We start from the raw sequence: 56894 nt of genomic DNA, 5'->3' as shown, positions 1-56894 counted from the left end.
GATAGGTGTTTTCCCCAGTCTTTGTTTCAACGACGCCAGAACGCCGGTGACAGCAAAGCCATGAAACTCAGTATCTCGAGCCGCCCCAACAGCATGCCCAGAGTACACACCCAGATCTGGAAATCCGTCAACACCGTGTAGTTGGATGCGGGCCCAACGGCCCCCAGGCCCGGCCCCATGCAGTGCACGCTGGCCAGCACGGCAGAGAAGGCGGTCAGAGGGTCGAGATCGGTCAGCAGCAACACCATGCTCAGCACAATGACGGTGGCACCGTAAACCAGCATGTAGGCCAGCACCGAAAAAATCATCGGGTTATCTACCACCGCATCGCCCAGCCGCACCGGCTGCACGGCGCGCGGATGCACCAGACGCGTCATCTCGCGCCTGGCCTGCTTGACCAGAATCAGCATGCGCACCATCTTGATGCCACCGCCGGTCGAGCCCGCACTGGTGGCCACCCCCGACAGCAGCAACAACAGAACGGGAATGAACACCGGCCAGGACAGATAGTCCGCGGTGGAAAAGCCGGTAGTCGTGGCGACCGAGACCGTGTGGAACATGCCGTTGCGCAAGGCATCGAGCGGCCCATAGACCCCCTTGACCCAGAGCAGCAGCGCCACCAGCAGGCCCGAGCCCAGCAACACGCCGATCGTGGCGCGCATTTCGGGGTCGCGCATGAAACTATCGATGCGCCCCTTGCGCATGGCCACGAAGTACAGCGCAAAGTTGCAACTTGCCAGCAACATGAACAGCAAGGCCGCGGCCTCCAGCAGCGGCGAGTTGAAATAGGCGAAGCTGGCATCGTGCGACGACAGCCCGCCCAGGCTCACCGTGGCGAACATATGCATCAGCGCATCCAGCGGCTGCATGCCGCAGGCCCAGAAGGTCAGAAAGCAGCCAATGGAGAACAGCGCGTACACACCCCACAGGCCTTTGGCCGTCTCGGTAATACGCGGCGTGAGCTTGGTGTCCTTGACGGGACCTGCAGCTTCCGCTCTGAAAAGCTGAGCGCCGCCGACACCCAGCAGTGGCAACACAGCCACGGCCAGAATCAGAATCCCCATGCCGCCCATCCACTGCATGAAAGTACGCCAGACATTGATGGACACCGGCAACTGATCCAGACCGCTGAGCACCGTGGCCCCGGTCGTCGTCAGGCCCGATACGGCTTCGAAGTAGGCATGGGTGAGACTGATGGAGATGCCCACCCGGTTCAACCCCATCATCAGCGGCACCATGGCGCACAGCGGCAGCACCACCCAGACCAGGGTCACCAGAATCACGCCATGACGCGGTTGCAGATCCTGCTTGTGACGGTGCAGTCCCCCCCCACAGCAACAGCCCCACGCCCACCGTCAGTCCGATCGACCAGGGATAGATGCGCCAGATGCCATCCTGCGTGAACCAGGAGATGCCAAAGGGCAGCAGCATGGCGCCGGCAAACATAATCATCAGCATGCCCAGCACACGCAGGACAGGGAGCAGATCTTTCATGAGCGCAGCTTAGAAAAAGGTGGCGCTGACGCGGAACAGGTTTTCCACGTTGCGCACCAGCCGCTTGTTGGGCAGGAAGAACACCACATGGTCGCCGGATTCGATCACGGTATGGCTGCGCGGAATGATGACCTCGGTCTCCAGTGCCGCCCCCGCCACTTCCTCGCAGGTCTTGCCTTCTGGAATGCCGCGCACGATGAGACCGATATGCACCTCCTCGGGCAGGCGCAGCTCTTCCACCTTGCGCCCCACCACACGCGAGCTCTTGCGGTCGCCGCGCGCCACGATCTCCAGTGCCTCGGCAACGCCGCGGCGCAGGCTGTGCACGGCTTGCACATCGCCGCGGCGCACGTAAGCCAGGAACTCGCCCAGCATGGCCTGCGCCGGCGACAGCGCAATATCGATCTGCGTGCCGTGCATCAGATCGGCATAGGCGCGGCGATTGATCAGCGACAGAACACGGCGTGCGCCCATGCGCTTGGCCAGCAGGCTGGACATGATGTTGTCCTCGTCGTCGTCCGTCAGCGCGAGAAACAGATCCACCTCCTCGATGCCCTCCTCCTCCAGCAGGGCCTCGTCGGTGGCATCACCCTCCAGCACCAGCACTTCGGCAGGCAGCACCGACGACAGGCTCAGGCATTGCTGGGCGTTGGACTCGATGATCTTGACGTGAAAGCGCCCGGGCGTCTGCGCCAGCTTCCTGGCCAGCCGCAGGCTGACCTGGCCTCCGCCCGCAATCATGATGCGGAACACCGGCCGGCTCGGGCGGCCTTCGGGCAGATTGATGGCCTTGAGAGCCTCGGACACATGCTCGGTCGCGGCCAGCATGAAGACTTCGTCACCGGGCTCTATGCGCGTGGCCCCGTCGCAGCGCACAAACCGGTCTGGCTCGTCCATGAAGCGGCGGTAGATCGCGACGATGCGCATGGCCAGCTCGGGCATGCGCTCTCGCACCTGCGCAATCTGCAGCCCCACGGCAGGCGCACCGGCGCGTGCGCGCACCGAGGCCAGGGCGGCCCGCCCGCCCGCAAAGGCGCGCACCTGCATGGCTTCCGGGTATTCGATGAGCTTACGGATGTAATTGGTGACCGATTCCTCGGGACAGATGATGCGATCGACCGCAAAACCCTCCTTGCCCAGCACCGGATCATCCACCGCAAAGCTGGACGAGCGCACCCGCGCAATGCGGGTCGGAATGTCGAACACGGCCTGGGCAATCTTGCAGCAGACCAGGTTGGTCTCGTCCATGGAGGCGCAGGCGATCAGCAGGTCGGTATCCTTGGCGCCCGCCTCGGCCAGCACCTGGGGATCGATGCCGTTGCCGACCACGCCACGAAGGTCGAAGCGCGATTCCAGCTCGCGCAGTGCTCGCGCATCCGTGTCGATGACGGTGATTCCGTTTTGCTCGGACACCAGACTTTCGGCCACACTCTGGCCTACGCGCCCGGCACCCAGAATAATGATTTTCATGGTGTTATGGAAAGGGATCCAAGCTGCGGCATCAATTCAGACCGATGAGGGCCGCAAACAGCCCTCGTCGGCGGGTGGATCTCAGGAACGGACTTCGCCGTCGCCCAGGACCACGTATTTGAGCGAAGTCAGGCCTTCGATACCTACCGGCCCGCGCGCATGGAACTTGTCGGTGCTGATGCCGATCTCGGCACCGAGTCCGAACTCGAAGCCATCGGCAAAGCGGGTGCTGGTATTGACCATGACACTGGCCGAATCGACCTCGCGCAGGAATTTCTGCGCATGCAGGTGATTGGTCGTCAAAATCGACTCCGTATGGTGGCTGGAGTACTTGTTGATGTGGGCAATGGCCTCGTCCACACCGTCCACCAGCTTCACGCTGATGATGGGCGCCAGGTATTCCTCGTACCAGTCCTGCTCCACCGCCTGGGCCAGCTTGGCATCCTTGACAGTCTGCAAGATGGCCAGCGCCTCGGCATCGCAGCGCATCTCCACGCCCTTGGCGGCATAGACGACACCGATCCTGGGCAGGAAGTCTGCAGCCACGGCGCGTGCCACCAGCAGGCTTTCGCTGGCGTTGCAGGGGCTGTACTTGTTGGTCTTGGCGTTGTCGGCCACTTTCACGGCCATGGCGATGTCACAGGGGTCATCCACATAGGTGTGGCAATTGCCATCCAGATGCTTGATGACTGGCACCTTGGCCTCGCGGCTGATGCGCTCGATCAGGCCCTTGCCGCCCCGGGGGATGATGACGTCCACATAGTCGGGCATGGCGATGAGCTGACCCACGGCATCGCGGTCGGTGGTCTCCACCAGCTTGACGCCGTCTTCGGGCAGGCCGGCCTCGGCCAGCGCCTGGGCCACCAGCCTGGCCAGCGCCTTGTTGGAGTCGATCGCCTCCGAGCCACCGCGCAAAATGCAGGCATTGCCGCTCTTGATCGAGAGGCTGGCCGCTTCGATGGTCACATTCGGGCGGCTTTCATAAATCATGCCGAACACGCCCAGAGGCACACGCATCTGACCCACGCGGATACCGCTGGGCATCTGCTTGAGGCCGCTGATCTCGCCGATCACATCTGGCATGGCAGCGAGTTGCTCGCAACCTTCGGCACAAGTCTCCAGCACCTTGGGCGTCAGACGCAGCCTGTCGACCATGGGCGCCGACAGGCCATTGGCCACGGCGCGCTCCAGATCGCGGGCATTATCGATCTGCAGCGGCTCGACGTTCTCGCGCAGCAGACGGGCCAGCGCCTTGAGTGCTTTGTTTTTAGTAGCTGCAGACGCACGCGCCATTAGTGCAGAGGCGGATTTTGCCTGTACACCAAGGTTGTGCATGTATTCGACGGTATTGAGCGCGTTCATGGCGTGATTTTCGCCGAGATAAGCAAGTTGCGCAGACAAGCCCGAGCACGAGGGGGTTTATGGCCCTGCGGACACCTACACTCGGCCTCTGAATCGCAAGGAGACTTATGAGCCACAACACCACAGCGCTGCAGGAAAGCGCCCGCCAGCTCCAGCAGCTGCGCAGCGGATTCGAGCAGCTCGCCCACTCACAGATCAGCGCCAGCGCCCTGGGCCAGCAGGCACGCGCCGCGACCACATTGCTTGAGGCACTGCCACCACGCTATGGCGAGGTGCTGCTCAACCTGCTGGACCGGCTCGAATCCAGCGCGCTGTTCACCGAGGAGAGCTGCTCCTTCAGCCAGAAGGACCTGCTGGACAATCTGCGCCTATGGGCCGACAAGGCCCAAACCCAGCTCGCCGCCAATCCCGGCTGAGCCGAAAATCAGCGCCCGGCCTGGGCCAGCTGCATGGCCAGCTGCCGCAGGGCCTGCCAGCTGTCGCGAGGCCAGCCCGCGCTGGGCAGGCCTTTGACAATGCCGTCCACGGCATGGGCAGCCTGGAGCAGTTCGGCCGCGCGTGCATCGCTGACACGCGGCAGCAGCCGCTCCATCAGCCTCTCCTTGGGGCCCCAGATGCGGTTCTCGCGCAGCGCCATGGGCAGGGGCTTGCCGCCCGCCATGGCGTCCTTGACCCGCTTGATGTTTCGAATGTCCTCGGCCAGCGCCCAATGCACCAGCACCTCGGCCTCGCCTTCGGCCTGCAGGCCGTCCAGCATGCGCATGCTGCGCGCCACCTGGCCCGATAGCACGGCCTCCGACAGCTTGAACACGTCGTAGCGCGCCACATTGAGCACCGCCTGCTCCACCTGCGCCAGACTCAGCTCACCCTCGGGGTGCAACAGGGCCAGTTTCTGAATTTCCTGGTGCGCTGCCAGCAGATTGCCTTCCACGCAGTCGGCAAAGAACTGCAGCGTGCGCTGGCCCTCTTCACCGGCAGCCACACGCTGGTTCTGCAACGCCAGACGCTGTGCAATCCAGTGCGGCAGCGCGCCGCGCTCCACGGGATCGATCTGGATGGAAACGCCGTTGCCGTCCAGCGCCCCAAACCAGGCCCCGGTCCTGGTGGCCTTGTCCAGGCGCGGCAGACTGATCAGGGTCAGCGTGCTGTCGTTGCCCTGGGCGCTGCTGGCCAGCTGCTGCAGCGCAGCACTGCCGTCCTTGCCGGGTTTGCCGCTGGGAATGCGAATTTCCAGAATCTGCTTGTCCGCAAACAGGCTCAGGCTGCCGCCTGCCGCCAGCACGCCGCTCCAGTCAAAGTGCGCGCCCATGACGGTGTAGCTGCTGCGCTCGGTATAGCCCTGAGCGCGCGCTGCCGCACGGATCGCGTCGGCCGCTTCCTGCTGCTGCAAGGGCTCGTCGCCATGCAGCACATAGAGCGAGCGCAAGCCCTTGGCCAGATGGGAGGGAAGCTGGTTCAGCGCAAGCTGCATGGAGAAAAGTTTTCTATAAGAAGTATCTGAAACGCCCTGAATTCAAGCGTCAGCAGCTATCAGATTTATCGAACCAACGCTGGAGACTCTCGACCGCAACTCAGAAACGTCAAGCAAGGGCCTAGGCGACCTGCCGCCCAGCAACAAGGCCGTAGTCCCCGTCGCGCTGCGGCTCAGGGGACGGGCTCATGACACCTGCAGGCTCTTGACCGCAGCCAGACGGCGAATGATCTGCTGCACGATGTCGTTGCGCATGTCCTTGTTCAGCATTTCCTCTTCTACTGCCTTGGACAAGGCATTGGTTTCGTTATAGGTCACGTTGCGGATCTGACGAATCTCGACCGGCTCGATCAGCTCATCGCCGCCAGGCGTGCGCAACGAGAAGCGCACGATCAGACGCAGTTCGATTTCACGCACCTGGCCAGCCACGTTGGAGCCGATGATCACGCGCTGGGCCTGCTCGCTGATGATCTGGCAGATCACCTCGGCGGTATCGGGCGATGCCGGGTCCTTGACCACGGTCAATTGATCGCTGCTCGATTCCAGACTGCGACGCAGCAAAGTGCCCACGGGCGCACCGCGCCCCGCCTGCACGTAAATGGAGCGAAACACAAAATTAGGCGCTCCGCGCAGGCGAAAGCCGCAAGCCCCCAGCAAAGGCGTCAAGGCCATGGCGGCCAGCAGCGTACGTTTTTGCATCAACTGTCCTCTAATCTTCAAGCCCTGCTGCGAGCGTCGACTCTTGCTCCAGAAATACCGAGCAAGGGCCGCCCCGCAGCGAAGGTATTGTCCCCCTCCCGCGAAGCGAGAGAGGGGGAAGGCGCGAAGCGCCTCAGGGGGAGTCATTTACACCACAATATTCACCAGACGTCCCGGCACCACGATGATCTTCTTGGGTGCACGGCCTTCGGCAAACTTCTGGTACTCCTCGTTGGCCAGCGCAGCCGCCTCAATGGCAGCCTTGTCGGCAGTGGCGGACACCAGGATCGCACCGCGCAGCTTGCCGTTGACCTGCAGCACCAGCGAGATCTCGTCCTGCACCAGGGCCTTGGGATCGACCTGCGGCCAGGGGGCATCGAGCAGATCGCCCAGGTGATTGGCATAGCCCAGCTCGCTCCACAGCACATGCGCCAGATGGGGCGTTGCGGGGTAGAGCACGCGCAGCAGAATGCCGAAGCCTTCGATCAACGCCACCTTGGCACCGGCGTCATCCAGGGCCTTGAAGTCTTCCAGCGCATTGATCATCTTCATCGCGCCGGACACCACGGTGTTGTACTGCATGCGCGAGTAGTCGTACTCGACCTGCTTGAGCACGTTGTGGATTTCCAGACGCAGGGCCTTGGCCGCCTTGCCGAATTCCACATCGTCCAGCGACTTGGCGCCGGCCACGCCCTGCACGGCGGAAGCCATGTCCATGCCTGTCAGCTTGCTGCCGAAGTTGTAGACGCGGCGCAGGAAACGATAGCTGCCTTCCACGGCGGCATCGTTCCACTCCAGAGTCAGCTCGGGAGGCGAGGTGAACATGGTGTACAGACGTGCGGTGTCGGCGCCGTACTTCTCGATCAGATCCTGAGGGTCCACGCCGTTGTTCTTGGACTTGGACATGGTGCCCACGCCCTCGTAATCGATGGCGGTACCCACGGGCAGCAGGCCGTCGGCGCTGTCCACTTCGATCTTGAGCTTGGCGCCGATGATCTTGCCGGAGTCGTCGAACACATGCTCCACATCCTTGGGCCAGAAGTATTCCTTGGCGCCCTTGGCCGTGCGACGGCTGTAGATGTGGTTGAGCACCATGCCCTGGGTCAGCAGCTTGGTGAAGGGCTCGTCGATCTTGACCAGGCCCAGGTCGCGCATGACCTTGGTCCAGAAACGCGCATACAGCAGGTGCAGGATGGCATGTTCCACACCGCCGATGTACTGGTCCATGGGCATCCAGTAATCGGCGCCGTCGGCCACCATCTGCTCGCCGTTCTTGGCGTCGCAATAGCGCATGAAGTACCAGGACGAGTCCACGAAGGTGTCCATGGTGTCGGTTTCACGGCGGGCAGGCTTGCCGCAGCAGGGGCAGACCACGCCGGCGTGGAAGGCTTCGCTCTTGACCAGGGGATTGCCGGAGCCATCGGGCACCAGATCCTGGGGCAGGACCACGGGTAGGTCCTTCTCGGGCACGGGCTGAGGACCGCAATCGGCGCAATGAATGATGGGGATGGGAGTGCCCCAGTAGCGCTGACGGCTGATGCCCCAGTCGCGCAGACGCCAGGTGGTCTTGAGCTCGCCCAGGCCCTTGTCGCCCAGAATCTTAGCCACGGCCTGCACCGCATCCTTGTGGTTCAGACCGTCGAAGTCGCCGGAGTTGATCAGTACGCCGCGCTCCTTGTCGCCATACCAGTCGCTCCACTGCTTGTCGTCATAAGCGGCCTGGCCTTCCACGGCCACCACCTGCTTGATGGGCAGGTCGTATTTGTTGGCAAAGGCGAAGTCGCGCTCGTCGTGGGCCGGAACGCCCATCACGGCGCCGTCGCCATAGCTCATCAGCACATAGTTGCCGATCCAGACCTCGACCTGCGCGCCGGTGATGGGGTGGGTGACGAACAGGCCCGTGGGCTTGCCTTCCTTTTCCTTGACGGCCAGCTCGGCCTCGGTCGTACCGCCCTTTTTGCACTCCTCAATGAAGGCTGCCAGTTCGGGGCTGGAGGCCGCCGCATGCAGCGCCAGCGGGTGCTCGGGGGCAACCGCGCAGAAGGTCACGCCCATGATGGTGTCGGCACGCGTGGTGAAGACATACATCTTGCCATCGCCGATCAGTTCGCCCGCAGCGTTCCTGACCTCATGCGTGAACGCAAAGCGCACGCCGGCGGACTTGCCGATCCAGTTCTCCTGCATCAGGCGCACCTTGTCGGGCCAGCCGTTCAGAGTGGCCTTCTCGTTGCCGACCTGCACATGGTCCAGCAGTTCCTGAGCGTAGTTGGTGATGCCCAGGTAGTAGCCGGGAATCTCGCGCTTTTCCACCAGCGCGCCGGTACGCCAGCCCCGGCCGTCGATGACCTGCTCGTTGGCCAGCACGGTCTGGTCCACCGGGTCCCAGTTCACCACCTGGGTCTTGCGGTAGGCAATGCCTTTTTCCAGCATCTTGAGGAACAGCCACTGGTTCCACTTGTAGTACTCAGGGTCGCAGGTGGCGACCTCGCGGCTCCAGTCGATGGCCAGACCCATGGCCTGCATCTGCTTCTTCATGTACGCGATGTTCTCGTACGTCCACTTGGCAGGCGGCACCTTGTTCTTCAGCGCAGCGTTCTCGGCTGGCAGACCGAAGGCGTCCCAGCCCATGGGCATGAGGACGTTGTAACCCTTCATGCGCAGCTGGCGCGTGAGCATGTCGTTGATGGTGTAGTTGCGCACATGGCCCATGTGCAGCTTGCCGCTGGGGTAGGGCAGCATGGAGCAGGCGTAGTACTTGGGCTTGCTGCCGTCTTCGGTGACGCGGTAGGCGTCCTTGGCTTGCCAGTGGTCTTGCGCGGCGCGCTCGACCTCGATGTGGTTGAATTTTTCTTGCATGGTGCAGTGCAGTGGCCGCCAGCCCCACTTGGGACCCGGCAAGGTAGAAATCTGAAATCAGCAGGGATTTTAGGCTCCCCGACCGCTTGCGCCGTTTTAGCCTTGCATGACCGCAGAACCCGCTGCGCCATCCCTGCGGCCTTCCTGCACGCCACGCTGGGAAATACGGCTTTGCGTAAGCTAGTGGCCGTTCACACATTGCTGAACTTTTTGCACGCCAGCCGGTCTTACCGGCCTGTTTACGTGCCCGGCGCCATCGCCTGCCTTCTGCCCGAAGTTGCCAGACTTGCGCTCCTGCCCCGGTCCATTCTTCTGAGGAGCTGCTCTTGCTTTCCCGCTGGTCTTTTGTTTCTGACTGGAATCCCGCCATGCAAATGCTGGCCTCGCTCTGCGTCCTGGCCCTGAGCGCCCTTGTGGCCGGCTGGCTGACCCAGTGGCTGGGGCTCAAGGTCTTTCGCCGTATGCGCGACACCCTCAGGACCGGCTGGGCCCAGATCCTCATGCACGACAAGGTGCTGCGCCGCCTGGCCAAGGTCGTGCCCTCGCTGATCGTGCAGTTCGGCGTCCAGGGTGTGCCGCATCTGGAGCCGCGCTGGACCACGCTGATCACCAATGTGGCGGTGGCCTTCACGCTCTACCACCTGGCACGCGCGCTGTGCGATCTGCTCAATGCCACGAACGAGGCCCATGAACGCGACGAGGCACGCAAGGCCGCCGTCCAGACCCACTCCATCAAGAGCTATGTGCAACTGGGCAAGCTGCTGGTCTGCAGCTTTGCCGTGGTGCTCATCGTGGCCACGCTGATGGACCGCTCGCCGCTGCTGCTGCTCTCGGGCCTGGGCGCCATGTCGGCCGTGCTGATGCTGGTCTTCAAGGACACCATCCTCTCCTTTGTCGCCGGCGTTCAGCTCGGCAGCAACGACATGCTGCGCGTGGGCGACTGGATAGAGATGCCCCAGGTCGGCGCCGACGGCTTTGTGACCGATATCGCGCTCAATACCGTCAAAGTGCAGAACTGGGACAAGACCATCACCACCATTCCCACCTGGCGGCTGATGACGGACAGCTTCAAGAACTGGCGCGGCATGTTCGACTCGGGCGGACGCCGCATCATGCGCTCGCTGAACCTGGACGCCAACACCGTGCATCTGCTCTCGCCCGAGGAGCGCGCAGGCATGGGCCATATCGCGCTGCTGCAACCCTACTGGAGCGAGCGCGACGGCCTGCAGGCCATGCCGGGTGCGGCCGAGGCCGCCATGCCAACCCAGGCCATCGCCGCCCACCAGGTGACGAATCTGGCCGCCTTCAAGGCCTATGCCTACGCCTATCTGATGGGCCATCCGCGCATTGGCAAAGGCCCGGGCATGTTCCTCATGGTGCGCACCATGGAGACATCGCCCACGGGACTGCCGCTGCAGCTGTTCTGCTACACCAACACCACCATCTGGGTGGAGTACGAAGGCATACAGGGCGAAATCTTCGACCATCTGATCGGCGTGCTGCCGCAGTTCGGGCTGACGCTGTACCAGCGTTCGTCGGACTACGGCACCCACTATCCGCCCGCCCGTCCCGATGTAGTAGCCCGTTAATACCCGCGGCGCCACTTGCCTGTCCACAATGGTTTGACACTTCAACAGGAGACAGACCATGGCAGGCAAGAAGATTTTGATGATTTGCGGCGACTACTGCGAGGACTATGAAACCATGGTCCCGTTCCAGGCCCTGCTGGCCGTGGGCCATACGGTGCACGCGGTCTGCCCCGACAAAAAGGCCGGCGACCAGATCAAGACCGCCATCCACGACTTTGAAGGCGCACAGACCTATAGCGAAAAGCCCGGCCACAACTTCACGCTCAACGCCACGTTTGCCGATGTAAAGCCCGAGCAGTACGACGCCCTGGTCATCCCCGGCGGCCGCGGCCCCGAGTATCTGCGCGGCTATGAAAGCGTGCGCGCCGCCGTACGTCACTTCTTCGACACCAACAAACCCGTGGCCGCCGTCTGCCACGGCGCGCAGTTGCTGGCCGGGGCCGGCGTGCTCAAGGGCCGCACCTGCTCGGCCTATCCCGCCTGCCGCGCCGAGGTGGAACTGGCCGGGGGCAGCTATGCCGACATCCCCGTCGACCAGGCCCATACCGAAGGCAATCTGGTAAGCGCCCCGGCCTGGCCTGCCCATCCGGCCTGGATTGCACAGTTTCTCGCGCTGCTGGGCACGAAGATTTCACACTGAAATCGGCCTCCAGCGCTTTTTCCATCAAGCGCAGCAAGCTATCAATTCAAGAGTTCTCCTCTTGACGCCGCAGTCACCGGGCCACACCATGGCCCGGTTTTTGTTTTGGAGAGTCGCGCCATGTGCCAGGTCTTTATCAGCGCCGATCCGCAGCTCTGGGCCCACCGGGCCCGCTCCATCCGGCTGCATGGAGTCGCCACCAGCATCCGGCTGGAAAACCTGTTCTGGCAGGTACTCGAAGAGATTGCCGCGCGGGACGGCTATACCGTGCCCCAGCTCTGCACCAAGCTCTACGACGAGCTGCTGGCCGAGCGCAAAGCGGTGGACAACTTCAGCTCTTTTCTGCGCGTCTGCTGCACCCGCTATCTGGCACTGCAGCTGTCGGGCGAGATTCCACAGGACATGGGCATACCGATTCGCTCGCTGGGCAATGCCTCGTCACTCAAGTCCTCAAGCCCACAACTCACGCACTGAGACTCAGCGCAGATACACGGCCTCGAACCGTAGCAGCGCACGCCCCTCGGCATCGCTGAGCACCAGTTTCTGCCCCTGCACGGCATAGCTGCTGACCTGAGCCAGAGTGGCCAGCAGCAGCTGCTCCCGGCGCATGCCCTGCACGCAGGCCATGTGGGTGCCGCCCACGGCCGAAAAACGCAGTCAGCGCCCGTCCAGGCTGTAGTTGCCGCGCAGGCGATTACAGCCGCCCGCGCCATGAAAACGGCCGCTACCGGTCTCCAGCACCAGATGCGGCTCGGGCTGATTGTCATAGGCGCTGACATACGGGCCGTCACCCAGCTGCACCAGTTTCCAGTAGGTATCGAGAAGCGGGGCCGGCACGGCAGCCATGGCTTCGCCTTCGGACGCTGCAGGCCCTGCATCCGCAGCGCCGACTGCCAGGCTCCCCAACAGCAAGAGTGCGCTCAATGCCGGGCGAAGAAAGGTATGCAGCTTCGAGAAAGCAGTCATCACAAACACCTTTGCGGCCTTCAACGCATACAGACAAAGCGCTTGCAGCTCATTATTCAGGAGTCTCAGACGCTTGCGCAAGCACCTGATCACCGCGCACAAAGCTGCAGGCCACCGCATTGGTACAGCGCCAGATGGCCTGCCCCGCCAGCGGCCCGCGCTGCATCAGCAACTTGCGCAGCGGCCACTCGCATTGCGGGCAGACCGGCACAGCATCGACCCGTCCGGGCTGCACCGGCTCTGCAGCCTCTGCCGCAGTGTCAGCCAACCTGGCAGGAGCAGCAACGACTGGCTGGGCGGGCGACACCTGCGCCGACAGATCCCTATCGACCACTGCCGAAGGCGGCGCCGGCATGAGAGGCTCCAGCAGAACATCCACGGTCTCGGGCACGGGCGGCTTGACCAGATGGGCAGCGGCTTCCGCCACCGGCTCCTGCGTGGGTTTGCGCGCCTTGCTGGCCGCCTGCAACTGCCGGACATGCGCCACATGCCGCCTGTCGGTGGCACGATCGGGCTGCAGCCGCAGTTCTTCGAGCTTGTCCAGCAGCGCCTGCATTTGCTCGGGGCTCCACACGGGCTCGGCAAAGCTCTGAATATGGCCGACAAAGCCAAGGCCGCGCGTGACATGGGCCGGCATCTCGGTCTTGAACTCGCAGTCCCCCACAAAGGCGATCACCGAGTGCAGATGCTCGGGCGCAATGTCCAGCAGCGACTGCAAGGTCTTGACGTGCTTGTAGTTCTGGCGCAGCGGGTTCTGGAAGCGGCTGCGCTTTCTGAAAATCTGCTGCGTCCATTCGCGCTGCTTTTCGGTGCCGAAAATCCAGCCCTGGTAGTTCTTGGTTTCCAGCACGAACAGGCCGTAGGGCGAAAAGATCAGATGGTCGATCTGCGTGCTGCCGCCATCCGCCGTGGGCAGGGTGACGTTGTGCATGTCCACATAGATCAGCGGATTGAGCTGTCGGCGAATCGCCGCCTGCACGGCCCGCTCGCCACGCCAGCCCTTGAAGCGCGGCGAGCGCAGCAGTCCCGCCAGCACCGCGAATGCCAGCGCCAGTCCCAGATAAACAAAGAGGCCCTGAAAGGCCACTGAAAAGATCTGATCCATCGCGAGTCTCATTCAACGCAAGCAGCAAAAACTGGCGTGCCCCAAGGCAAGGGACAGCGAGCAAGCGCCGCCGCGCAGCGAAGCTGTCGTCCCCCTCCCATAGCGCGAAGCGCGTAGAGAGAGGGGCGCCCGGCCAGGGGGAAGGCGCGGGGCCGCCCAGGCAAGGCGCCTCAGGGGGAGCCTTCAATTCAACGCCATGCTCAGCTTGCGGCGATAGCTGTTGACCAGGGCCGTCGCCTCATCCTGCTCGGCGCTGTTCTTGCCCAGCAGCTCGATGCCGCCGCTGGTCTTGCCGGGCACGGCGTCCTGCTTCTTGGGCTTGGGCGGGGTCAGCAGCTCCAGCACGCCGACGATGAGCTTGCGCGCCGCCTGCTCGTTCCAGGTCTTGTCGCGCATGATGATTTCCAGCAACTCGTCCATGGCATCGGTCCACTGGCTGTGGGCCAGCAGCGCGCGCGCACGACCGAAGCGGGCGTCAAAGTCGCGCTTGTTGGCGGCGATGGCGGCGTCGTACTTGGCCACATCGGCATTGTCGTCCTGCACGGCAAATTCCAGCGCCTTGAGCCACTGGTTCAGCGCTTCGAAGCGCAGCGGCTGGGGAATGCGCTTGATGGGCTCTGCCAGCAGGGCAGCAGCTTCCTCGAAGCTGCCGGTGGCGATCAGCAGGCGCACATAGTCAAAGCGCGCATCGTCGTTGGCCGGGTCGGCCGCCAGCGCATCGGCCAGCTTCTGCAGCGCGGCCTGGGTGTCGCCGGACTCCAGCAGGGCCTGGGCTTCATCGGCATCGGCCTCGGCCGCCAACTCGCCCTCGGAGGGCAGATGCTTGTCCAGAAACTCGCGCAGCTTGCCTTCGGGCTGGGCGCCCATGAAGCCGTCCACGGGCTTGCCGCCGATCATCAGCACGCAGGTGGGGATGGAGCGGATGCCGAACATGCTGGCCAGCTGCTGCTCCTGATCGGAGTCGATCTTGACCAGCTTGAAGCGGCCCTCATAGGCGACTTCCAGCTTTTCCAGCACCGGGCCCAGTGTCTTGCAGGGACCACACCAGGGTGCCCAGAAGTCCACCAGCACGGGTACGGCCATGGAGGCGGCTACGACTTCGGCTTCAAAATTCTCGAGGGTGACGTCAATCATGTGATTCCCAATGCTGCTTGTGCGCTGCCACCCGGGCAGCGGCGCTGAAAAGTCTGCGAACCGGCCACTCCAGCAGAGTGCCCACCGCGCGATGCTGCGATTCTCCTCGCAAATGCGCGAGCGCAAGCCATAGACCAGAGCGGGTCGGGTCTTTGCTACTCAGATGGGAGCAATCCGCGCCTGTTTCAAGGTCGATTCAAGGTGTTTTATGACGAAAATCGATGAACGGTATGCGTAAGCAGCTACGGTTTCAAGAGTAACCGCCCCGCAGCCGCGCTCACCCCTGGGCTATATTGCTTGCGAACCAAGGAGCGCAGACTTGATTGAAGTTTCACAACTGGTGTTTGAATATCCGGGCCACCGCGCCCTCGACGGCGTGAGTCTGTCCATCGCAGCGGGCAGCGTGACGGCACTCGTCGGCCCCAACGGTGCCGGCAAATCCACGCTGATGCGCTGCATCGCCGGCCTCGAACAGCCGCTGTCCGGCCATATCCGTGTCAAAGGCCTGTCGGTCGAGGAACAGCCGCGCGAGGTGCACCGCCATCTGGGTTATCTCTCGGACTTCTATGGTCTGTACGACCGGCTCAGCGTGATGCGCTGCCTGCAGTACTCGGCCCTGTCCATGGGCGTTGCACCCGGTGACGTGGATGCCCGCGTACGGCAGGTGGCCGCCCAGCTGGGCCTGACAGAGCTGCTGCACCGCCACCCGACCGAGCTCTCGCGCGGTCAGCGCCAGCGCGTGGCGATCGGCCAGGCCATCGTCCACCAGCCCGGCGTGCTGCTGCTCGACGAACCGGCCAGCGGCCTCGATCCCGATGCGCGCAGCAGCCTCTCCACGCTGTTTCGCCAGCTTCAGGCCCAGGGCATGACGCTGATCGTCTCCAGCCACATCCTCAGCGAGCTGGACGAGTACTGCACCCATATCCTGAGCATCCGCGACGGCCGCATCGAAAGCCACGAGGCACTGCAAAACGCCCACGACCCGGGCCAGCCCGCCGCAGTCGGTCAGCAGCCCCAGCTCTATGCGCTGGAAGTGGCCATGGAGCAAAGCGAAGGCCTGGAGGCACGCCTGCGTCAGGCCTTGCTGAACACTTCGGTGCAGGACTTCGACACCACGGGCCGCCGCCCAATCCAGCTCTGGCTGCCGGCCGCCGCTAGCGCACGTGCCCAATGGCTGGCCCAGCTGGTGCAGGCCGGCATTCCTGTCGCCGCGCTGTACCCGGTGCGCGAGCGGCTGCAAGACCGCTATGCGCGCACGGCCCAGGCCCGCGATACCGAAAGTCAGGAGCAAGCATGAGCCAACGCAATCCCGAATTCCAGCGCCAGCTCTGGCTGAACTGGCGCCCCTCGCTGCTGGCCTGGAGCCTGGGCCTGAGCCTGCTCATCCTGGCCCTGCCCTTCGCCCTGTCCTCTGCCAAGGGACTGCCCGGCACGCTGAGCATGACGGCCATTGCCGGCCTGTACCTGGCTGCCATCATCTATGGCAGCGTGCTGGCCGGGCGCAGCCTGGCCGAGGAAGCCAGCCAGAACACCTGGGACTGGCAACGTCTGTCCGTGCTCACGCCCTGGCAGATGGCCTGGGGCAAGCTGCTGGGCGCCACCTTGCCGGCCTGGCTCTACGTGCTGTGGTTTGCGCTGGCCGTGGCGGGTGTGACCCATTTCTGGGCGCTGGAGCCCCTGAAGTTGCAACACACGATTGGCCTGGCCGTGATCTGGGGCCTGGGCCTGCAGACCTGGGCCATGAATTCCGTGCTCATGAGCTGGGGACTGAGGGACAGGCCTATCAATCGCCGGCGAGCGGCACTGCTGCCTCTGCTGATCCTGTTCTTCGCCCCCGGCCCCTTTATCGACCATGTCTACAAGGGCATGGTGGACATCGACGCCGAGCCGGTCTTCTGGTGGGGCCTGAATGTGGGCGGCCTGGGCCTGGCCTATCTGGCCGGTGTGCTGGTGCTGGGCCTGGGGCTGCTGGCCCTGTGGCGCCAGCTTTGCACCCGACTCGATGTACGCACCCTGCCCTGGGCCTGGCCTCTGGGCCTGGCACTGACTGGATTTTTCGCAGCCGGCTCGCTCAATCTGGGCATTGCCGAATTTTTCAGCAGCACCGCCTGGATCGCGCTGATCGGCACCGCCTATGTCGCCCTGCAGCATATGGACCAGCATCTGCGCGCCTGGCGTCAGGTTCAATGGTCGGCCTCGCGCCAGCGCTGGCGCGAGGCGCTGGAGGCACTGCCGCTGTGGCCGGTCAGCCTGCTGCTGGGCTTTGCCATGGCCTTGCTGCTGCTGTTCGCCCCCCAGTCACTTGAGGCGGCCATCAGCGGCAAGCTCAACAGCTTTACCTTCTATCTGTGTCTGCATCTGCTGCGCGACTGCCTGTTGCTGACCGGCTTCGCCCTGCTGGCGGGCAGGCTCAAGTCCCCCCTGGCCTCGTTTGTCATCGCCTGGCTGATCCTCAACATCGCCGCGCCGCTGCTGGCCTATGGCATGGGCGGCTATACAGGTGCCATGTTTGTTCAGCCCGTGGTGGCCATGTGGATGAGCTCGCCGGACGGCATAGAGCAAGCCGGCGCCTGGCTCAGCTATGTGCCCTGGGCTTCTCTGAGCCTGCAGATCCTGGTCACGCTGGCCTGGGTCATTCATGTCTTCAGGGACCGCGTGCTGGGCTTTGCACGCGATAACGCGGCGACCCATATCCGGGAGTCATAGTTGCTTTGCCCGGACGGCTATGCCCCACAGTCGGCCGGCAATGCGGCGAAACCGTAAAATCAGGGGTTCCACTAGGCCGGGCGGCAGCGCCCTGAAGAACATGAACCCCATCCAAGTTGGCGTGGTCATGGGTTCCAGCAGCGACTGGGACACCATGCAACACGCAGTTGCCATCCTCCAGCAATTCGGTATCGCTTTTGAAGCGCAGGTCGTATCGGCCCACCGCATGCCGGACGACATGTTCCGCTTTGCCGAAGCCGCAGCCGACCGTGGCCTCAAGGCCATCATCGCCGGCGCCGGCGGTGCTGCCCACCTGCCCGGCATGATTGCCGCCAAGACCACCGTGCCCGTGCTCGGCGTGCCCGTGGCCAGCCGTCACCTGCAGGGTGTGGATTCGCTGCATTCCATCGTACAGATGCCCAAGGGCGTGCCCGTGGCCACCTTTGCCATCGGCAATGCCGGTGCTGCCAATGCGGCCCTGTTTGCCGTGGCCCTGCTGGCCAACGAGGATGCCGAGCTGCGCAAAAAGCTCGAGGCCTTCCGCGCCGAGCAGACCGAAGCGGCCCGCAACATGACCCTGCCGGTGAACGCATGAGCGCCCGCGACACGCAAGTGATACTGCCGGGTGCGACCCTCGGCGTACTGGGCGGCGGCCAGCTGGGCCGCATGTTTGCCCATGCCGCTCAGGCCATGGGCTATTTCACCGCCGTGCTGGACAAGGACGAGACCAGCCCCGCCGGTCTGGTCAGCCACCAGCATGTGCGCACCGGCTACGAAGATGCCAAGGGCCTGGCCGAGCTGGCCGGACTCTGCGCGGCCGTGACCACCGAATTCGAAAACGTGCCCGCCGGCTCGCTGAACAAGCTGGCCGAGAGCCTGCCCGTATCGCCCGCCGGTTCGGCCGTGGCGATCGCCCAGGACCGCGCAGCCGAAAAAGCCCACTTCGTGAAATGCGGCGTGCCCTGCGCCCCCTATGCCGTGATCGAGACGGCCGAGCAGCTGGCAGCCGTCAACGACGCGCTGCTGCCCGGCATCCTCAAGACCGCGCGCATGGGCTATGACGGCAAGGGTCAGATCCGCGTCAAGACCCGCGACGAGCTAATCAAGGCCTGGGACGAGCTCAAGCAGGTGGCCTGCGTGCTCGAAAAAATGCTGCCGCTGGCGCACGAATGCTCGGTCATCGTGGCCCGTGGCCGCAATGGCGACATCGTCAACCTGCCCGTGCAGCGCAATCTGCACCGCGACGGCATTCTGGCCGTGACCGAGGTCTACGAAGGCAACGTGCCCGCAGCACAGGCAGAGCAAGCGGTAGCTGCTGCGAAATCCGTAGCTATCGGCCTCGACTACGTGGGCGTGCTCTGCGTGGAATTCTTTGTGCTGGACAACGGCCAGCTGGTGGTCAACGAGATCGCCCCGCGCCCGCACAACAGCGGCCATTACAGCCAGAACGCGATGGATGTGTCGCAGTTCGAGCTGCAGGTGCGCTGCATGACCAATCTGCCCCTGGTGCAACCGCGCCAGCACAGCGCCACCGTCATGCTCAACCTGCTGGGCGATCTGTGGTTCAAGCACGGCGAAACCGCCAAGGCTCCGGCCTGGGATCAGATCCTGGCCCTGCCCGGTGCCCACCTGCATCTGTACGGCAAGGTCGATGCCAAGCCGGCCCGCAAGATGGGCCACTTGAACATCACCGCGGCAAGCCCCGAAAAAGCGCGTGAAACCGCTTTGAAGGCCGCTGAAATCCTCGGCATTGAAGCGTTCTGATAACACCCCCTGAGCGGCTTTGCCTAGGCGGCCCCGCCGCTTCCCCCTCTCTCGCTACGCGGGAGGGGGACGACGCCCTCGCTGCGGGGCGGCCCTTGCTCGGCGTCCTTCGCTGATGCTCTGCAAGCGCAAAAGCACCGCACATACGGCGGCGCAGTGCATGAAAGAGGAATTGAAATGATCTTGGATGGAACGCTGGAAGCCTCGGTGCAAGCCGCTGCGGTTGCGCTGCAGCAAGGCCGGCTGCTGGGCCTGCCCACCGAGACGGTCTATGGGCTGGCCGCAGACAGCGACAACGATGCGGCCGTGGCGCAGATCTTTGCCGCCAAGGGCCGCCCGGCCAACCATCCGCTGATCGTGCATGTGGCCGACGCCGCCGCCATCACCCGCTACGCCAAGGAAGTCCCGGTCTTTGCCCAGCAACTGATCGATGCGTTCTGGCCCGGCCCGCTGACCCTGATCCTGCCGCGCCTGCCGCATGCGGCCAAGGCATCGACCGGCGGTCAGGACAGCGTGGGCCTGCGCTGCCCGTCCCACCCCGTGGCCCATGCGGTGCTGCAGGCCTGCCAGCAGCTCGATCCGCCGGTCTGGGGCGTCTCGGCCCCCAGCGCCAACAAGTTCGGCCGCGTCAGCCCCACCACGGCCGAGCATGTGGCCTCCGAGTTTGGCGAGGAACTGCTGGTGCTCGATGGCGGCGCCTGCGAAGTGGGGATTGAGTCCACCATCGTCGACTGCACGCGCGGCGTGCCCGTGCTGCTGCGCCCCGGCGCCATCACGCGTGATGATATAGCGCACGCCTGCGGCCAGCGACCGCTCTCGAAAGAAGAGCTTTCTGCCAACACCCCGCGGGCATCTGGCACGCTTTTGGCACACTATGCGCCCAATGCCAAGGTGCGGCTCATGGATGCCAGGCAGCTGCAATCGGCCCTCGATATTCTGGGCAGCGAGGGCAAGAATATTGCGGTCTATCACCGCAGCCCCTTGAAGTGCACGGCCAAAGGCATCGCGCTGCGGGCCATGCCCCAGCAAGCGCTGGCTACGGCCCGCGAACTGTTTGGCACGCTGCGCGACTTCGACGAAACGGGTGCCCAGCTGATCTGGATCGAAACCCCGCCCGACACCGCCGACTGGGAAGGCGTGCGCGACCGCCTGCAACGTGCGGCGGCTGCGGGCTGAGCGGTCTCTTAGCTGACTTTCAAGTAAAGATACAAATTTTTATTCGTTTTCTTTATTAGACGCCTTCTCTAACCTTGCTTGCTTCAAAGCAACTTCAAAGGTTAGAACCATGGGAACCCGTCGCGACGCGCTTGGCAAGCTTCTGTCCATCAGTGCTGCATCCCTGGGCTTGGCGGCTTGCTCGCGCTCCGACAACCAGGCCAGCAGCGAAACCACCCACAGGGCACAAAATGGCAAGGTCGTTCCCTTCAACTACCCCGACAACCCCTCTTTCGACCTGATCTATCTGGCCGACAGACTGGGCTACTTCGACGGGACCTCCACCCGCCCCAACTACGTGGGCAAGATTGCCGCCCCCCAGATCATTCCGCTGGTCGGCACGGGCGACATCCATTTCGGCTCGCGCATGGTGCCGCTGGTGATTTCGGCCATTGCGGCCGGGGCCGACATGAAGGTGATTGCCGCCGGCAGCAAGACGCTGCAGGAGGCACCGCATATGAAGTACTTCGTGCGCAAGGATTCGGGCATCCGCACGCCCAGGGATCTGGAAGGCAAGACCATAGGCTTCAACAGCTTCGGCGCCTGCGCCGAGTTTGTCTCCAAGACCTATTTCCGCGAGCACGGCGCCGATGTCAACAAGATCAACTTCCTGGTCGTTCCCGACAACCAGGGCGAGCAGGCCGTGATCGGCCGCAATGTGGATCTGGCCATCATCCACCCACCCCATTCCGGCGGTGCCGAAGCCAACCCCGAGCTGCAGCGCCTGTGGACCGACTACGACCTGGACCGCGGCCTGGGCGGCATGGCGCCCTATAGCGTCAACGGCAAGTTTGCGCGCGAGAACCCGCAGGCCGTGCGCGATGTGGTCACGGCCATCGCCAAGGCCGGCAACTGGGTCAACGCCAACACCGACGAAGCGCGCCGCTACACGGCCGAGCGTCTCGGCATGGAGCTCAAGCATGTGGAGCGCTATGCCTATGTGGACGACCAGATCATCACCGAGCCGCCCATCCAGTACTACATCGACGTGCTGGAACGCGAAGGCAAGCTGCAGCCGGGCAAGGTGGCCCTCAAGGACGTGTACACCAACGAGTTCAACCCCTTTGCCAAGGGAGCTGCGACATGAGCACGCCCCTCGACGACTCTGGCTCCGCCATCAAGATCCGCGCACGCGATGTGCGCATGGATTTCGCGATTGCCGACGAGCGCGGCCGCAACCGCAAGCAGCAGATCGCCGCCCTGCAGGACTTCAATCTCGATATCCGTGAAGGCGAGTTCTTCACCCTCCTCGGGCCCTCGGGCTGCGGCAAGTCCACGTTTCTCAATGTGCTGGCCGGGCTGGCGCGCAAGACCGGCGGCAGCATCAGCATCGACGGCCAGCCGGCCAGCGGCATCAACCGCGAGCAGGGCGTGGTGTTCCAGGGCTATGCGCTGTTTCCGTGGCGCACCGTGCTTCAGAACATCGAGGTCGGGCTGGAGATCCGCAAGATTCCCAAACGCGAGCGCCGGGAGACTGCCGAGCAGTTTCTGCACCTGGTGGGGCTGGCCGGCTTCGGCCAGCGCTACCCGCACGAACTCTCGGGCGGGATGCGTCAGCGCGTGGCCATCGCCCGCTCCCTGGCCTATTCGCCCAGCCTGCTGCTGATGGACGAACCGTTTGCCGCCCTGGATGCCCAGACACGCGAAATCCTGCAGTCCGAGCTGCTGCGCATCTGGGAGCAGCACAAGACCACCATCGTCTTCATCACCCACAGCCTCGATGAAGCCATCTATCTGTCGGACCGCATCGCCGTCATGACGCACCGACCCGGTCGCATCAAATCCGTTCTGGACATAGCGCTGCCGCGCCCGCGCCCAGCCGAGATACGCCACGCCCCGGCCTTTGTGCAGCTGCGCGAACAGGCCTGGGAGGTGCTGCGCGACGAAGTCGCCTTTGCCAGCGGCCACCGCCAGCAACCGCTGGCACCGCTGCTGCCCACTGCCCCTGATTTCAGCCTGGCCTTGCGAGGATTTGCCATATGAGCCAACTGGCCGCATCCCCATCCCGGCGCCCCGCCAAGCCGGTGTCGCTGCATTCCTCCCGGCAACTCGGGCTCCAATGGCTGGAGCGCTCGGCCTGCGTGCTGCTGTTCTTTGCCATCTGGGAATTCCTGCCGCGCGCGGGACTGGTCAATTCGGCCTTTCTCAGCCCGCCATCCGCGGTTCTGGCGGCCATCGTCCAGCTGGCGCAGACCGGTCAGCTAGGCAAGCATGTGGCGGCCAGCCTGCAGCGCTCCTTGGCAGGGCTGATTCTGGCCATACTGGCAGGCGTGGCACTGGGCCTGCTGATGGGCGTGGTACGCCGCTTCGAGGCCTTTGTCGACCCCTTGCTGCAGCTGTTCCGTCAGGTTTCGGCCCTGGCCTTGTTTCCGGTCTTTCTGCTGTTCTTCGGCATCGGCGAGGCGTCCAAGATCGCCATCATCTTCTGGGCGGCCTTCTGGCCGGTGCTGCTCAACACCATCAGCGGCGTCAAGCAGGTGGAAAAGCTGCTGATTCATTCGGCGCTGTCCATGGGGGCCTCGCGCGGCTTCATCTTCTTCAAGGTCATACTGCCGGCGGCCGCACCGTCCATCTTCACCGGCATCCGGCTGGCGGGCGCCTATTCGATCACCGCGCTGGTCGCAGCCGAGATGATCGGCTCGCATGCCGGCCTGGGCTTTCTCACGCTGAACTCTCAGGAGATCTTCCAGATCCCCAGCATGTACGCCGGCATCGTGCTGCTGGCCGTTCTGGGCCTGGCGCTCAACTATGGGCTGGCCTTGCTGGAAAAGCGCCTGACGCGCTGGCGCAGCGGACTGGAATTCCATGAGTAGGCCGGTGCAGTCCTGGCGCCGCCTGGCGATTGCCGGCACCGCGCTGGCGGCCGCTGCCGCCGGCGCTGGCGTGCTCTGGCCCGCCTTGCCGCAGCTCGGCGACATCGAGACGGCAGGCCCGGTGCTGCTACAGGCGCAGCGCAATGGCGTGCTCCATGTGGCCCTGCGCAGCTATGCACGCCCTGCCCTGCCCGGCGAAGCCTTGCCGCCAGAGCCCGATGTCTACGATCAGGCCCTGGCGGACTGGCTGGGCCGGCAACTGGGCACCAGCATCAAAATCACCCCCGCAAGCGATGCCGACCTGGTGCTTGAAGGCATGGCGCCGCAAGACGACCCGGCCGCTGCCGATCGGCAGACCGGCGGCAGCTATATGCCGCAAAGCCTGCAACTGCTGGTGCTCAAGCAGCAGGCCTCCCTCTGGAGTCGCCATGCCCCCGGTCACTGGAGCTCCTGGCTGCCGCATGTGGCGCGGAAGGCCGCCCCCAGACCCACGGCCTGCGTCGCCACGGGTCAGGCCTCTGCCAGCACCTTGCAGGCCCAGGGCCTAGAGCCTCTTTTCGCGCCCTCCAGCATTCATGCAGTCAGCGATTTCCTGGCCGGCAAATGCCATGTTCTGGCCGAGTCGCCCGAGGTCATCACGCGCCTGCTGCAACAGGACAACTGGCGCTTCTACGAGCGTCTTGGCAACCGCTTTCGCTCCACGGATCAGGCCCATATCCGTCTGACCAAGGCCGATGCACAGTCCACCCGCTGGCTGCAGCACGCCGTCCAGCAATGGCAGCGCAGCGGTCTGCAGCAACGCGCGCAGGACAACCGCGTCAGCACGATTGCTCTGGAAGCTTCCTTGCTGGAAGACGGAGCCATCTGCCACTGACCTTCCGCCTCTTTTCCGCTCTTCACCTTCTTGACCATGTTCTCCAGCCACTTCAACGATGTACTTGGCACCCTGGAAAAAACCGCCGTCGCGCGCGACCGCCAGGGCGGCCATGCGGCAGCGGAAAAAGCCTTGCTGCGCGATGCCGGCCTGCTGCGCCTGGCGATTCCGCGCGAGCATGGCGGCGATGCGCTGAGCTGGCCCGACATCTACCGCCATGTGCGCGCCCTGGCCGCCGTCGACAGCGCCCTGGCCCATGTGCTGGCGTTTCACCAGCTCCAGGTCGCCACCGTGCTGATCTATGGCTCGCGCCAGCAGCAGCGCCTCTGGCTGCGCCGCACCATCGACGAGAACGGCTGGTGGGGCAATGCGCTGAACCCGCGCGACACGCGTCTGCAGGCCCTGCCCCGCAGCTCGGAGCTCGCCGGCGGCTATGTGCTCGACGGCCTGAAAGGCTTTTGCTCGGGCACGCGCGGCTCTCACTACCTGACGGTATCGGCCAGTGTGGCAGGCCATGCGCAGCCGGTTCTGGGCCTGCTTGAAACCGCCTCGCCCGGCATTGCCGTCAAGGATGACTGGAACCCCATGGGCCAGCGCCAGACCGACAGCGGCTCGGTTCAGTTCAATCGCGTCCAGCTTCCCGCCAGCGCCGTCATGCGCGACGAGAACGCCGAGGTCACGGCCTTTCATACGCTGCGCAATTGCCTGGCGCAGCTGGTGCTGGTGAATCTGTTTGTCGGCGTGGCCCAGGGCGCGCGCCGGCAGGCACGCGACTATGCGCGCGAACATGGCCGGCCCTGGCTGGGCTCGGCGGTGGAGCGCGCCACCGACGATCCCTATCTGCTGCGCCGCATGGGCGAGATGCAGGCCCAGATTTCGGGAGCCGCTCTGATGGCCGATCACGGCGCAGAGCTGCTGCAAAAAGCTTGGGAGCACGGCCAGTCGCTGAGCGCGGCGCAACGTGCCGAGGTGGCCATCGCCGTCTTCGAAGCCAAGGTCATGGCGCATCGCTGCACCCTGTTCGCCACCCAGGAAATGTTCGATGTGGTGGGCTCGCGCGGCACCCATGCCGATCTCGGCTTCGACCGTTTCTGGCGCAATGTGCGCACCCATACCCTGCACGATCCGCTGGACTACAAGCTCCAGGCCCTGGGCCGCTGGGCCGTGCATGGCGAGGAGCCCTCGGCCCAGCACTACAACTGAAGCCGCAGCCAAAAAAATCCGGGACCTGCCCGGATTTTTCGTGTAGGCCGCGCCGCCTCAGAAGCGGTAGCCTATGCCCACGGAGAACACATCGGGATTGAGCCTGACGCTGATGCTCTGGCCCGAAGACAGGTGGATCTTGGTCTTCAGAAAGCTCTTGGAGTAGGAGGCATCCACAAACCAGCGCTCGTTGAAGTTGTAGACAAAGCCCAGCTGCGCCAACGCACCGAACTTGTCGTCGAGCTCGGCGGTGGTCGGATTCGCCTGGGTGCCCCCTGTCAGGCCGTTGAGCGTAGCCGTGGTCTTTTCGCCATAGAAATGAGCATAGGTCACACCGACGCCCAGATAGGGGCGGAACGCGGCCTTGGCCTCGTTGAAGCGGTACTGCAGCATCAGCGTCGCCGGTATCGCCTTGGTGCTGCCCAGCTTGCCCACGCCGGCAATCGAGCCGGCTCCCGACAGATCATGCTTGAAGGGCGTGGCCAGAGGCACGTCCAGCGCCAGATTGTCGGTCACCATATAGGTGATGCCGCCGCCTAGCTGGGTATTGCTGCCGGCGTCGACCTTGGTGTTGGGAAAGGATGGCGCCGACAGATTGCCGCTGCTCACATCGGGCGACAGATGGGTCACGCCGACACGCGCCATCCAGCTTCCGGCCGATTGGGCGCTGGCCAGACCGCAGGCCGCCAGCGCAGCAGCGGCTGCAATGATCCGCACAGAAATTTTCATGGTTTTGTCTCCTTGTTATTGAGGTGCGGACGGATTTACAACCAGCCCTTCTGGGCCAGAGAGCGGGAAACCAGCTGGCTCATTTGCTGATGGCCGTAAGGCGTGGGGTGGAAACTGTCGGCAAAGACATGGTGCTGCCACCAGTCAGGGCTGGATTTGCCGGGTGTGGCACTCAAGGCCGCTGCCGTGCAGGTGGGGAAGGTGTAGCTGGGCAGGCCGCTTTCGTCCACGCCAGTGATCGGGCAGACCGGGTCCTTCACGTTGTCGAAGTCGTACTGTGCCGGGTTGCTGATCTGGCTCTTGAACTCGGTGTAGAAATCGACCAGGACCACCTGGGACTGGCCTGCCAGACTGGCAGCCAGCTGGTTGTTGAAGACCTGTACCAGGGCATCGAATGACGCTTCCTGCTTGGCGGCCGCAGCAGCCCCCTGATCCCCGCCGCCTGCGGCCTGGGCAATGCTGGCCAGGACCATCTGGAAGCGCGGTGTCTTGGTGATGGCGGGAACATTCAGCACGGCCACACGCGTGGCGCCCTTGGCGACCACATTCTGCGCAATGGAGCCGGCCAGAGTCTTGGCCAGGGTCTGCAGATAGGCACCCGCCGCCAGGCCGGCGAACTTGGAGGCATCGCCTCCGGCCTGCGTCATCAGGGCCGTGGACGTTCCAGGAGCCTTGGAATCCAGCCAGGCCACCATGGCGTTCAGCGGCTGCGAATTGCCCTTGGCCGCGGCAATCAGCGCCCCGATCACATCGGCGGCATCGTTGGCGCCGCCATCGATGACGACGAGATCATCGGCGCTGAAGCCTGCCTTGGATGCGGCCTGGATCTGAACCAGTACCGACTTGGGCGATGTCGGCGCATCCAGCGGGTTCACGCGGCCACCACCCACGGCGTAGTTGGTGCAGGTGGCGACCTCCTGATAAGTCGTGAGATTCTCGTCACCGGCACGAAAGTGGGCGCACAAGCTCTGGCTGAACTGGTCGGCAATGCGCTCGGGCCAGATCATGGTCGAGCCAGCACCAGTGGGCGCCGAGCCCTGTACCGTGAACTTGAAGCCGAAGGTACCGCTGTCCGCGAGGCTATCGCCCATGACCTTGACCGAGGTGACCTTGGTCTTGGGGGTGGTATCGGCCCCGCCTCCGCCGCCGCAGGCCGCCAACAGGCCCACCGTTGCCATTGCAGCCGCCAAGAGTTTGAGTTTGCTTGCCAAGATGATGTTCTCCTGAGGTGTTGTGAATCGCACGGTCGTGCTTTTTTCCTCAGCGTCATCCTAGCGACACTCATCCCCGCGTTGTTATCGGGCAATTACCGATGGTCGGACAAAAATCCAACGCCCAATAAGCGGGTCATCAGCCTGTCACCCAACAAAAAAACCGGACCAGGGTCCGGTTTGTCGAGGCGGGCAAAGGGCGGCGATGTAGCGGTGATGGAGTGCCGCCCCGGGCGGCTACTGGGCCGCCGTCCAGTCCACCAGTGCATCCCAGGCCGTGCGTGCCGCGGCCGCATTGGCATGGTTGGCCATGGCCACCAGCACATAGCGCTGGCCGCTGGCACCGTCAACATAGCCGGCCAACGCGGCCGAGTCGCGCAAGCTGCCGGTCTTGAGGTGGGCGGCGCCCGCAAACCGGCTCTTGCTGCGCCGCAGCGTGCCGTCCACGCCGACAATGGGCATGGAGGAGACGAACTCGGGCATCACGGGCGAGACCCAGGCGTTCTGCAGCATCTGCCCAAGGCCGCTGGCCGTGATGCTGGCATTGCGGCTCAGGCCTGCGCCGTTGTCCACCACGGGCTGCTCGGCATTGCCCCAGCGCGCGGCCCACCACTGTGCCAGCGACTGGCGCGCGGAGTCGAAGCTGGCCACGCCGGTGCGCTGCATGCCCAGCGTGAGCAGCACATGCTGGGCCATGATGTTGTTGCTGTATTTGTTGATGTCGCGCACCACTTCGGACAGCGCCGGAGACTCCAGCTGGAAGGCCGGCAGCAGGCCCTGTGGCACGCTGCCGTCGCGCACGGCGCCGGTGAGCTTGCCGCCCAGCTCGCGCCACATGCCTTCTATGGCCTTCGCCGCAAAGCGCTCGGGCTGCGCCGGTGCAATGGACCAGCTCTTGTCGCCGCAGCTTGCCGGATAGCTGCCGTTGAAGGCGATGCGCTGCGGATTGTTCATGTCCAGTTGCATCTTGCTGCGCCAGTCGCCGCAATCAGAAGTAGGAGCAGCTAGCGCAACTGTCTGCTGGTTTTCCATACCAAACATCGGTGGATCGTATTGAATACGAGCGATACCCGCTCCTGCATCAGGAGCAATATTCAGCGCCACGGCCTTGTAGTTGATCAGCAGCGCATCGGGCGAGGCGTTATAGGGCCGCCAGGGCTCGTTGTCGAATACCGCCGCATCATGCGTGGGCAGCTGAAAGGCGCTGCGGTCCAGCACGATATCGCCCACGATGACCTTGATGCCCATGCCTTGCAGGCGGCGCAGCATCAGCCACAGGCGTTCCAGCACCAGCTTGGGGTCGCCCTGACCCTGGATGTAGAGATTGCCGCGCAAGGCGCCATCGACCACCGGACCGCCCAGATAGACGGGCGTGCGCCAGACATAGGCCGGGCCCAGTTGGTCTAGCGCCGCATAGGTGGTGACCAGCTTCATGACCGAGGCAGGATTCATGGCCTGGTGCGTGCGCCAGGCCAGGCTCGGTGGCGATTTTCCATCCACATTCATCACCAGCAGCGATACGGCGTCGCGCGGAATCTTGGCGCGTTGCAGCGCCGCGTCCACGGCGGCGGGAATGCGGGTGTCGGCAGGCGGAGACTGCGCCAGCGTGGGCTGGGCCAGCAGCGCCAGCAACGATGCGCCCAGCGCGCTCAGGGTCTTGCGAAGAAAGAAGGGGGTCTGCAGCATGGGGCCAGAGTCTACGCCGGGCTTCGCCCATGCCGGGCATTGGCAGCGCCCGCGGCAAGCTGGCGGCGGGCGTCCGATAATGCAGGGCTATGCTGCCGTCTGTTGCAGCCCAGTGCAGCCCGTATTGCGCTCCAGCCCGCCTGCGGCTGACGCCCCGCCGAACATGAATCTTCTCGCCATCGACACCAGTACCGATACCCTGTTTGTTGCCGTCCAGCGTGGCGATGCCATCTGGCAGCACAGCGGGCCTGGCGCGCAGCAGTCGTCGGCCCAGTTGCTGCCGGCGATACGCCAGCTCATGAAGGATGCGGGGCTGAGTTTCGCGCAGCTGGACGCCATTGCCTTCGGGCGCGGCCCCGGCTCCTTCACGGGCCTGCGCACGGCCTGCGCCATCACCCAGGGTCTGGCGTTTGCCGCCAAGGTTCCCGTGCTGCCCGTGGACTCGCTGCTCACAGTGGCCGAAGAGGCCCGTCATCTGCATGGCTGCACCGAGGTCGAGGCCGTGCTCGACGCGCGCATGCACGAGGTCTATCACGCCCCCTTCCGCTATGTGGACGGCCAGTGGATTGAGCCCGAGGACTTCGGCCTCTGCGCCCCCGAGGCTTTGCAGGCTGCAGCCGGCCATGCCGTGGCGGGCAATGCCCAGCCCGTCTACCCCGAACTGCTGGCGCCCAAGGCCCGCCATGTGCACGCCATGCCTACAGCCACGGCCATGCTGCGCCTGGCACCGGCACTGTTGGCAAAAGGCTGCGCGGTACCGGCCGAAGAGGCGCTGCCGCGCTATATCCGCGATAAAGTGGCAAAAACCACGGCCGAGCGCGAAGCCGAAAAGGCCGCCGCAGCCCTCACACCCGATGCAACCGGCATCGCCTCCCGATAAGCGCCCAATGACCTTGCCCAGCAGCTCCACACTCGCCGCCGACGCCAGCGCCCAGGACGCGGCATCCCTGGTGCATTTCGAGCCGCTGTCCGCGCTCTGGCTGGACACCCTGCTCCCGATCGAGGAGCAGGCCTATGTCCATCCCTGGACGCGCGGCAACTTCCAGGATGCCATGGTGGCCGGCTACCAGATACAGCTGCTGGTCGATGCCGATCATCAGTTGCTGGGCTACTTTGTCGCCATGCAGGCGCTGGACGAGGTGCATCTGCTCAATATCACCGTCAACCCGGCCTGCCAGCGCCAGGGCTGGGCTCGCGTGCTGCTCGATGCGCTGGCTCTATGGTCACGGCAGCAGAATGCCCAATGGATCTGGCTGGAAGTGCGCGAAAGCAATGCCCGCGCCCGCGAGGTCTACCTCAGGCACGGCTTTGCCGAAGTCGGCCTGCGCAAGAACTACTATCCCAACCCCAACGGCCCGCGCGAACATGCGGTGCTCATGAGTCTGAAACTATGGCCCTGAACCTGGATGCCCGCCAGCGGGCCATGCTGGAAGCCATGGGCATCACCGTCTGGTTGCCCGAGCCCATGGAGCCCGCAGCAATTGCTGCTGTCACTGCCGTCGCCGCCGCACCATCACCGGTCGCGGAGTCCGTCGCGGCACCGGTCATGCGCGTTGCGCCGCCGGCCCCCGTAAGCCCACCAATGGCTCAGGCCGCTGCACCTGCGGCCGAGGCAGCGCCGGCACCGGTTCAACCGCCCGCCCAGACCGCCAGGCCAGCCAGCCCACCGCCCCAGAATCTGTCCGGTCACCGGGCGCACGAGCCGCGTCAGTTTGTGCAGCAACCCGCCGCAGGCCCGGCCGGCGAGCCAGGCCTGGGCTGGACCATCAGTCCCGCCCAACTGGTCTACCCCCATGCTCCGCAGCATGTGCACAGCACTGAGCAAGGCGGCTGGCTGATCCTGCTGGAGCCTGCCGCCAATCCGCCCCTGCTGAGCCCGGCGCAAAGGCCTGCGGCCGACAGCGCCCAGACGGCGCTGCAGGGCGATGCCGCCAAGCTGCTGGACAATATGCTGCGCGCCCTCGGACTGCAGGAAAAACCGCGCGTCTTCAGCGCCGCCCTGCACCGCGCGCCGCCCGACGCCGATCTCAGCCATGCCCAGGCGCTGCAACCCGCCCTGGAGGCTCTGCTGCGCGAGCTGCGTCCTGACTGCGTGCTGGTTCTGGGCCTGGCCAGTGCACGCGCCGTGCTGGGCCGCCATGATGCGCTGGGCCGGCTGCGGGCCGAGCCGCACCACATTGCGGGCGTGCCCACGGTGGTGACCTACGACCCCAACTATCTGCTGCGTGCGCCGCAGGCCAAGGCCGGAGCCTGGGCCGATCTGGTGCAGGCCGACGCGTTTACCAAGGGGCTGTGACAGGCGGGCGACAAGCCCCGCTTACCCACTTGCCCAACTGTGCTGCACGCGACATGCTGCAGTGCAACGTAGCATAATCACTGGCTTCGAATTACTGAAAGACATCCGTGGAAACCTACCCTAGTTGGTAGCTTTCAGCTCCCGGTGAAGACTGTGGGGGTTGAAAGCGCCCTGATCCCTGCAGAACCTCAAGAACAACCGGGAGTGAGCTGATGCTCAACATCTTTACGCTAGCCAATGGTCGACTCGTTCAGGAAGAAATCGAGTCCCTGGCAGACCTTGAACGCTTTCGCCCTGTCTGGGTCGATCTGGAATCGCCAACCCTCGAAGAAAAGCGCTGGATCAAGCAGCACTACGAGCTGTCCATCCCTGAGGATGCGATGGACGACGACATTGAGGAGTCGGCGCGTTTTTACGAAGAAGACAACGGCGAGCTGCATATCCGCAGCGACTTTCTGATCGACGACGACGAAGACCCCCGCTCGGTGCGCGTGGCCTTCATCGTCAACCAGCACAACGCAGCGCTGCGCAGCCATGGCGTGCTGTTCTCCATCCACGACGAGGATGTGCCGGTCTTTCGCCTGCTGCGCATGCGAGCGCGCCGTGCGCCCGGCTTGATCGACGATGCCAAGGACGTGCTGCTCAAGCTGTTTGACGCCGACGCCGAATACTCTGCCGACACGCTGGAGCGCATTTACGACGACCTGGAAAAAGCCAGCAAGATGGTGCTGTCCGGCGATGTGACCGACGAAATGGCCAAGGAAGTGCTGGGCGCGATCGCCCGCCAGGAAGACTTGAACGGCCGCATCCGCCGCAACGTCATGGACACGCGCCGAGCCGTGAGCTTTCTGATGCGCTCCAAGATGCTCAACGCCGAGCAGTTCGAGGAAGCGCGCCAAATTCTGCGCGACATCGAGTCGCTGGACAGTCACACGGCCTTTCTGTTCGACAAGATCAACTTCCTGATGGACGCCACGGTCGGCTTCATCAACATCAATCAGAACAAGATCATCAAGATCTTCTCGGTGGCCAGCGTGGCTCTGCTGCCTCCCACGCTGATTGCCAGCGTCTACGGCATGAACTTCAGGTTCATGCCCGAGCTGGAGTGGGAATTCGGCTACGGCTACGTGGTCGCCCTGATGATTCTGAGCGCCGTCGGCCCCATGCTGTACTTTCGCAAACGCGGCTGGTTGAAATAACACATGCCCGGCACAGCTGGTCGCTCACACATCGACACAGGCAAGCGCCCTCTCCTTGAAACAGCAGAGCGCGCTTGCCACTAGTCAACGCGCCTCTAGATCGCCATTGATCACTCGGGCAAGTCCCTGTGGGTTCGCTTGCTGTACAGCCGCTGGGAGCAGCACATCCGGCAAATCCTGATAACACACCGGGCGTAGGAAGCGGTCAATGGCGCTGGCGCCCACAGAAGTGAACATAGCGTTGGACGTGGATGGGAAAGGACCTCCATGCACCATGGCGTGGCATACCTCGACTCCGGTCGGAAAACCATTGGCCAAGATGCGCCCCGCCTTGCGCTCCAGCACGGGGATGAGGCGCTGCGCGTCGGCATAGTCTGCGGGATCGATCTGCAGCGTCACTGTCAGTTGGCCCTCCAGTTGCTCAGCCAGTTGGAGAACCTCATCGAAGTTTTTGGCCCGAATGACAATAGAGGCCGGGCCAAACATCTCCTCCTGCAGCACAGGCGATGACAACAGGCGCTGCACATCCGTCACATACAGCGCGGCCTGCGCAGCATTGTGCAGTCCATCCGCAGGCTGCCCCTGTGCAACTTTCTCCACACCTTCCGCACCACCAACCTTGGCAACGCCGGCATCAAAGGCCTGGTGAATGCCCGGCGTCAGCATGGTCTGGGCCGGCTTGGTGGCAAGCGCCTGGCTGGCGGCATCGATGAAGCGCTGCACATTGCGGTCACCAATGACCACCACCATCCCAGGATTGGTGCAGAACTGCCCCGCCCCCATCGTCAGCGAATCGGCAAAACCGCGCCCTATCGACTCTGCACGCGCGGCCAGGGCGGCCGGCATCAGAAACACCGGGTTGATGCTGCTCATCTCCGCGTAGACGGGAATGGGTTCCGGGCGTGCGTTGGCGATGCGCATCAACGCAAGCCCTCCCTGGCGCGATCCGGTAAAGCCAACGGCCTTGATGGCAGGATGTGCTACCAATGCTTCACCCAGCTTGCGCCCGGCGCCCATCAGCAGGGAAAACACCCCTTCGGGCAACCCCAAATCTCTGACCGCTTTCTGAATCGCTCGACCCACCATTTCGGAAGTGCCTAGATGGGCGCTGTGGGCCTTGACGACCACAGGGGCACCTGCAGCCAAGGCCGACGCCGTATCGCCCCCTGCCACCGAGAACGCCAGCGGGAAATTGCTCGCACCGAACACCGCCACCGGGCCCAGTGCCATCTTGGCCAGGCGCAAGTCGGCACGTGGCAGCGGCGTGCGCTCGGGCTGTGCGTGGTCGATGGCGGGGCTCATAAAACGGCCATCGCGCACCACCTTGGCAAACAGCCGCAACTGTCCAACCGTGCGCCCACGCTCGCCTTGCAGGCGCACCAGCGGCAGGCCGCTTTCGGCCATGGCGCGCTCGATCAGGGCATCGCCCAAAGCCATGATGTTGTCGGCAATCAGCTCCAGAAATTCTGCACGCTTGGCAAGCGACAGCTGACGGTAGGGATCAAATGCCTGCGCCGCCAACTGGGCAGCCCGGTCCACTTCGGCCTGCCCTCCCATACCGAACGTGGGCGTTGCGATGAATTGATCCATGCGGGGATCGAACGCTTGCTGCTGTCCTTCTGTACCGCGCACCGAACTCGCGCCGATAAGCATTTCGCCAGTAATTTGCATCTTTGTCTCCTAATGTGTTTATGGATCGGAATGGCAGAGCTCCAGCCGACCAGGAAGTGCAAGCAACGCCTGGATAACGCACGATCTCGTCAGGAATATGAGCGCCTTTGAAAATCATAAAGTATCTTGTTAATATATTTAAATTATCCTTGGAAAATTTTCCACCAATCTTGACAAGCTTCTTTGCCATTCAGCGCAACCAGGGCACGTCAACAAGCAGTCCATAACCAAGCACAGGAGCACGCCATGGAACTCATGCCAAACATCGACCTGAACCACCCTGGCCAAAGTGCTCAAACAACCGCATCGAAACCAGGCCACACTGCACTGACGCTGGATGAGGTGCACAACCTGGCCTATCGCGTATTTACTCACCTCGGCCTGTCTGCTGAACATGCGCAAGCCATTGCGCGCGTGATCACAGCGGGAGAGCGCGACGAGTGCCATTCGCATGGCATGTACCGGGTTCTATCGTGCGCTCGCACGCTTCAGCATGGCGCTGTCGTGCGCGATGCCATACCCATCATCAGCGACCGCGGACCTGGCGTCGTCGCCGTCGATGCACAGCGCGGCTTCTCACAACTCGCTTTCGAGGTGGGCAGCAAAGTACTGCTCGAGAAGGTCCGGACAACCGGGATCGCAGCCTTGGCCATCAACAACTGCTATCACTTCTCAGCCCTGTGGCCCGAAATCGAAGCCTTGGTCGAGCATGGCGTTGCGGCCCTAGCCATGACTCCCAGCCATTCCTGGGTGGCCCCTGCGGGCGGAAGCCGACCTGTTTTCGGAACCAACCCGATCGCCTTTGGTTGGCCCAGGGTCGGTGCTCACCCCTACATTTTTGACTTTGCGACCAGCGAAGTGGCCCGCGGTGAAATTGAGCTCTACCAAAGAAGCGGTCGCGCACTGCCCGAAGGCTGGGGGGTCGACGCCGAAGGCGCCCCAAGTACCGATGCCACAACCGTACTCCAACAAGGCGCCATGCTGACTTTTGGCGGCTACAAAGGTTCGGCCCTGTCGACCATGATCGAGCTGCTGGCCGGGCCATTGATTGGCGACATGACCAGTGCTGAGTCCCTGCGCATCGACGATGGTGCCGGTGCAACCCCGTGTCATGGCGAAATCGTTATCGCATTTGATCCCCAATTTTTCAGCCCGGGCAATTTCATCGAAGAGCGTCAACGTGCTGAAAAGCTGTTCGAGAGTATTACCGGCCAAGGGGCGCGCCTGCCTTCCCAACGCCGCTTTACTGCAAGAAGCCGCAGTCTAGCCAATGGATATGTGCAGATCCCCGAGCCCTTGCTGCGTGACATCCAGCAGCTGTTGAACTAGGCTCATGAGAACATGCTCGCATGCCTCTGCTGAGGAGGAAGGATCCAGATGAAGAGTTTTGTCACAGGCTGCACCAAGCGCCAAGCCCATGATGTATTCTAAATATCGGATCAATATAATCAAAACCCCGCCATCTCTGCTCTTGCGACACGATGGCGACAGCACGCTTTTTTGATGCCAACTTCCAAGAAATCTCCAGCTGCACGTGTAAAAGCCGCTGCCACAAAAACCAAGACTTTGCCTACGGTGAAGCGCCGTGCTGCAGACCTTGCCTACGACGCCATTGAAACCATGCTGTCGACCATGCAGCTTGAGCCTGGAAGTCCCATCGTGGAGGCGGAGCTGGCAGAGCGCACTGGCATGGGCCGGACGCCTGTGCGCGAGGCATTGCTGCGCATGATCTCCATCGACTTGATCGTCCAGCAGCCGCGCCGCGGACTACTGGTTTCCAACATCGATCTGGCAGAGCACCTGGACGTCATCCAGACACGCAGGGTTCTGGAGAATCTGTTGGCGGCTTGCGCTGCCCGGCGAGCCTCGGTGCAGCAGCGCAAAGATATCCTCCAATGTGCCAAGCAGATGGTCGCTGCAGCCAAGCGCGGCAACCTGGAAGAGTACATGCATGAGGATCATGCGCTCGATGCCATCATCCATACTGCCAGCCGCAACCGTTCAGCAGTCAAAAGCGTCACGCCTCTGATCGTGCAGTGCAGACGTTTTTGGTATGCCTACCAGCATGAAGGCGATATCCTTGAAGGCGCACTTGCTCATCTGGAGCTGGCTCAGGGTATCTCTACCGGGGATGAAGCGGCCGCCATTACCGGCGCCAACCGCCTGATGGACTATCTGGAAGCTTTTGCCAGACGCATTATCGAAAGCTAAACAGCAGACCGCTCCCAGGGGGGGGGCGGCCTGCTGTGCATATTCATGGCGCCTCCCAATCGGCGCCCCCTGATCATCAATCAGAGCTTGGCTCCCACCGCGCGCAGTTCTGCAATCTGAGGCGCTTTGGGCAGCCAGATCTTGTCGAAGGCATCAATCGCAGGCTTATTGTCAAAGGCATTGATATCGCGAATGACAATCGACTCCTTCTTGAGTTTCTCCAGCAGGCCAACCTCTGTCGTCACGATATCGTTGATCTGGCCGTCCAAGGCTTGGCTGGTCAATTGGCGAATCAGGTCACGGTCCTTCCCATCCAGCGTAGCCCAGATACGACCCGAGAACAGTGGTGCCACAGGCATGAACAGCGCGTTCATGGGCATCATCAGTTTCGACACCTTGTCAAAGCGCTGGCTCCAAGAGAGCTCTATATCCGCCTCGAGCCCATCCACTTGTCCATTGGTCATGGCATCGAACACCGCTGGTGTGGGAATGGGAGTCGGCGCTGCCCCGAAATACTGGTAGAAGTCACGGTAAACCGGCGTCGGATTAATACGCAGCTTCATACCCTTGAGGTCATTGGGCGTCTTGATCTCCTTGTTCGAGAACACCACACGCATGCCTGTGATGCCCCAGCCCAAACCGATGCAGCCGGTTTCGCGCGGCAGCACATCCAGCAATTTCAAGGCTGCAGGCGTCTTGACCAGCTTCGCTACAGCAGCAGTGGATCGGACAAGATATGGCGCGTTGATCGAGGCTACGCTCGGAACACGCGTTCCCAGCTCTGCCGCCTGAATCCACCCCATGTCCAGCGCACCCGATTGCAGCTGCTGCATCATGGCCGACTCATTACCCAATTGACCCGAATGAAAGACGGTCACCTTGAGCCTGCCATTGGTTTCTTTCGCCAAAGCTTCTCCAAACTGCACCGCCGCGCGATTCCACGAATGCCCAGCAGGCGTGATGACGCCTAAGCGCAGTTCCTTGGCCGCAGCCGCACGCGAAGGCGTCACAAAGGCCAGTGGAGCAGCGGCAACAGCCGTGGTCTGAAGAAAGTGGCGTCGATTGAGTGTCATGAAAAACTCCGTAGAGGGAAAGGCGAAGCAGGGCGAAGAATCGGATCAGTTCAGCAGGCCCAACGACAAGCTGGGGAACAGCGAGAGCATGACAAGTGCCACGCAACTGATGATGAAGAATGGCAACGTGACGACGAACATGGGACCCGGCTTGGCACCAGTGACCGCTGCAGCCACGAAGAAGCTCAGCCCCACCGGCGGCGTCATCAATCCCAGCACCAGGTTGATGACGATCACCACTCCAAAGTGGCGGGGGTCGATGTGGTAGATCTCGGTGGCAATGGGCAGAAGAATCGGCGCGGTCATGATCAAGCCGGGAATACCGTCGATCACCGTGCCAATGACCAGCAAAATCACGTTGACCAGCAGCAGGAAGGTAATCGGGTCATGCGCCACGGTCTGCACCCAGGCAGCGACCATCTGAGGCACCTTGCCGTATATCAACAACCACGAGAACACTGCCGCTGCTGCAACCAGAAACAGCACGATGGCCGAGTAGATGCCCGAACGCAGCATGATCGCGCCCAGGTCTGAGTATTTGAATTCACGGGTCACATAGCGACCGACCAACACTGCGCTGATCGCGCCCACAGCGGCAGCCTCCGTGGGGTTGGCGAAGCCGGTGAGGATGGAACCCACGATGACCAGCGGAATCAACAATGTCGGGCTGGAAACCAGCACGGTCTTGGCCCGTTCGAGCAAGGTTCGCTTGGGGCTGCGTGGATAGTTGTAGATCACGCCCATACAGGCAATGACTGCAAAGAACAGCACCGTCAACAGAACACCTGGCAATATGCCTGCGATCAGCATATCGCCCACCGCGACCTGGGCCAGCACGCTGTAGACCACAAACATCACCGACGGCGGAATGATCGGACCCAACATGCCGCCATACACGGTCAGGCCTGCAGCAAAGGTCTTGTCATAGCCTTGCTTCTCCATCTCCGGCACCATCACCTGCGACATGATGGCCACCTGCGCCGTTGCGGAGCCAATGATGGATGACACCAGCATGTTGGCCAGGATATTCACATAGGCAAGCCCGCCCTTGATGGAGCCCACAAAAGCCATCGACAAGTCCACCAGTCGGCGTGTAATGCCGCCGCTGTTCATGACCTCACCGATCAAGATAAATAGCGGTATGGCGATCAGGCCATAGCTGTCCACCCCCCCCGAACATCTGGGAAGGAAAGGACTGCAGCAACACAGTGTTCTCGGTGTTGTAGATATAAAAAATCCCCGAAAGGCAAAGACAGAGGCCGATGGGAACACCCACCATCATGATTGCGATGAAGAAAATGGAGGTCAGCATGTCAGTTCACCGCGTCCGGGTTGGTTGCCGCAAAGCCAGGGTGCTGGCGCTTGGGTGCGAGGCTCATGTCTTCCAACAGGTTGGCAAGCGCATGCAGGCTCATACAGACTGCGAAGATCGGCATGATCAGTTGCAGCACCCAGACCGGCCACTCCAGCGTCTGGGTGTGTTCGGTATAGAGAAAGTTAAACGACTCCGCCGCGTATTCCTTGGCATCAAACCCCTTGCTGGCAATACCAATGGGATCCATCCAACGCCAGCACATCGCAAAGAGCGCCAAAGAAAAAAAACAGCACTCCGACCGTGGCAATCACCTTGGCACGCCGCGCGTTGCGAGGACTCAGCTTATCGGTGAGCATCGTCACTGCAAAATCCAGTCGCAGGCGCGTCATGACCGAAGCACCGATGAAGGTGAGCCAGACCACGGTGTACACCGCCGCTTCATCCACCCAGTACAGCGGCATGCCGCTGTAGCGTGTCACCACATTGAGCAAAATGAGTGCGGTCAGAAAACACATCGCGAAGGTGAGCAACCACCGTTCCATGCGCAGCAGCGCATCAGAGGCATCCAGCACCCAGCGCACAATCCATGGCGGCTGCTTGATGGCGGTAGCGGGTCGGGTTGTATCGTCCATATAGGTTCTTTAGATTTGACGAAATGAGGCGCAGAAGATTGAATACATCTTAAAAATATATTAAATATATTAGAAGTTTTTTCAATTGATCCAATAGGTGTTTGCCTGGAAACCCGGCGAAACTGCTAACCCTGGTTCCTGGAAGATGCAAGCTTCCGATCTGGATCGATGCCCCAAAAAAAGCTCCCCACGGGGAGCTGACTCACGCTGGATCAATGACTCAGACCCTTGGACCAGGCGGCATACCAGTTGCGAAAGAGTTGATACTGGGATTCGGCATACCGGCGTTGTGAGTCGGTCAATACATCGCTTGCATTGAAGTGCAGCGTGTACTCCTTCTTGCCGTTGAGGACCAGCAGGTGCTTGTAGTACAGAACCAGATCCGTGCCTTCGTCAAAGGACGACAGCACGGCCAGTGCAGCATCCAACTCCTGAGCTTGACGCCGAGCAACGACATCTCCCAGGGCTGCTTTTTTGCTCAGCTCAACCAGGAGCAGAACTTCCTTGGGTAGTGCATTGCCAATGCCCGTAATGCAACCCGTCGCACCGCAATTCACAAAACCATAGAACACCTGGGTGTCGACACCCGCCATCAATGTGACGTCGTTGTCTTTCGAGGTGATGTGCTCTGCGGCATAGCGCAGGCCTTCTGCACCACCGAACTCCTTGAAGCCGATCAGGTTGGAGTACTTGGCGCGCAGCTCAAAGAACATGTCGGCGCGAGTTGCAAAGCCGTAGTGTGGGCTGTTGTAGATCACGGCCGGCAGCTTCGGGGCGGCTTCCAAAATAGCAGTGAAGTGGGCTTTCTGCGCAGCCAGGGAAGTGCCGCGCGACAACACCCGAGGAATCACCATCAACCCCTGTGCTCCCACTTTCGCAGCGTGGGCGGCATGAGCCACGGCTTCTTTCGAGTTCACCGCGCCGGTCCCCACAATGGTCGGGATACCTGCGGCCACCAGCCTGGCCACGCCCTCTTGGCGTTGCTCTGCCGTGAGAAGAGGCCAATCCCCCATGGATCCGCAATACACAACAGCGCTCATGCCTGCGGCCATGAGCTCTTTGCCCATGGCGACCAGCGCGTCGTAATCTGGGGTGCCTTGTGCGGTGCATGGAGTCATGAGTGCAGGAATGGTGCCGGTAAAGATGTTCGTTTCCATAAAACTACCCTTGTAAAAAACCACCTAAGAACACCGCCTTCAGTTCCGCGCAAGTCCGTTGCACGAAACCGTTTTTTGGGATAACGCACGCTGCATCAGCGCACGGAATCCAGATGAGCGGTGAAATACTTCGTCTTTAAATAGACTGTAAATATATTTGAAATATTCAGGAACGAAGACTAAGTAGTTCTTAGGCGTTGTGCAATAGGGTTCTCCTGGATACCTCGCCGAGATCGCCACCGCCCTCCCGTTGCATCCAGGCAGCGGTCCGCTCACGACTATGGCCCCGCAGCGGCAGAAGCACCGCCCTCAGTTACTGCCCGGCGCTGCGGTCAAACCCGGCGCTGGGCCACGCTGACGCTGCGCCAGGGTCAGGATGCACAGGTGATCGTTGTATGGCACACAAACCGCTCATGGAGGCAGCTTTGCGCTGGTCCCGGTCGCATGCCGACGGGACTGCCTCTTGCATCCCAGTTCGATGAGTTCGCGCGCTTGTTCCACATGGTCGCGGACGCGCTGAATGCGATGTTCGTCATCGCTCATTACCGCAGTTCCAGTCTGCCAGCACCAAGGACCAAGTGCATTGACGCAGTCCACCTCAGCCCTGCCCCATGCACGCATGGGATGAAGTCAAGCGCAGGAGCAGGACTGAAAATCCACAGGTCGCAGAGACAAGGTCACTGCACTGCAGAAGCTATCGTCTGAGCAGCATCACAGATGCGTAAGGCAGGATGATCTGAGACTGCTTCCATTGAATATGGTTGAGGGTAGCTTACGCTGCACTACCCTCACCGCGCTCGCGCACCCAGAGCACGATGCCGCACAGCATCACGATCACCTGCGTGCCTATCAGCGCCGCAAAGCCTGCAAAGAATCCCGCCGCCACGCCGCCGCGGGCCGACAGCGCGCCGATCACCGCCCCCATGATGGCCGGCATGAAGCCCGCGACCAGGCTGCCCGCGCCGTTGACCACGCCATAGGCGCTGGCCACATGCTCGGGCCGCGCGCAGTGCTGCACGGTGCTCGGAATGGCCGGGCTCATCAGTCCCCAGCAGAAGTTGGCGGCAATCAGGCAATAGGCCGCTGCATAGCGGTCTTCCATATGGATGGCCAGCCACACGGCGATCGCCACGCCGAGGCTGCCGAAAACAAAGATCAGCGGCACCTGGCGGCGCGCGATGCGGTCGATGATCATGCCTCCGACGAAGACCGCCGCCACGCTCGCATATTGCGGCAGCGAAGCCAGCCAGCCCATCTCGCGCATGGAAAATCCGCGCGACTCCTTGAGATAGGCGGGCAGCCAGTTGCTGCTGCCCCAGAGATAGGACAGAAAGGCCGCCGTGAGAATGGTGATCAGCCACAGATAGCGCGTGTGCATGGCACCGCGCACGATCTGGCCGACCTGGCCCACGGCCTCGCCCACCGACTGGGGCTTGGGCATGCCGGTCTCCACCTTGGGCATGCGCACAAAGGCCCAGACCAGCGGAACGCCCAGCAACACGTTGATCAGGCCCAGCACATGGAACGAGGTCTCCCAGTTGTGGCCCACGACCAGGTAGCCGACGAAGGGATAGCCCACCGCCAGGCCCAGTCCGGTGCCCATATTGACCAGGGAGTTGGGTTTGCCGTTCTCGCGGCTCTCGAAATGCGCCTTGATGTAGCTGCCGGCCAGGGAGAACAGCGGCCCCTCGGATACGCCCAACAGAATGCGCGATGCCAGCAGCAAGCCGTAGCTGTTCATGGCCGGCGACAGAAAGGTCACCACGCCCCATAGCAGCAAGCCGGCAAACAGGCTGCGGCGCACGCCGAACAGCGCCGCGCAGAACGGCGTGAGCACAAAGGACGAAACACCGTAACCGACCATGAAGGCCGTGGCCAGCAGGCCCTGACGGGTTCGGTCGTCAGGGGTGAGGCCGATGTGCGACAGAAAGTCGTGATCGGTGATGAGGACCGAGATATTGATCCGATCCACGTAGGAAATGGCGACGATCACGAACAGCGTGACCACGCCCCACCAGCGCAACGAGCGTGAGTCTTTCATGATAGGAGTCCGGCTAGCGTTGAGAGAGAAAAGCCGGGACCGGCACCCGCCGGCCCCGCCAGGGCGCACGTCCTGGCGGGCGCGCGGTACGACGGCAGTGATGCCGCCGACACCCCGAGGCCGACCGATGCCGGCCCGACGGGGCAGGATCAGAAGAAGTGGCGGATGCCCAGTTCCAGGCCATTGGAGTTGCCGCCCGGCGTGGTGCCGGGAGCGCTCAGCCCCTGCACGCCAATGGACTTCGCTGCCGAGCCCTTGTTCTTCAGGAAGGCATAGGTACCGTAGACCTGTGTGCGCTTGGAGAGGTTGTAGCCATAGCCCACGCTGATTTTGTTCCAGTCCGCATTGCTGCCGGACAGGTTGTAGTGGCCAAAGGAGGCACGGGCCTCGCCATTGCCCACGGGAGCGGTCACGCCCAGCTGCACGGCCGTGATCTTGGTGGAGCCACGCTTTTCCGAGGCCCACAGCAGCATGGGCTTGGCCACGCCGAAGTCGTAGGACAGGCCGACATTGTTCGCCGTCAGATTCGTGTCGCTGGTGTTGCCGTAGAGCCGGCCCGTGGCCAGCGCGCCGTTGAACGCTCCCTGGCGGTAACCCAGGCGCAGGCCGCGATAGTCGCCCTCGCGCTTGTTGGGCGCGCCGCTGGGCTGCTCGCCGAATGCCAGCTGGGCCTGACCGTAGAAGCCGCCCAGGTTCTGGGGCAGGAAATAGCTCACGGCATTGCTGATCTGTATGGGCGCACCGCCGGTCGAGGGAACGCCCGGAATGCCCAGCATGGTGAAGGCACCCGTGCCGCCAACGCCGTTAGTCAGGAAAGGGTCGAAGATCAGCGTGTTCAGAAAGGTCGCCGAATCATCGCGTCCCAAGCGCACCTCGCCCCAGTTGCCCATCAGGCTGACTGTGGAGCGGCGGTTGAAGCTCAGACCACCGCCCGTGGCCTTGCCGGCGCCGCTGTCCACATCCAGGCCGGCCTCGAGCCAGAATCCCGCCTTCAGGCCGCCGCCCAGGTCCTCTGTGCCTCGAAAGCCCAGGCGGCTGATGTTGGCACCGCCTGTGGAAAGACCGGTCTTGGAGGCTCCCGAGCCGCCCAGATGGGCAACGCCGACGTCGACGACGCCGAAAAGCTCGACCTTGGACTGTGCCGAAGCGGCACCGGGCAAAGACGCTAGGCAGGCTAGCGCCACGCCGAGGGCCGGCGTATGGATGGATTTCATGGTTTGTCTCCTCTAGGGGTGGTGGTGTTTCGCAGGTCTGATGTAGCGGCTCAGATATCCAGGACCAGGCGCTCGCTCTTGCAGCCGGAGACGCAGACCATCATGACCTTGTTGCCGGCGCGCTCCTTGGGGCTGAGCACCGAGTCGCGGTGGTCGGGCACACCTTCCAGCACGCGGGTCTCGCAGGAGCCGCAGACCCCTTCGCAGCAGCTGTGGTCCACATCGACACCGGCGTCCAGCAGCGTGTCCAGCAGGGATTTCTCGGGCGTGATCTCGATGAAGCGGCCGCTGCGCTTGAGCTCCACCGTGTAGTTGCTGCGCGCATCGGACGATGCCTTGACTTCCACCGGCGTGAAGCGCTCGATGTGGGCGTTGGCATGGCCGAGCTCGGCGCAGAACTTTTCGAAGGCATCGAGCATGGGCGTCGGGCCGCAGGAATAGTGGTGCAGGCCCGCATCGGGTGCGCGCTGCGCCAGCAATGCCTTCAGGTCGGGCGGCCCGCCCGCTTCCGCATCGAAGTGCAGATGCAGCGGCATGCCCAGGGCCTGCAGCTCGGCCAGAAAGGCCGCGCTCTTGCGCTCGCGCGCAAAGTACAGCATCTCGAACGAATGCCCCAGGGCCTTGAGCCGGCGTGCCATGCACAGCATGGGCGTGATGCCTATACCGCCGGCCACCAGCACCGAATGCGTCGCTGCCTCGTCGAGCGCGAAGTGATTGCGCGGCTCGGAGATGGTGATGGGCATGCCCACGCGCAGCGACTCGTGCACGCAGCGCGAGCCGCCGCGGCTGGCGCGATCGCGCAGCACGCCGACCACGTAGCGGTGGCGCTCGCTGCTGTCGTTGGACAGGGAATAGCTGCGCACCAGCCCGTTGGGCAGGTGCAGGTCGATGTGCGAGCCGGCCGTGAAGGCCGGGAACTCGCCGCCATCGACCGGGCGCAGCTCCACGCTGATGGTGTCCTGGGCCTCGAAGCGCAGCGTGTGCACAAAGGCCTGCAAGCTGTTGCTCATGATGCGATGCCTTCGTCGATCTGTTCCTGGGCCTGGCGACGCAGGTGGCGACGCAGGCGCACCAGGCCGATGTCATGCTGGTAGAGGTTCTCGCGCTCGTTGGCGTCGGCCTCCATCTGCTCCATCATGATGCGGTCCTGCTCCAGCACGGCCCAGTGGCGTGCCTCGAGGCGGTTGCGGTAGAGGAAGCGCCAGGTGTCGCGCATCCAGCCCTGCACCTTGCGTGCACGCCAGAAGAACACGGCGCACAGGTCGGAGCTGATGGGCGTGACGCAGGCGACGATGGCGAAGTTGCCGCCGGGGCCGCCGGTCTTGGGATAGGGAATCTCCAGGCGCATCCACTGCGCGCCGGTTTCGCCGTATTCGGTCCAGTCAAAGTTCACGCCGCGCTGGCCGACCTTCTCGAACACGAAGCCGTGATCGGTGTCACGCACCTGGAAGCTGGCCTTGCTGTCGCCCTCGGCCATGGAGTGCGACTGCTTGTGCAGAAAGGTGCCGTGCATGGGGTCCATGACGTTGTCCAGCGCGTAGCGGTAGTCGCTGCGCCACTCGGCATAGCACAGGAAGTTCGAGTACTCGGGAGAGCTCAGCTCCTCGGGCAGGCTGAAATCGGGAGCCTCGTCCACATGCTTGTCGCTGTTGTAGAGGAAGATCGCGCCGTGCATCTCGCGCACATGGAAGGCCAGCGCTGCGCGCGAGCCTTCGAGCTTGCAGCCGGGACTGCCGGGCACCTTGGTCACCGTGCCGTCACAGCGCACTTCCACGCCGTGGTAGGGGCAGGCCAGGCGGTCGCCCAGGATCACGCCCTGGGACAGCGGCGCGCCGCGGTGCGGGCAATGGTCTTCCAGCGCATGGACCTGGCCGGTAGCATCGCGCCACAGCGCGATCTTGCGGCCGAAGCGGCGCAGCGAGACGGGCTCGGTCTTGACGAAATCCGAAGGGCAGACCGCATACCAGAGGTTCTTCAGACCCGTGTTGAGCAGACGGTCCACCGGATCGATGGTGATGGTTTGTACGTTCATGGAGTACTCCTGTTCTGTCTCAGTAGCCCAGACGGGCCATCAGCGCCTGAAAGCTGTCTTCAGTCCAGGGCTCGCCGTTCTCGCCGGCAGGGCCGCTGCGGTTGATGTAGGCCACCAGCTCGGGCAGCGTCTGCACGCCCTCGCCGAAGGCGCGCTCAATGGAGTCGCCCAGCAGGTCTTCAAACAGGGTGGAGGCGCGCTCGCGCGCCTGATGCGGCTCGAGATATCGATCAGCGGCCATGGTTCTCTCCTTCGAAAGCTGTCTTGAATCGTGGTTCGGTTTCATTGCCCCGAGCGCCGCCCCACACCGAGGGTGTCGCCCCTCTTGGGGGCGCCGTGCAATGGGAAGGCGCGAAGCGACTCAGGGGGTAGGTCATTTAGTCGGCCCGGATATCCAGGTCCTTGATCAGCTTGCCGAAGCGGTTGTAGTCGGCAGCGTTGGTCTTTTCCAGACGTGCCGGCTCGCCGCCCGCAGGCAGGGCGCCGAAGGCCGCCATCTTGGCGACCACGTCCGGCATCTTCAGAATTTCATTGAGATGGGTGTTCAGCAGCTTGACGGTCTCGGGCTTCATGCCCTTGGGACCGAACAGGCCCTGCCAGGCCGACACTTCCACATCCTTGACGCCCTGCTCGGCCAGCGTGGGCACATTCGGTGCCAACGGGCTGCGCTGGGCATCGGCCACGGCCAGCACATTGACCTTGCCGCCTGCGTAGGGCGCGATGGGGCCCCAGGTCATGAAGGTCGTGGGCACATGGCCGCCGATCAGATCGTTGACTGCGGGCGCCACGCCCTTGTAGGGAATGTGGGACAGCTTGGTGCCAGCGGCCTTGTTGAACATCTCGCCCAGGATGTGCATGGGCGAGCCGCTGCCCGGGCTGGCATAGGTCAGGCCGTCGCGCTTGCCCTGGCTCGCCAGGGTCTTGATGTCCTTGATGCCCGATCCCTGGCTGGCAGCCACGAACATGGGCTGCACGCTGGTCTGCACGATGGGCGTGAAGCCGCCGAGCACGTCATAGCTCGAACCCGCGTTGGTCTTGAGCACGAACTGCGCGATGGCAAAGGTATTGGGCGCCAGCAGCAAGGTGTAGCCGTCGGGCGCGGCCTTGGCCACATGCACGGTGCCGATGGTGCCGCTGGCACCGGGCCGGTTGTCCACCACCACGGGCTGGCCGAGTCGCTGGGCCAGCTTCTCTGCATACAGGCGCGCCATGGCATCGGTATCGCCGCCGGCCGGATAGGCCACGACGATGGTGATGGGCTTGCTCGGATAGGCTTGCGCCAACGCGGAACCGGACATCTGGGCTGCAGCCAGCAATGCAGCAGAGATAACTACCTGGCGACGAATGTTCTTCATGGAATAGCCCGTGGGGTTGTGGAATCGTGGTGGGAGGGATGCCGGCCAGCCGACGCTGCCAATGCCTCTTAATGCTTCTTGTCGGTCAGGAACTTGCCGTCGGCGGCGCCCGCGCCCTTCTGGCGTCGGGTGTTGCCGTCAATGCCGCCGTCGATGGCCCATTCGGCAAACACCGTCGGACCGGGCTCGAACTCGCGCGGCTGCCAGTCGGCAGTCAGTTGGTCCTCGTCGGCGTAGTACTCGACCAGGGCGCCGGCCGGATTCTTGAAGTACCAGAAATAGGCCGAGGACACGGGATGGCGACCCGGGCCGAGCTGGGTGTCCCAGCCGCAGCGCGAGATATGCATGCCGCCGCCAAAGACTTCGTGGATGTCGCGCACGGTGAAGGCCACATGGTTCAGGCCCGCATGCTTGTCGGGGCGCTGCAGCAAAAAGATGTCGTGGTGTCCGCCATCGGGCGCGGTGCGCAGAAAAGCGCCACGCTCGGGATAACGGTCCGAGGCCGCAAAGCCGAAGTTCTCCACATAGAAGCGCTCGCAGGCCTGCACGTCCTTGACGAAGAACACCACATGGCCGACCTCGATGGGCTGGGCGCGCTCATAGGCCGGACTGGCCTGGTTGATGCGGCCCTTGCGGTCCCAGGTGTTGTACTCGGCGCTTTGCATCTGCACATCGCGCTTTTGCGTGAGCTGCAGGCGCACGGCCAGGCCGTTGGGGTCGGTGCAGCCGATACGTCCGCCGTTCGGGCCACCCTGCTTCACAAAGCCCGGTAGCTGTGCAATACGGCCTTCGTAGAGCGCCAGGTCAGCTTCGCTTTCCACGCCCCAGACCACCTCGCGCAGCGTGGGGCCGGCCTCGATGGCGGGCGGCAGGCCGGGGTGGCCGGTGGCGGCCACAATCACGCGGCAGCCGTTCAGGGTTTCAAACACCAGCCGGTCGGCCTGCTCTTCGGCGAGGCTCAGGCCCCAGTCCAGGAAGAACTGGCGGCAAGCCGCCAGGTCGTCGGCGCCGTAGCTGATTTCGTCAATGCCCAGTACGCTCATAAAAAATCCTTTCTTTACCCGATCACGCGCCATGCGCTGCCCACATCGCCTGCAACCGGCGCGACCCATCGGCGGACGCCGAGCAAGGGCCGCCCCGCAGCGAAGGTGTCGTCCCCCTCCCGCGCAGCGAGAGAGGGGGAAGGCGCGAAGCGACTCAGGGGGTGTTGCATCTCAATTCGCCCAAGCGATGGGGTTTGCGTTCAGGCCCCAGTACATGCTTTTCTGCTCCATGTACTGCTGTATGCCCAGACGGCCTTTTTCACGGCCCAGGCCGCTGTCGCGCCAGCCACCGAAGGGCGTGGAGATGGAGAACTGCTTGTAGGTGTTGATCCACACGGTGCCGGCCTGCACCGCGCGGCCTATGCGCCACGCGGCCTTGTAGTCGCGCGTCCAGATGCCGGCGGCCAGCGCGTAGACGCTGTCGTTGGCCTGCTCGAGCAAGGCCTCTTCGTCATCGAAGGGCATGGCCACGAGCACGGGGCCGAAGATCTCCTGCTGGCAGATCTGGTCGTTATTGCTCACACCTTCGAGGATGGTCGGGCGGTAGTAGTAGCCGCGCTCGTACAGCGCGCCTTCGGGCCGGTGGCCTCCGGTGCGCAGCTGGCCGCCTTCGGACAGGCCCAGTGCCACATAGCTCTCGATGGATTCGCGGTGCTTGGCGGTGATCAGCGGGCCCATCTGCGTGCGCTCGTCGGCCGGGTCGCCCACGCGCAGCGCGGCGGCCTTGGCCGTGAGGCGCTCCATGAAGTCGCCATAGAGCTTGCGGGCCACGAACAGGCGCGAGCCCGCGATGCACGATTCACCCGACGAGCTGAAGATGCCGTAGAGCACGCCGTTGACGGCGTGGTCGAGGTCGGCGTCTTCCAGCACCATGGTGGCCGACTTGCCGCCCAGCTCCAGCGAGACGGGCATCATCTTGTCGGCCGCGATGCGGGCGATGTGCTTGCCGGTGGATGTGCCGCCGGTGAACGACACGCGCTTGACCAGCGGGTGCTTGGTGATGGCGTCGCCGATCACCGAGCCACGGCCCGGCAGCACGCTGACGATGCCTTTCGGAACACCTGCTTCTTCGCAGATTTTGGCCAGCTCCAGCGCCAGCAGCGGCGTGGCTTCGGCGGGCTTGACGACCACGGCGTTGCCTGCCGCCAGCGCGGGGGCGAGCTTCTGCGCCTCGCTGGCGATGGGCGAGTTCCACGGCGTGATGGCCGCAACCACGCCCATGGGCTCGTACACGCTCATGGTCATGAAGTCACCGCGCGAAGGCGTGATGGCCTCTTCCATGGTTTCGCAGGCAGCCGCGAAATACTGGAAGGTGCCAGCAGCGCTCGCCACCAGCGCGCGCGTCTCGCTGATCGGCTTGCCGTTGTCGAGGCGCTGCAGCTGGGCCAGCGGCTCGGCGCGCTCGCGGATCAACTGGGCCACGCGGTGCAGCACGGCCGCGCGCTCGTGGGGCTTCTTCTGCGCCCAGCCGCTGGTGCGGAACGCATGGTCGGCCTTCTGGATGGCTTCTTCCACATCGGCCAGGCTGGGCGCGCGCAGGCGGCCCACCACTTCGCCGGTCGCGGGGTAGAGCGTGGCGGATTCGCCGCCGCCGCCAAGACGCCATTCGCCGGCGATATTGATGGGTAGCAGTTCTAGCTTGGACATGGTGAAACTCCTCACTGAGCCTTGGTGGTGGCCGGGATCTGGTCCAGCTTGTTCACCGGAGGGCCCGAGAACGTGGTCTTGAAGCTGCCGATGGCGCGCATGTCGATCTCGAGCAGGAAGGGTCCCTTCTTGCCCCAGGCACCTTCCAGCACCGCGGGCAGCTCGTCGAGATGGCTCACGCGGGCATGGGGCAGCTTGATGGAGGCGCACAGCTGTGCGTAGTCGGGCGTGTGCAGCTCCACGTAGCAGCGGCGGCCGCCGTAGGAGGCGTCCTGGATGTTCTGGATCACGCCATAGCGCTGGTCGTTCATCAGCACGATCATGGTGTCGCACTCTTCCTGCACCAGGGTGGCGAGCTCGCCGAGGTTCAGGATGAAGCCGCCGTCGCCGGCCAGGCCCAGGGTCTTGCGGCCCGAGCCGCTTTCGGCCGCGCCGATGGCCGCACCGATGGCCATGGGCATGCCCATGCCGATGCCGCCGCCCGTGGCGTGCACGCCGGCATTGGACTCGAAGAAGCGCAGTTCGCGGTTGCCCCAGGTGCTGTTGGAGACGGTCACGTCGCGCACCCAGTTGAAGTTGCGGCCCACGGCCTTCTGCAGCTGCTGCACCAGGGCGCTGTACGGACCCAGGCCGTCGCGCATGGTGGCCACGACTTCATCGTGCACCTGGCGCAGGTCGGCCAGCAGCTCGGGATCAGCCTTGTAGCCGCGCGCTTCCAGGCGGTCGGCCAGGCCGTTCAGGGCCAGGGCCGAGTCGCCGCAGACAAAGCCGTCATCCATATAGCAGCGGCCTTGCTGGGCGGCGTCCACATCGATGCGCAGCAGCGGGCGCGGCAGCTTGAGTTCGTACTTCAGGGTTTCGTTGCTGCGCAGGCGCGTGCCCACGGCCAGCATGGCGTCGCAGCGCTGGTAGAAGGCCTCGACGGGCTTCTGGATGTTGTAGGCGCCCAGGGATGCAGGGTCGTCTTCGGCCACGATGCCGCGGCCCTGGCCGGTGCTCACGATACCGAAGCCCATGGCCTTCAGACGCTGCACGGCAGCGCCGGCATGGCGGGCACCACCGCCCAGCCACAGCAGTGGACGCCTGGCCTTTGCCAGCTGGTCGGCCAGCGCGTCGAGCGCGGCCTCACTGGGGGCCAGCACGGCCACCGGCAGCGGCGACAGGTCGGCGGGCATGTCTATCAGCGCCTGCTGGATGTCGATAGGAATCTCCACGCTGACCGGGCCCGTGGGGGCGGTCATCGCGGTCTGCACCGCGGCCTTGAGCGTGGACAGACAGGTCTCGGCGCTCAGCACGCGGAAGGCAGCCTTGGAGACGGACTTCAGCATGGTCAGCTGGTCCGGCGCTTCGTGGATGTACGACAGCTTCTTGTCCAGATACTGGGTCTCGATCTGGCCCGTGATGTGCAAGAGCGGCGTGCCGGCCGTATAGGCTTCCACCAGGCTGCCGGCGATATTGCCCGACGCCGGGCCGGTGCTGGTGATGCACACGCCCAGGCTGGAGGTGGAGCGCGCGCAGGCATCGGCCATGTTGCCGGCGCCGGCCTCGCCGCGCGCCATCACGAAGCGCACCTTGCCGCGCGCAAACATGGCATCGAGGATGGGCATGTTGTGGATGGAGATCACCCCGAAGGCAGCCTTCACGTCGCAATGCTCGAGGAACTCGGCAATGACGGCGCCGACGGTGATTTGATTTTGCTTAGGCATGACGAGAATGGCCTCCGGAAACGTCGATGTGGCTGCCAGTCGTGTATGACGACAGTGGCGTAGCAAGAAAGAAAATGGCGCGGGCCGCTTCGGCGGGCTTGCCAAGGCGCCCCATGGGGATGTGCTTTGTGCTTGCGAGCGCGCCGCTCCACTGCTCCCAGGTCTGGCTCTTGTCCTCGCGGGCCTCGAAGCGGCGGCGCCACTGGCCGGACTCAATCAGGCCGACCAGGATGCCGTTGACGCGCACGCCCTTGGGGGCGAACTCGGTGGCCATGGAACGCACCAGGTTCTTGAGGCCGGCGCGCGCGGCCGAGGTGGCGACCATGTGCGGCTCGGGCTGGGAGGCCAGCAGCGAGTTCACGCAGACAATGGCCGAGCCTTCGCCGCGCTCGAGCTGGGGCAGAAAGGCGCGCGTGGGATGCAGCACCGAGAAAAACTTCAGATGCAGCTCCTCGGTCCAGGCTTCATCGCTGGTGTTCTCGAAGGTCGAGACACGGCCCTGACCGGCGTTGTTGATGAGGATGGAAGCCGGGCCCAGCGCCGCTTCGCTGGCGCGCGCAAACTGCTGCACCTGCTCGGCATCAAGCACGTCGCAAGCCTGGGCGAACAGGCGCGCGCCGGCCTCGGGGTGGCGCTCCAGCAGCTGCTTGACGGCCTGCTCCAGACGCTCGGGGTTGCGGCCGCACAGGGCCACGCGGGCTCCCTGGGCCAGCAGCAGCTCCACGGTGGCCAGGCCTATGCCCGAAGAACCGCCGGTGACGACGGCCGTGGCGTCGAGTTTGAAATCATGCATGGCCGCCTCCTGCGCGCCTTGAAGTGATGGACAGAACCTGCGCGCTGGACTGCGGCCGGTAGTTGAGCAGCTCCGACAGTTCGGCGGCCGCCGCGCAGACGCGCGGTACCAGCTCCGTCTGGCGCGCGAGGTCGATCTGGGCCGAGGCCAGGGTCACCCCAAGGGCTGCGATGACTCGGCCGCTGTGATCGCGCACGGGCGCCGCGATGGTGGAGATCGAGCTTTCGTAGAAGCCCGCACCGGCTACATGGCCGCGTTCGCGATCGGACTGAACCAGGTCGAAGAGCTCGACCACGGTCCTGGGCGTATTGGGCGAATGGCCTTCCAGCTGCTCTTCGGGATAGAGGGCACGCAGCTCCGGCAGCGACAGGTCGGCCAGCAGGATGCGACCCAGCAGCGTGGCATGGGCGGGCAGCCGCGTGCCCACACGCACCGAGCTGGTCAGCGGTGTCGGCGGCGTGACCTTGGCCACATAGACGATGGAGCGGCCGTCGCGCACCACGATGTTGCAGGGAAAACGGATTTCCTCGCACAGCCGCGCGATCACGGGCTGGCCCAGCTCGGTCAGGTCCATGGAGGACAGGAACTCGAAACCCAGACGCAGCACGGACAGGCCCAGCCGGTAGTCGTTGCCACCGTCTGCGCGCTGCAGAAAGCCCATGCTCTCCAGCGTGTTGAGCATGCGAAAAACCGTGGCGCGCGGCAGCTGCAGGCGGCGCGCCAGCTCGGGCGCACCCAGCGTGGCGTTGTCGCGGCCGAACTCCTGCAGCAGGCGCAGACCGCGCTCCAGCGCGGGCACCATGTACTTGTCGGAGCCGCCGTCGACGACGCTGTCGGTCGCGCTATCGGAAATGGAAGAACCTGACATCTTCAACTCCTCAATTCGTTGCAGGCGTAGCCAGAAGCTGGGGACACCGAGGAAGGGCCGCCCCGCACCAAGGGTGTCGTCCCCCTTTGGGGGGCGCCGTGCAACGGGAAGGCGCGCAGCGACTCAGGGGGCTCTTCATTTTTCAGTTCATGACGAAGCCGCCGTTGACGGGCAGGACCTGGCCCGTCACGAAGCGCGCACCGTCCGACAGCAGATAGGACACGGCACCCGACACATCCTCGGGCCCTTGCTCGCGCTGCAGCGCGCGCTGGTCGATGTAGAGGCGATGGCGATGCTCGGGCACGTACTCGGTGGCCTCGACCAGCACCAGGCCCGGAGCCACGGCATTGATGGTGATGGCATCCGCGCCCAGCTCGCGCGCCATGGAGCGCGTCATGGCCATCACGGCGCCCTTGCTGGCCACATAGGCCATCAGATTGGGGGCGCCCCACATGGCGGTGTCGGAAGCCAGATTGACGATGGCGCCGCGCCCGCTGTCCTTGAGCGCCGCACGGCAGGCACGGGTCATCAGCCAGACGCCGCGCACATTGACGTTCATCACCTGATCCCATTTGTCCAGGGCGATGTCGTCCATGCCCTTGCCACCGGAGTCCGTCACGGCCGCGTTGTTGACCAGGCCATCCAGACCGCCGAGCGTCTGCACGGCCTGCTGTGCGCACTGTTCTATGGAAGCCGGGTTGCTCGCATCAAAGGCGACGCCGTGAGCCTCGAAGCCCATGGCGCGCAGCTTGGCAACGGCTTCGCTCAGCAATTCGGCGCGCAGATCGGCCATCACAAGCTGCGCCCCCTGCTGGCACAGCGTCTGCGCAAAAGCAAAACCCAGGCCGCGCGCAGCGCCGGTGACAAGGATCCGGCGCCCAGCGAGCTGACCGGTGGAAGGCATGGTGTTGAGGGTCATCTTAAACCTTGTTTGTTTCAAATATGAAATGACACTTTTTTCTTGAAACAAGCCTGCAGTTTAGTGAGCCTTGTTTTGAGTCAATACCCGGAGAAACCCGTAGTCAGCACACCACAGCGACATACGGGCGTAAAAAAACCGCGACAAGCGCGGTTGAAAGGAAAACTGGGTAACAAAAGGTATCCGGCCCGCAGTTGTCGGCAGGCTGGATCAGAAGTCATCAGTACCAATAGCTTATAGCGCCTATCAATGAATGAGCTCAGGTTTAAAACACCTTAAAACTCATATTTATCAATCGCTTACAGCTATTAAAAGATTAGCAAACAGTCTGCTTTTTCGCGGGCGTCAGGCGCAGAAAGTCCAGCACCACGCGTTGCGCGTAGCGGCTTGCCACCGTGCGCACGAAATCCGAAAAATCCACATGGGCGCTGTCGTCCGCCCGGTCCGAGATGGTGCGCATTGCGGTAAACGGCGTGCCGTAATCCAGGCAGGTCTGGGCCACGGCAGCGCCCTCCATCTCCACGGCCAGCACGGCATGGCCGGCTGCCTCCAGATCGGCTCTGAGTTGTGCGCTGGCCTGGCGCGAGCTGACAAACTGATCGCCGCTGGCAATCAGGCCCTCATGGACGCGGGCCGAAGCATACGAAGCCACGATGCCCGAGCGCAGCGCCGAGTCTGCGGCCTGCAGCAGTCGATCCGTCGCCGCCTCGTCGCAGGCCAGGGTGCTGCGGCCGTAACCGGGCAATTGCCAGCGCGGAAAGATCGGCGAGGCATCCATGTCATGCTGCAGGAAAGTCCGCGCGATCACCACATCGCCCACGTTCACGTCCGCGCCGATGCCGCCAGCCACGCCGGTGAACAGAATGCCGCGCACGCCAAAGCGCTCGATCAGCGCGGCGGTGGTGGTGGCTGCGGCCACCTTGCCGATGCCCGACAACGCGCACACCACCTCGTGGCCATGCAGCCGGCCCAGCCAGAAATCGCGCCCGGCATGGCGCAGGCATTGCATGTCCTGCATGGCGTCGACCAGGCCGTGTTGTTCTTCGGCAAGAGCGCTGAGAATGGCAAGCGTCATGGATGGGGGTACTCCGGAACATGGGCCAGGCGACCCTGGTGAAAGCACAAAAGAAAGCACAAAAGCGGCACAGGGCCGCTTTTGTGGGAAGCGCAAGAGGCGCGATTAGAGCATGGCGGTTTACTGCGCCACGATATTGTGGCTCTTGACCACGGGCGCCCACAGCGCGGTCTCCTTGCGGATCAGCTCGCCAAAGGCATCGCCCTTGACCACCCAGGGGGTCATGCCCTGCGCCTTGAGCTGGTTCTGCGCGGCCTGGGTCTTCATGACCTTGTCGATGTCCTCGGCCAGCTGCTTGACCACTTCGGGCGGTGTGTTCTTCGGAGCCAACACGCCATACCAGGATGAAACGGCAATACCCGGAACACCAGCCTCGGCCAGTGTCGGCACATTGGGCAGGAAGCTCGAGCGCGTGGCATCGGTCACGGCCAGGGCGCGCAGCTTGCCCGACTGCACATGGGGCAGCACGGTGGGCATGTTGGCGATCAGCATGGGGATGGTGCCGCCCAGGGCATCGTTCAGGCCCTGCCCCGAGCCCTTGTAGGCCACGTGCATGATGTCGGCACCCGACTTGTCCTTGAACAACTCGCCGGCCAGGTGCAGGCTGGAGCCCACGCCGGGCGAGGCATAGCTGATGGAGTTGGGCTTGGCCTTGGACAGTGCCACCAGCTCCTGGATGGTCTTGGCCGGAACCTGGGGATTGACGACGATGACATTGGCCGCACGCCCCATGGAGGCCACGGGCACGAAGTCGCCGAACACGTTGTAGGGCAGCTTGGGCATCAGCGTGGGATTGATGGTCAGATTGCCCTGAGGCACGACCAGCAAGGTATGGCCATCGGGCTTGGCGCGCTTGACCATGTCGATGCCGATATTGCCGTTGGCACCGGGGCGGTTGTCGACGATGGAGGCCTGCTTGTACTCCTCAGTCAGGCCCGTGGCCAGGATGCGGGACAGGATGTCCACCGCGCCGCCGGCGGGGAACGGCGCAATGATGGTGAACTGACCGCTGGACAGCTGTTCGGCGGCACTGGCAGCGAAGGCCGGGGACATGGCGGCGGGGAGCGCAGCGGTGCAGGCCAGCGCCAGGCAGGACTTGAGGAAGGCGGAACGTTGCATGGTCTTGTCTCCTGGGAGAACGGAAATTTCAAAAAGGCTAAATGCCGATGCGCATCAGGCTTGATGCAGCGCAAAGGCCGGCGGGCAAAGACCTGACACCATGAATGCCATGCTCAGATGGGCGGTGCTTGCTCGCACTTTTACAAACGTAAGCAAGACCGATACCACCGGCACGGCACATGGCTGGAGCCGGTCAGTACCGGGTTAGATGGCCAGGGAAGCCACGTTGTTGAGCACGGCGCGCACCACGCTGTACACGGTCAGCGCCGATGTCTTGGGGTTGGCCGCCAGCGGCTTGCCGCGCATGGTCAGTTCCATGGCGCCGAAAGCACCCCGCGCCTCGACCTGGTGCACGTTCTCCTGAACGGCAGGATCGGCAAACAGACGCACCATGGTCTTGTCCAGGCCCAGGCCCGCCAGCGACAGCGTGGCCGCTACATTGGCATTCTTGGGATAGAGCTGTGCGGCCTCGCGCGCCGAGCCCTCGAAAATGCAGAAGGCCTCGGTCAGGCCGTCCAGATCGCAGACCTGCTCGGCCGGG

Annotated in this window: 48 protein-coding genes and 4 pseudogenes (1 of these 52 running past the window's edge); 20 read left to right on the top strand and 32 right to left on the bottom strand. The window is 63.6% G+C overall.

Annotation, left to right across the window (positions count from 1 at the left end):
- Window positions 1-26 precede the first annotated feature (26 nt).
- From V8Z78_RS14945 to V8Z78_RS14935, 3 genes and pseudogenes are all read right to left on the bottom strand, one after another.
- Window positions 27-1494 (bottom strand): annotated as a pseudogene (locus tag V8Z78_RS14945) (TrkH family potassium uptake protein).
- 9 nt (window positions 1495-1503) lie between these two features.
- Entirely contained in the window at window positions 1504-2964 is a 1461-nt protein-coding gene (gene trkA, locus V8Z78_RS14940) for a Trk system potassium transporter TrkA (protein ID WP_004340446.1), read from the bottom strand.
- An 81-nt stretch (window positions 2965-3045) separates the two neighbouring features.
- A complete protein-coding gene (locus V8Z78_RS14935) occupies window positions 3046-4326 on the bottom strand; it encodes a glutamate-5-semialdehyde dehydrogenase (protein ID WP_349731613.1) in 1281 nt (426 codons plus the stop codon).
- A 107-nt stretch (window positions 4327-4433) separates the two neighbouring features.
- Here V8Z78_RS14935 and V8Z78_RS14930 point away from each other — a divergent pair, with 107 nt between their 5' ends.
- Window positions 4434-4742 (top strand): hypothetical protein, encoded by a 309-nt coding sequence (locus V8Z78_RS14930; protein WP_012840194.1) that lies wholly within the window; start codon window positions 4434-4436, stop codon window positions 4740-4742.
- Window positions 4743-4750: 8 nt separating this feature from the next.
- Here V8Z78_RS14930 and holA read toward each other — a convergent pair whose 3' ends face one another.
- The 3 genes from holA to leuS all read right to left on the bottom strand — a co-directional run bounded on the left by holA (window position 4751) and on the right by leuS (window position 9352).
- Window positions 4751-5797, bottom strand: a complete 1047-nt coding sequence (gene holA, locus V8Z78_RS14925) for a DNA polymerase III subunit delta (protein WP_349731612.1) — start codon at window positions 5795-5797, stop codon at window positions 4751-4753.
- Window positions 5798-5983: 186 nt separating this feature from the next.
- Window positions 5984-6496, bottom strand: coding sequence for an LPS-assembly lipoprotein LptE (locus tag V8Z78_RS14920; protein ID WP_004340434.1), 513 nt, complete (start codon window positions 6494-6496; stop codon window positions 5984-5986).
- Window positions 6497-6643: 147 nt separating this feature from the next.
- Complete coding sequence (gene leuS / locus V8Z78_RS14915; protein WP_349731611.1) at window positions 6644-9352, bottom strand: leucine--tRNA ligase; 2709 nt, start codon at window positions 9350-9352, stop codon at window positions 6644-6646.
- 368 nt (window positions 9353-9720) lie between these two features.
- Here leuS and V8Z78_RS14910 point away from each other — a divergent pair, with 368 nt between their 5' ends.
- From V8Z78_RS14910 to V8Z78_RS14900, 3 genes are all read left to right on the top strand, one after another.
- Complete coding sequence (locus V8Z78_RS14910; protein WP_280006678.1) at window positions 9721-10941, top strand: mechanosensitive ion channel family protein; 1221 nt, start codon at window positions 9721-9723, stop codon at window positions 10939-10941.
- Between the two features lie 58 nt (window positions 10942-10999).
- The gene (locus V8Z78_RS14905) at window positions 11000-11581 is read left to right on the top strand and encodes a DJ-1/PfpI family protein (RefSeq protein WP_003060496.1); all 582 of its coding nucleotides are present in this window, start codon (window positions 11000-11002) and stop codon (window positions 11579-11581) included.
- 120 nt (window positions 11582-11701) lie between these two features.
- On the top strand, window positions 11702-12055 hold the full coding sequence (locus V8Z78_RS14900) for a ribbon-helix-helix domain-containing protein (protein ID WP_279089185.1): 354 nt from the start codon (window positions 11702-11704) through the stop codon (window positions 12053-12055).
- A gap of 3 nt (window positions 12056-12058) precedes the next feature.
- On the opposite strand, the pseudogene V8Z78_RS14895 reads toward V8Z78_RS14900, so the two are convergent.
- The 3 genes and pseudogenes from V8Z78_RS14895 to trxA all read right to left on the bottom strand — a co-directional run bounded on the left by V8Z78_RS14895 (window position 12059) and on the right by trxA (window position 14786).
- Window positions 12059-12427: pseudogene (locus tag V8Z78_RS14895) on the bottom strand (META domain-containing protein).
- Window positions 12428-12599: 172 nt separating this feature from the next.
- Window positions 12600-13652 carry an NERD domain-containing protein gene (locus tag V8Z78_RS14890; protein ID WP_349731610.1) on the bottom strand — a complete coding sequence of 351 codons (1053 nt, stop codon included), beginning with the start codon at window positions 13650-13652 and terminating at the stop codon, window positions 12600-12602.
- Window positions 13653-13835: 183 nt separating this feature from the next.
- Window positions 13836-14786: a thioredoxin gene (gene trxA, locus V8Z78_RS14885; protein ID WP_004340400.1), complete on the bottom strand. Its 951-nt coding sequence runs from the start codon at window positions 14784-14786 to the stop codon at window positions 13836-13838.
- A 319-nt stretch (window positions 14787-15105) separates the two neighbouring features.
- Between trxA and V8Z78_RS14880 the strand changes: the two genes are divergently transcribed.
- The 10 genes from V8Z78_RS14880 (at window position 15106) to V8Z78_RS14835 (ending at window position 25361) form a co-directional block, all read left to right on the top strand.
- Entirely contained in the window at window positions 15106-16083 is a 978-nt protein-coding gene (locus V8Z78_RS14880; protein WP_004340397.1) for an ABC transporter ATP-binding protein, read from the top strand.
- Entirely contained in the window at window positions 16080-17492 is a 1413-nt protein-coding gene (locus V8Z78_RS14875; protein ID WP_046460478.1) for a hypothetical protein, read from the top strand. The genes V8Z78_RS14880 and V8Z78_RS14875 overlap by 4 nt, the downstream gene beginning before the upstream one ends.
- A gap of 100 nt (window positions 17493-17592) precedes the next feature.
- A complete protein-coding gene (purE, locus tag V8Z78_RS14870; protein WP_003072555.1) occupies window positions 17593-18087 on the top strand; it encodes a 5-(carboxyamino)imidazole ribonucleotide mutase in 495 nt (164 codons plus the stop codon).
- Window positions 18084-19256, top strand: coding sequence for a 5-(carboxyamino)imidazole ribonucleotide synthase (locus tag V8Z78_RS14865; RefSeq protein WP_349731609.1), 1173 nt, complete (start codon window positions 18084-18086; stop codon window positions 19254-19256). Before purE ends, V8Z78_RS14865 begins: the two co-directional genes overlap by 4 nt.
- A gap of 177 nt (window positions 19257-19433) precedes the next feature.
- Window positions 19434-20432 carry an L-threonylcarbamoyladenylate synthase gene (locus V8Z78_RS14860; RefSeq protein WP_349731608.1) on the top strand — a complete coding sequence of 333 codons (999 nt, stop codon included), beginning with the start codon at window positions 19434-19436 and terminating at the stop codon, window positions 20430-20432.
- 109 nt (window positions 20433-20541) lie between these two features.
- Window positions 20542-21558 (top strand): ABC transporter substrate-binding protein, encoded by a 1017-nt coding sequence (locus V8Z78_RS14855; protein ID WP_349731607.1) that lies wholly within the window; start codon window positions 20542-20544, stop codon window positions 21556-21558.
- Complete coding sequence (locus tag V8Z78_RS14850) at window positions 21555-22454, top strand: ABC transporter ATP-binding protein (protein ID WP_349731606.1); 900 nt, start codon at window positions 21555-21557, stop codon at window positions 22452-22454. The genes V8Z78_RS14855 and V8Z78_RS14850 overlap by 4 nt, the downstream gene beginning before the upstream one ends.
- Window positions 22451-23284, top strand: a complete 834-nt coding sequence (locus V8Z78_RS14845; protein ID WP_057093962.1) for an ABC transporter permease — start codon at window positions 22451-22453, stop codon at window positions 23282-23284. The genes V8Z78_RS14850 and V8Z78_RS14845 overlap by 4 nt, the downstream gene beginning before the upstream one ends.
- The gene (locus V8Z78_RS14840) at window positions 23277-24158 is read left to right on the top strand and encodes a type 2 periplasmic-binding domain-containing protein (RefSeq protein ID WP_279089210.1); all 882 of its coding nucleotides are present in this window, start codon (window positions 23277-23279) and stop codon (window positions 24156-24158) included. The genes V8Z78_RS14845 and V8Z78_RS14840 overlap by 8 nt, the downstream gene beginning before the upstream one ends.
- Before the next feature lie 36 nt (window positions 24159-24194).
- Window positions 24195-25361 carry an acyl-CoA dehydrogenase family protein gene (locus tag V8Z78_RS14835; protein WP_046460472.1) on the top strand — a complete coding sequence of 389 codons (1167 nt, stop codon included), beginning with the start codon at window positions 24195-24197 and terminating at the stop codon, window positions 25359-25361.
- Window positions 25362-25418: 57 nt separating this feature from the next.
- Here V8Z78_RS14835 and V8Z78_RS14830 read toward each other — a convergent pair whose 3' ends face one another.
- The 3 genes from V8Z78_RS14830 to dacB all read right to left on the bottom strand — a co-directional run bounded on the left by V8Z78_RS14830 (window position 25419) and on the right by dacB (window position 28987).
- Entirely contained in the window at window positions 25419-26090 is a 672-nt protein-coding gene (locus V8Z78_RS14830) for an OmpW/AlkL family protein (protein WP_004340371.1), read from the bottom strand.
- Window positions 26091-26125: 35 nt separating this feature from the next.
- Entirely contained in the window at window positions 26126-27301 is a 1176-nt protein-coding gene (locus V8Z78_RS14825; protein ID WP_349731605.1) for an SGNH/GDSL hydrolase family protein, read from the bottom strand.
- Window positions 27302-27538: 237 nt separating this feature from the next.
- Window positions 27539-28987 carry a D-alanyl-D-alanine carboxypeptidase/D-alanyl-D-alanine endopeptidase gene (gene dacB, locus V8Z78_RS14820; protein ID WP_004340369.1) on the bottom strand — a complete coding sequence of 483 codons (1449 nt, stop codon included), beginning with the start codon at window positions 28985-28987 and terminating at the stop codon, window positions 27539-27541.
- Between the two features lie 163 nt (window positions 28988-29150).
- Between dacB and tsaB the strand changes: the two genes are divergently transcribed.
- From tsaB to corA, 4 genes are all read left to right on the top strand, one after another.
- On the top strand, window positions 29151-29867 hold the full coding sequence (gene tsaB / locus V8Z78_RS14815) for a tRNA (adenosine(37)-N6)-threonylcarbamoyltransferase complex dimerization subunit type 1 TsaB (RefSeq protein ID WP_179627392.1): 717 nt from the start codon (window positions 29151-29153) through the stop codon (window positions 29865-29867).
- 7 nt (window positions 29868-29874) lie between these two features.
- The gene (gene rimI, locus V8Z78_RS14810; protein WP_012840217.1) at window positions 29875-30387 is read left to right on the top strand and encodes a ribosomal protein S18-alanine N-acetyltransferase; all 513 of its coding nucleotides are present in this window, start codon (window positions 29875-29877) and stop codon (window positions 30385-30387) included.
- Window positions 30378-31283, top strand: coding sequence for a uracil-DNA glycosylase family protein (locus V8Z78_RS14805; protein WP_349731604.1), 906 nt, complete (start codon window positions 30378-30380; stop codon window positions 31281-31283). Before rimI ends, V8Z78_RS14805 begins: the two co-directional genes overlap by 10 nt.
- Before the next feature lie 212 nt (window positions 31284-31495).
- Window positions 31496-32482, top strand: a complete 987-nt coding sequence (corA, locus tag V8Z78_RS14800; protein WP_004340359.1) for a magnesium/cobalt transporter CorA — start codon at window positions 31496-31498, stop codon at window positions 32480-32482.
- A gap of 84 nt (window positions 32483-32566) precedes the next feature.
- On the opposite strand, the gene V8Z78_RS14795 is transcribed toward corA, so the two are convergent.
- Window positions 32567-34153: an aldehyde dehydrogenase (NADP(+)) gene (locus tag V8Z78_RS14795; protein ID WP_012840219.1), complete on the bottom strand. Its 1587-nt coding sequence runs from the start codon at window positions 34151-34153 to the stop codon at window positions 32567-32569.
- A 246-nt stretch (window positions 34154-34399) separates the two neighbouring features.
- Here V8Z78_RS14795 and V8Z78_RS14790 point away from each other — a divergent pair, with 246 nt between their 5' ends.
- On the top strand, window positions 34400-35482 hold the full coding sequence (locus V8Z78_RS14790) for an Ldh family oxidoreductase (RefSeq protein ID WP_280040796.1): 1083 nt from the start codon (window positions 34400-34402) through the stop codon (window positions 35480-35482).
- A gap of 171 nt (window positions 35483-35653) precedes the next feature.
- On the top strand, window positions 35654-36364 hold the full coding sequence (locus V8Z78_RS14785) for a GntR family transcriptional regulator (protein WP_012840221.1): 711 nt from the start codon (window positions 35654-35656) through the stop codon (window positions 36362-36364).
- 80 nt (window positions 36365-36444) lie between these two features.
- Here V8Z78_RS14785 and V8Z78_RS14780 read toward each other — a convergent pair whose 3' ends face one another.
- The 19 genes and pseudogenes from V8Z78_RS14780 to V8Z78_RS14685 all read right to left on the bottom strand — a co-directional run.
- Window positions 36445-37437, bottom strand: a complete 993-nt coding sequence (locus tag V8Z78_RS14780) for a TRAP transporter substrate-binding protein (protein WP_012840222.1) — start codon at window positions 37435-37437, stop codon at window positions 36445-36447.
- A gap of 45 nt (window positions 37438-37482) precedes the next feature.
- A pseudogene (locus V8Z78_RS14775) lies at window positions 37483-38749 on the bottom strand (TRAP transporter large permease).
- 1 nt (window position 38750) lies between these two features.
- Window positions 38751-39213 (bottom strand): annotated as a pseudogene (locus V8Z78_RS27150) (TRAP transporter small permease).
- A gap of 383 nt (window positions 39214-39596) precedes the next feature.
- Window positions 39597-40541, bottom strand: a complete 945-nt coding sequence (locus V8Z78_RS14760) for a dihydrodipicolinate synthase family protein (protein WP_046460462.1) — start codon at window positions 40539-40541, stop codon at window positions 39597-39599.
- Between the two features lie 772 nt (window positions 40542-41313).
- Window positions 41314-42582 (bottom strand): MFS transporter, encoded by a 1269-nt coding sequence (locus V8Z78_RS14755; RefSeq protein ID WP_039050292.1) that lies wholly within the window; start codon window positions 42580-42582, stop codon window positions 41314-41316.
- Between the two features lie 149 nt (window positions 42583-42731).
- On the bottom strand, window positions 42732-43796 hold the full coding sequence (locus V8Z78_RS14750; protein WP_349731601.1) for a porin: 1065 nt from the start codon (window positions 43794-43796) through the stop codon (window positions 42732-42734).
- A gap of 50 nt (window positions 43797-43846) precedes the next feature.
- Window positions 43847-44806 (bottom strand): PDR/VanB family oxidoreductase, encoded by a 960-nt coding sequence (locus V8Z78_RS14745; protein ID WP_004340351.1) that lies wholly within the window; start codon window positions 44804-44806, stop codon window positions 43847-43849.
- Window positions 44803-45828 (bottom strand): Rieske 2Fe-2S domain-containing protein, encoded by a 1026-nt coding sequence (locus V8Z78_RS14740; protein WP_349731600.1) that lies wholly within the window; start codon window positions 45826-45828, stop codon window positions 44803-44805. Before V8Z78_RS14740 ends, V8Z78_RS14745 begins: the two co-directional genes overlap by 4 nt.
- Before the next feature lie 19 nt (window positions 45829-45847).
- Window positions 45848-46069, bottom strand: coding sequence for a recombinase-like helix-turn-helix domain-containing protein (locus tag V8Z78_RS14735; protein WP_003060438.1), 222 nt, complete (start codon window positions 46067-46069; stop codon window positions 45848-45850).
- Window positions 46070-46205: 136 nt separating this feature from the next.
- Window positions 46206-47183 carry a Bug family tripartite tricarboxylate transporter substrate binding protein gene (locus V8Z78_RS14730; RefSeq protein WP_349731599.1) on the bottom strand — a complete coding sequence of 326 codons (978 nt, stop codon included), beginning with the start codon at window positions 47181-47183 and terminating at the stop codon, window positions 46206-46208.
- 68 nt (window positions 47184-47251) lie between these two features.
- Window positions 47252-48226 carry a VOC family protein gene (locus tag V8Z78_RS14725; protein WP_046460458.1) on the bottom strand — a complete coding sequence of 325 codons (975 nt, stop codon included), beginning with the start codon at window positions 48224-48226 and terminating at the stop codon, window positions 47252-47254.
- A 171-nt stretch (window positions 48227-48397) separates the two neighbouring features.
- Window positions 48398-49873, bottom strand: a complete 1476-nt coding sequence (locus V8Z78_RS14720; RefSeq protein WP_349731598.1) for an aldehyde dehydrogenase — start codon at window positions 49871-49873, stop codon at window positions 48398-48400.
- A gap of 11 nt (window positions 49874-49884) precedes the next feature.
- A complete protein-coding gene (locus V8Z78_RS14715) occupies window positions 49885-51579 on the bottom strand; it encodes a thiamine pyrophosphate-binding protein (protein WP_179627386.1) in 1695 nt (564 codons plus the stop codon).
- The gene (locus tag V8Z78_RS14710) at window positions 51572-52372 is read right to left on the bottom strand and encodes an SDR family oxidoreductase (protein WP_004340333.1); all 801 of its coding nucleotides are present in this window, start codon (window positions 52370-52372) and stop codon (window positions 51572-51574) included. The genes V8Z78_RS14715 and V8Z78_RS14710 overlap by 8 nt, the downstream gene beginning before the upstream one ends.
- A complete protein-coding gene (locus V8Z78_RS14705) occupies window positions 52365-53240 on the bottom strand; it encodes an IclR family transcriptional regulator (RefSeq protein ID WP_349731597.1) in 876 nt (291 codons plus the stop codon). The genes V8Z78_RS14710 and V8Z78_RS14705 overlap by 8 nt, the downstream gene beginning before the upstream one ends.
- 142 nt (window positions 53241-53382) lie before the next feature.
- On the bottom strand, window positions 53383-54159 hold the full coding sequence (locus V8Z78_RS14700; RefSeq protein ID WP_179627384.1) for an SDR family oxidoreductase: 777 nt from the start codon (window positions 54157-54159) through the stop codon (window positions 53383-53385).
- A gap of 316 nt (window positions 54160-54475) precedes the next feature.
- Window positions 54476-55234: a 5'-methylthioadenosine/adenosylhomocysteine nucleosidase gene (locus V8Z78_RS14695; RefSeq protein WP_349731596.1), complete on the bottom strand. Its 759-nt coding sequence runs from the start codon at window positions 55232-55234 to the stop codon at window positions 54476-54478.
- A 120-nt stretch (window positions 55235-55354) separates the two neighbouring features.
- Entirely contained in the window at window positions 55355-56353 is a 999-nt protein-coding gene (locus tag V8Z78_RS14690) for a Bug family tripartite tricarboxylate transporter substrate binding protein (RefSeq protein ID WP_004340325.1), read from the bottom strand.
- A 204-nt stretch (window positions 56354-56557) separates the two neighbouring features.
- Window positions 56558-56894 carry the end of an aspartate dehydrogenase gene (locus tag V8Z78_RS14685; RefSeq protein WP_046460451.1) on the bottom strand. It continues 464 nt past the right edge of the window, so the window shows 337 of its 801 coding nt (coding positions 465-801); its start codon lies off the right edge, out of view; its stop codon occupies window positions 56558-56560.

Source organism: Comamonas sp. wu1-DMT, from assembly GCF_040187805.1.
GTDB lineage: Bacteria > Pseudomonadota > Gammaproteobacteria > Burkholderiales > Burkholderiaceae_C > Comamonas > Comamonas thiooxydans.
Note: the sequence above shows the minus strand (reverse complement) of the source record. Positions and strands in the feature narration are given on the sequence as shown.

What these genes read in the sequence shown, in the direction of transcription:
- V8Z78_RS14930 (WP_012840194.1), top strand. Translation starts at nt 4,434, where the DNA reads ATGAGCCACAACACCACAGCGCTGCAGGAAAGCGCCCGCCAGCTCCAG.
- V8Z78_RS14695 (WP_349731596.1), bottom strand. Translation starts at nt 55,234, where the DNA reads ATGACGCTTGCCATTCTCAGCGCTCTTGCCGAAGAACAACACGGCCTG.
- V8Z78_RS14720 (WP_349731598.1), bottom strand. Translation starts at nt 49,873, where the DNA reads ATGTCCAAGCTAGAACTGCTACCCATCAATATCGCCGGCGAATGGCGT.
- V8Z78_RS14860 (WP_349731608.1), top strand. Translation starts at nt 19,434, where the DNA reads ATGATCTTGGATGGAACGCTGGAAGCCTCGGTGCAAGCCGCTGCGGTT.
- V8Z78_RS14900 (WP_279089185.1), top strand. Translation starts at nt 11,702, where the DNA reads ATGTGCCAGGTCTTTATCAGCGCCGATCCGCAGCTCTGGGCCCACCGG.
- V8Z78_RS14780 (WP_012840222.1), bottom strand. Translation starts at nt 37,437, where the DNA reads ATGACACTCAATCGACGCCACTTTCTTCAGACCACGGCTGTTGCCGCT.
- V8Z78_RS14795 (WP_012840219.1), bottom strand. Translation starts at nt 34,153, where the DNA reads ATGCAAATTACTGGCGAAATGCTTATCGGCGCGAGTTCGGTGCGCGGT.
- V8Z78_RS14835 (WP_046460472.1), top strand. Translation starts at nt 24,195, where the DNA reads ATGTTCTCCAGCCACTTCAACGATGTACTTGGCACCCTGGAAAAAACC.
- rimI (WP_012840217.1), top strand. Translation starts at nt 29,875, where the DNA reads ATGACCTTGCCCAGCAGCTCCACACTCGCCGCCGACGCCAGCGCCCAG.
- dacB (WP_004340369.1), bottom strand. Translation starts at nt 28,987, where the DNA reads ATGCTGCAGACCCCCTTCTTTCTTCGCAAGACCCTGAGCGCGCTGGGC.
- V8Z78_RS14755 (WP_039050292.1), bottom strand. Translation starts at nt 42,582, where the DNA reads ATGAAAGACTCACGCTCGTTGCGCTGGTGGGGCGTGGTCACGCTGTTC.
- V8Z78_RS14700 (WP_179627384.1), bottom strand. Translation starts at nt 54,159, where the DNA reads ATGACCCTCAACACCATGCCTTCCACCGGTCAGCTCGCTGGGCGCCGG.
- V8Z78_RS14750 (WP_349731601.1), bottom strand. Translation starts at nt 43,796, where the DNA reads ATGAAATCCATCCATACGCCGGCCCTCGGCGTGGCGCTAGCCTGCCTA.
- V8Z78_RS14735 (WP_003060438.1), bottom strand. Translation starts at nt 46,069, where the DNA reads ATGGCCGCTGATCGATATCTCGAGCCGCATCAGGCGCGCGAGCGCGCC.
- V8Z78_RS14875 (WP_046460478.1), top strand. Translation starts at nt 16,080, where the DNA reads ATGAGCCAACGCAATCCCGAATTCCAGCGCCAGCTCTGGCTGAACTGG.
- V8Z78_RS14850 (WP_349731606.1), top strand. Translation starts at nt 21,555, where the DNA reads ATGAGCACGCCCCTCGACGACTCTGGCTCCGCCATCAAGATCCGCGCA.
- trkA (WP_004340446.1), bottom strand. Translation starts at nt 2,964, where the DNA reads ATGAAAATCATTATTCTGGGTGCCGGGCGCGTAGGCCAGAGTGTGGCC.
- V8Z78_RS14705 (WP_349731597.1), bottom strand. Translation starts at nt 53,240, where the DNA reads ATGTCAGGTTCTTCCATTTCCGATAGCGCGACCGACAGCGTCGTCGAC.
- tsaB (WP_179627392.1), top strand. Translation starts at nt 29,151, where the DNA reads ATGAATCTTCTCGCCATCGACACCAGTACCGATACCCTGTTTGTTGCC.
- V8Z78_RS14690 (WP_004340325.1), bottom strand. Translation starts at nt 56,353, where the DNA reads ATGCAACGTTCCGCCTTCCTCAAGTCCTGCCTGGCGCTGGCCTGCACC.
- V8Z78_RS14745 (WP_004340351.1), bottom strand. Translation starts at nt 44,806, where the DNA reads ATGAGCAACAGCTTGCAGGCCTTTGTGCACACGCTGCGCTTCGAGGCC.
- V8Z78_RS14910 (WP_280006678.1), top strand. Translation starts at nt 9,721, where the DNA reads ATGCAAATGCTGGCCTCGCTCTGCGTCCTGGCCCTGAGCGCCCTTGTG.
- V8Z78_RS14920 (WP_004340434.1), bottom strand. Translation starts at nt 6,496, where the DNA reads ATGCAAAAACGTACGCTGCTGGCCGCCATGGCCTTGACGCCTTTGCTG.
- trxA (WP_004340400.1), bottom strand. Translation starts at nt 14,786, where the DNA reads ATGATTGACGTCACCCTCGAGAATTTTGAAGCCGAAGTCGTAGCCGCC.
- V8Z78_RS14740 (WP_349731600.1), bottom strand. Translation starts at nt 45,828, where the DNA reads ATGAACGTACAAACCATCACCATCGATCCGGTGGACCGTCTGCTCAAC.
- V8Z78_RS14935 (WP_349731613.1), bottom strand. Translation starts at nt 4,326, where the DNA reads ATGAACGCGCTCAATACCGTCGAATACATGCACAACCTTGGTGTACAG.
- V8Z78_RS14730 (WP_349731599.1), bottom strand. Translation starts at nt 47,183, where the DNA reads ATGAAGAACATTCGTCGCCAGGTAGTTATCTCTGCTGCATTGCTGGCT.
- V8Z78_RS14865 (WP_349731609.1), top strand. Translation starts at nt 18,084, where the DNA reads ATGAGCGCCCGCGACACGCAAGTGATACTGCCGGGTGCGACCCTCGGC.
- purE (WP_003072555.1), top strand. Translation starts at nt 17,593, where the DNA reads ATGAACCCCATCCAAGTTGGCGTGGTCATGGGTTCCAGCAGCGACTGG.
- V8Z78_RS14725 (WP_046460458.1), bottom strand. Translation starts at nt 48,226, where the DNA reads ATGAGCGTACTGGGCATTGACGAAATCAGCTACGGCGCCGACGACCTG.
- holA (WP_349731612.1), bottom strand. Translation starts at nt 5,797, where the DNA reads ATGCAGCTTGCGCTGAACCAGCTTCCCTCCCATCTGGCCAAGGGCTTG.
- V8Z78_RS14805 (WP_349731604.1), top strand. Translation starts at nt 30,378, where the DNA reads ATGGCCCTGAACCTGGATGCCCGCCAGCGGGCCATGCTGGAAGCCATG.
- V8Z78_RS14790 (WP_280040796.1), top strand. Translation starts at nt 34,400, where the DNA reads ATGGAACTCATGCCAAACATCGACCTGAACCACCCTGGCCAAAGTGCT.
- V8Z78_RS14845 (WP_057093962.1), top strand. Translation starts at nt 22,451, where the DNA reads ATGAGCCAACTGGCCGCATCCCCATCCCGGCGCCCCGCCAAGCCGGTG.
- V8Z78_RS14715 (WP_179627386.1), bottom strand. Translation starts at nt 51,579, where the DNA reads ATGCCTAAGCAAAATCAAATCACCGTCGGCGCCGTCATTGCCGAGTTC.
- V8Z78_RS14760 (WP_046460462.1), bottom strand. Translation starts at nt 40,541, where the DNA reads ATGGAAACGAACATCTTTACCGGCACCATTCCTGCACTCATGACTCCA.
- corA (WP_004340359.1), top strand. Translation starts at nt 31,496, where the DNA reads ATGCTCAACATCTTTACGCTAGCCAATGGTCGACTCGTTCAGGAAGAA.
- V8Z78_RS14890 (WP_349731610.1), bottom strand. Translation starts at nt 13,652, where the DNA reads ATGGATCAGATCTTTTCAGTGGCCTTTCAGGGCCTCTTTGTTTATCTG.
- V8Z78_RS14830 (WP_004340371.1), bottom strand. Translation starts at nt 26,090, where the DNA reads ATGAAAATTTCTGTGCGGATCATTGCAGCCGCTGCTGCGCTGGCGGCC.
- V8Z78_RS14855 (WP_349731607.1), top strand. Translation starts at nt 20,542, where the DNA reads ATGGGAACCCGTCGCGACGCGCTTGGCAAGCTTCTGTCCATCAGTGCT.
- V8Z78_RS14905 (WP_003060496.1), top strand. Translation starts at nt 11,000, where the DNA reads ATGGCAGGCAAGAAGATTTTGATGATTTGCGGCGACTACTGCGAGGAC.
- leuS (WP_349731611.1), bottom strand. Translation starts at nt 9,352, where the DNA reads ATGCAAGAAAAATTCAACCACATCGAGGTCGAGCGCGCCGCGCAAGAC.
- V8Z78_RS14710 (WP_004340333.1), bottom strand. Translation starts at nt 52,372, where the DNA reads ATGCATGATTTCAAACTCGACGCCACGGCCGTCGTCACCGGCGGTTCT.
- V8Z78_RS14840 (WP_279089210.1), top strand. Translation starts at nt 23,277, where the DNA reads ATGAGTAGGCCGGTGCAGTCCTGGCGCCGCCTGGCGATTGCCGGCACC.